This is a genomic window from Prevotella illustrans (assembly GCF_017426725.1).
In the GTDB taxonomy this organism is placed as follows: domain Bacteria; phylum Bacteroidota; class Bacteroidia; order Bacteroidales; family Bacteroidaceae; genus Prevotella; species Prevotella illustrans.
Map to the genome: position 1 here is coordinate 1 of NZ_JAERMS010000016.1, position 56,118 is coordinate 56,118.

Genomic DNA, 56,118 nt, shown 5'->3' on the forward strand with positions numbered 1-56,118 from the left:
TTAGTGAAAACAACTTCCTTCACTTTTTTGAAAAATATTTAGGACACTATTGGGTGAAATCAGAATTTCCTTGTCCCGAATCGAGGTAATCGCCCTATGTCTTGGCGATAGAAATGTAATTCTTTTATCATAAAAACAGGCGATAAAAAATCTTCAATTAGAGAGAAAAACAGGGACGAAAAGGCGTTTTCACCCCCCATGCGATGTCATTTTCGAGGTAAAAGGGCTGCTTTTACACGCTAAAAGCTATGCTTTTACATGCTCAAAGCAGCCCTTTTAGCATGTCAAAGTTATGCTTTGAGCGGATAAAAGGGCTGCTTTGAGGTGATTTTTCCAGTGTTTTGGGCCGTTTTTGACGTGCAAGAAGCGGGCCTTCTCTTGCAAATGATTGGTTATCAGTAGTTTGTCAGAATTTTAACAACTGCTCAAATGCTTGGCTTATTTGCGACCAAAAAAATCCTGACGCAAAATAAACGAGCGGTTTGTACGAAAATTTCATAAAGGGTGGACTTCTATTTCCACGTCCATGGCCTGCTCTATCACCTTTATCAACGTTTGCAGCGAATCGGCCGTGAAGTCACCGGTGAGCAATTGGTCGGGAGCGGTCGTGCGCAATCGCACGTCATAGTACGCTTCGAGGTCGTCAAGGACACGGCGAAGGGGCGTGCGGTCGAAGTGGAAACGATGGGTGGCCCAGACCGCATGGTTCGTATTGGGGGTTGCCAACAGGCGAGGACAAGCCTCGTTGTGCTTCAAAACGGCTTCCATTCCCTGCCGAAGCTCAACGCTCTGACGCGACTGGGCACCGGCAAAGCGCACGGCGCCCTCGGTAACAAGCACGCGCGTCTGCCCCACTCCGTCGACGATCTCAAACCGGGTGCCGAGGTCGGAGACGAGAAAATGCGTGCCAACGACGGTGAACGGGTGGCGGTCGTCGTGGCGTATTTCAAAATAGGCGCGGCCCGTCATGCTGACTTGGCGATCGTAGCTGCCCCGCCACGAGATGGAAGCACCGGGGGCAAGCACCACACGCGTGCTGTCGGCCAACGTATAGGTGCGGGCCACGGTGTCGGCCGACAAGGTGGTGAGTCGCGTTTTGAACCACCCATAGGCACCGAAGGCCACTAAGGCGACGATGGCGGCGGCAACCCAGACGGGCCACAGCCGACGACGAACGGGTAACGACTGGCTACGGGCAAAGCGTTCGTAGCCTTTGCGGGGGTCGAAACGACCGGGCCGGTAATGATGTAGTACGAATTTCATTGTTATTGATTGGGTTTAATCCATGGGGTTCGTTGACGATAATAGCCTCCTACATAGCCGATGCCGCCCTTGACGTTGCTGTAAGTGGGCGCGATAACAGCCAGTCCTACCTTGGCCAGCTCGTTGTTGTCGGCGTCGCTGATCGACTTGAGGAAGTGATAATACTCGGGAGTAAGCCGATAGAGTTCGACGGCCATGGAGTCGGAAAGACTGTAATATGGAGTGTTGAGCCGCAATGTGTAGGTCTGTCCGTTTATGAGGCGGTCGTCGAAGAGGTACATGTGCTGATAGGGCGTGTCGCTGAAGCCATAGTCATAGTCGATACTTGAGAGATTCTTTAGCACGGGTTCGCTGTCGCTATGGATGGAAACATATTTGTATTCGGCCACCTCCCGCGTGGTATAGAAGCCCCAGTCGGCCCCATACCACACTTTCTCCTTCCTCATAGAGAAGCGCATGGCGCGCACGGCATAGTAATCGTGGGTCTCGGCGGGGTCGGTGAAGGTGACGCGCAGCTGCAATTCGTCCTGCACGGCTTGGTCATACGTGTCGTAGATGCGGATTTTCTCGCAGCTAAAGTCGCCCACCACAACGGGTAACGGAATGTGGGTGGCAGCCGATACGCCGACAAATCCGGTGGCACTGACACCGAGTTTCACCTCGTCGCCGCCCTTCTGACGCACGATCACACGGTAGTTGCCCGCCCCCAGATTCTCTACCTGCTGCGATTGGCCATTAAGACGGTAGTCGATCGTGGCGTCGGTGACGGGCGGACTGCTCTTCTTGCTGCCCACGGGCAGGCTGCTTGTCACACGGATGAGCGTGGTGTCGCCGGCAGCCGGCATGCAATAGACCACTAACTTGCCGGCAGAACGCAGTTGGTCGATATCAAAACGGTCGTGACAACCTGTTAAAAGGAGGGCCGATAAGAAGGCCACAAGCCCGTATATTCTTTTCTTTTTCATCATTTTCTTATTCTTTGAACGCGCGACACTTATATAAAAAGGGCGGAAACGCGCTGCGTTTAAAACTTAATCGTATAGCTGAACGAGGGGATAATGGGGATATAGCCTTTGGCTTTGGCCCGGATGCGGCCCGTCGTTTCATCGTATTTCACATTGACAAACAGCGTGTTGAAGTGGCAGTAGGCATTGTAAATACTCCAGTTCCATACGCGCTCGCGGCCCCGCTTGGTCTTGTGATGGATGTCGAAGCCCAAATCGAGGCGATGATAGGCAGGCAGGACGATGTTGTTGGGCCGCTCGTAGACGAAGCCCTGCGAACGACCTTCGCCCAAGTCGGGCATATCGGCATACTGCGTGGGCGCTGTCATGCGGTTGCCCGTGCGATAAATCCAGCCCGCATAGAAGTGGGTGCCCTTTGAAAGACGGCAACGCATCGTGATATTGAACTTATGTCGGTTGTCGAACTTGTCGTAATACCATTCGGGAAAGAAGTCGTCGAAACGGCGGCGGTTCCACGACAGCGTGTAGGCGGCGTCTATCTTGAGTCGCTTGTCTTGGTAACGCGCGTCGGCTTCGACACCATAGAAGCGGCCCCGACCTTCGGAAACCTTCGTGTCCCAGGCATCGGCGGGCGGCTCCAAGCCCAGCCAGTTGGCGTATTGCAACAGACGGTTGGACTCCTTGTAATACCCTTCGAGCGACAACAGCCAGTGACGGGTGGGCTGATAGTAGGCACCCACGGCCAGCTGACCGCTGCGCATGGGATGGAGTCGTTCGGTGGTGGGCACCCAGTAGTCGGTGGGCAGGTCGATATAAGAATTGGAAATCTTGTGCACAAACTGCGTCATCATGGTGTAACTGGCCTTGAACGAGAGACGCTGACCGGCCTGATACTTCATGGCCACGCGCGGATCGACGCGGAAGAACTGCTTGAGGCGGGTGTCGAAGAGCGACAGATTGGCGCCGAAGTCTACGCTCCAGTGGTCGTTTAAGGTCCATTCGTCCTCCACATAGGCATTGAGTTCGAGCGTGCCATGGTGGTTCTTGCCCTGCAGTTTCAGCGTGTCGGCCTTCGTGTCGGAACCGAAATAGGTAAGCGATGAGAAGGTTTGGGGGCGAAACCAGTGGTAGGTGAGGTCGTGACCGAAGCGCAGATGATGGCTCGGCAGGGGTCGGTAGTCGAAGGCCATGCGATAACCCACGTCGTTGATGGTGGAGTGATAGCCGTGCTCGGAGTGCGAAACGGTAGATTCTTTGCCGTTTTTGTAGGTGTAATCGTAGAGCGTATTGAAGCGCGAGAGGTTGTAGGTGTAGACGCCGGTGAAGTTGGCAAAGAGCTTTGGTGAGAAAACGTAGTTCCAATCGAGGGCCATATTGAAGTTGCCCCAGTTGAAACGGTTTTCAATCACGTCGCGATCAATGGCTGTGTTGCTGCCCCACAGCGACTCGCCTTTTGTAAAAAGATGGTCGCGGCCCCAATAGGTGCTGAGCGACAGGCGTGAACGATCGCTGAACAGATGGACTATCTTCGCGTTGAGATCGTGAAAATTGTAGTTGATATTGATTTTATCTTCCTTGTTTGAGCGGTTGATTATGGCGAAAACGGGCGTCGTAATCAGGTCGAGCCACGAGCGACGCAGGCCCAAATTGAAACTGGTCTTGCCCCGTTGAATAGGGCCTTCGAGTTGAAGGCTACCGTCGAGCAGTCCGATGCGGTAGCTGCCGTGGTAGTGTTGCAGGTCGCCGTCGGCCGTGCGCACATCCATCACGCTCGACAGACGGCCGCCGTAACGGGCGGGGAAGCCGCTTTTATAGAAGTCGACGTTCTTAACGACGTCGGCATTGAACGAGGAGAAGAGGCCCATCGAATGATTGATTTGGTAGAGGGGTGTGCCGTCGAGCAGGAAAAGATTCTCGTCGTTGTTGCCACCGTGCACATACAGGCCGCTGGCAAGCTCTACTCCCTCGGCCACACCGCTGGTGCGCTGCACGGTTTTCACCACGTCGGGCGACGAGAGCAGCGAAAACTCGGTCTTAATGTCCTTCTGTGAGAAGGTGCGCTTGCCTGTCTGCGTGTTGAGCAACGGCGAGTTCATATCGCCCGTGACAACGACTTCGGCCAGATTGTTGCGCTCCTGCAGAGAGATGTCCATGCGGCGGTCGGCGGTAAGGTGGATGGCTTCCTCGTGTTCCTCAAAACCTAAATAGGAAAGTCGCAACCGATGGCGGCCTTCGGGCAGAGTGATGGAATAGAAACCGTATTCGTTGGTGGTGGTTCCCTGCCGTGTGGTCAGGTCATAGACGGTGGCATTGATGAGCGACTCACCGCCGGTGTCTTTCACATAGCCGCTTATGGTGAACCGCCGTTGGCGAACGGGCGCGTCAATGGGCTTATTGGACGGCTTCGTGGCTTTGCTCTGCTTCAGAATCACATAACGCCCATCGCGGCTCCAACTGATACCGGTGCCCTGAAAGAGCGTCGCCAGTGCTTTCTCGAGCGTCAGTCCCCGCAACGTTGGGCCTTGATAGGACTGATTAACAACGACTTCGGCATTGTAAACGAAATCAACATGGTGGGTGGTATGAATCCACTCCATTTGTTTCTGCAGGCTGCCCTCCGGCGTATTGGCCCGCAACGGGGCCGTGAAGAGCAAAAGACCGCACAAAAACAGGATCATCTTGGTTTGCATATATTGTATAATTGTTTTCTCATTGCGTATCACTACCCTTATGACGGAAGCATGCGACAAATCCCCCATAGCAGCGGTTGTTTGATATATCAATCATGTAAAAATAAAAAAGAGCAACGATTGTTTAGTATAGCTATCATGTGAAAACAAAAAAAGGTAGCGATTGTTTGGTATAGCTATCATGTGGAAACAAAAAAGGAGGGAAATCCGAGCGGACTTCCCTCCTTTTTACATATATTCAAACCCCTTATATGGAGTCAAAATGTTGTGATTAGTCGTTCAACTTAGCGCAAATGAACTCGCGGTTCAGGCGCGCGATGTTGGCGATAGACTCGTTCTTGGGGCATACAGCTTCACAAGCACGCGTGTTGGTGCAGTTACCGAAGCCCAGTTCGTCCATCTTGGCAATCATAGCCTTGGCACGTTTGGCAGCCTCAGGACGTCCCTGTGGCAACAAAGCCAGCTGACTTACCTTAGAACTAACGAAGAGCATGGCCGAACCATTCTTACAAGCAGCGACGCAAGCGCCACAACCGATGCACGTAGCGCAGTCCATAGCCTCGTCGGCATTATCCTTCGGGATGAGGATAGCGTTGGCATCCTGTGCCTGACCTGTACGAATAGTGGTGTAACCACCGGCCTGAATGATCTTATCAAAGGCCGTGCGGTCTACCATACAGTCCTTAATAACGGGGAAACCGGCCGAACGCCAAGGTTCTACGGTGATCACATCGCCGTCGTTAAAGCGACGCATATAGAGTTGACAGGTGGTAGCACCGCGCTCTGTTTTGCCGTGGGGCGTACCGTTAATGTAAAGTGAGCACATGCCGCAGATACCTTCACGGCAGTCGTGATCAAATACAAAAGGTTCCTGACCGGCCTCGATGAGTTCCTCATTAAGGATGTCGAGCATTTCGAGGAAGGACGTATCGTCAGGAATATTCTTCATTTCGTGTGTATCGAAATGGCCCTGATCCTTCGGACCGTTCTGCTTCCAGTATTTTATTGAGAATGAAATTGATCTTGCCATAGTGTTAATTCTTATAGTTACGTGTTTGTACCTTGATAGCCTCATACTCAAGAGGTTCCTTCACCAGTTCAGGAGCCTTGGCGTCATCGCCTTGATACTCCCAGCAACCTACGTAGAAGAAGCCTGCGTCATCGCGCTTAGCTTCGCCTTCTTCCGTCTGATGCTCCTCGCGGAAGTGACCTCCGCAGCTCTCCTCACGGTGCAGAGCATCGTAAGCAACAAGCTCACCCATGAGGATGAAGTCGCGCAAGTGGATAGCCTTGTCGAGCTCTACGTTCAATCCTTCCTTGCTTCCGGGAATGAAGAGGTTCGTATTGAACTCCTCACGCAGCTCTTTCAAAAGCTTCAAACCCTTTTCCAAACCTTCCTTGGTACGGCCCATACCCACGTGTTCCCACATGATATGGCCCAGTTCCTTGTGGAGAGAGTCTACAGAACGCTTGCCTTGAATACCCATCAAGCGGTCGATTTCCTTCTGCACACCGGCTTCTGCCTCGGCAAATTCGGGACGATCGGTTTCCACCTTCGGCCACAAAGCCTGGTCGGCCAAGTAGTTCTGAATGGTGTAAGGCAACACGAAGTAACCGTCGGCCAAACCCTGCATCAACGCGGAAGCACCAAGACGGTTGGCTCCATGGTCAGAGAAGTTGCACTCACCGATAGCGAAGAGACCGGGAACAGTGGTCTGCAACTCGTAGTCTACCCAAATTCCGCCCATCGTATAGTGAATAGCGGGGAAGATCATCATCGGATTATAGTATTTCACGCCATTGATTTCCTTGGCCAATTCGCCCGGATTAACGTCGGTAATCTCCTCATACATATCAAAGAGGTTGCCGTAACGCTGAAGTATCTGATCGATACCGAGGCGGTTGATTGACTCAGAGAAGTCGAGGAATACGGCCAAACCGGTGTTGTTTACGCCGAAGCCTTTGTCGCAACGCTCCTTGGCAGCACGCGACGCAACGTCACGAGGAACAAGGTTACCGAAGGCCGGATAACGGCGCTCCAAGTAATAATCGCGATCTTCCTCTGGAATATCAGAGCCCTTGATTTCACCACTCTGCAACTTCTTAGCGTCTTCCAGCTTCTTGGGAACCCAGATACGGCCGTCGTTACGGAGTGATTCCGACATCAGCGTCAGCTTACTCTGCTTGTCGCCATGCACAGGAATACAGGTCGGGTGAATCTGAACGTAGCAAGGATTAGCGAACATCGCGCCCTTGCGATATACCTGAATAGCAGCTGTACAGTTGCAACCCATAGCGTTGGTAGAGAGGAAATAGGCATTACCATAGCCACCCGTAGCGATTACAACGGCATTAGCCGTGAAGCGTTCGAGCTCACCTGTAACGAGGTTCTTGGCAATAATACCACGAGCGTGACCATCAACGATCACAACGTCTTCCATTTCGTAACGGGTGTAAAGCTTCACCTTACCGGTCTGTACCTGCGCGCTCAACGAAGAATAAGCACCGAGCAGCAACTGCTGACCGGTCTGTCCCTTGGCATAGAAAGTACGGCTCACCTGTGCGCCACCGAACGAACGGTTGGCCAACATGCCACCATATTCACGTGCGAAAGGCACGCCCTGAGCCACGCACTGGTCGATGATATCGTTACTCACCTCAGCCAGACGATAAACGTTGGCCTCACGAGCACGGTAGTCACCACCTTTCACGGTGTCATAGAAAAGACGATATACGGAGTCGCCGTCGTTCTGATAGTTCTTTGCGGCGTTAATACCACCCTGTGCGGCGATAGAGTGCGCACGGCGTGGAGAGTCTTGGATGCAGAAGTTGAAGACGTTGAAGCCCATCTCACCGAGTGTGGAGGCAGCCGATGCACCGGCCAGACCCGTACCGACAACAATGACGTCCAGTTTCAATTTATTCTTTGGGTTAACCAAGCGTTGGTGAGCCTTGTAGTTGGTCCACTTCTCAGCCACCGGTCCTTCAGGTATTCTGGAATTTAATGTCTTAGTCATAATTTTAAGATTTTTAATAACGGCCGACGGCTTATCACCGACGGCAACAGGAATGTTGTTAAAGGATTACATTGCGCAGCAGAGGCTGGGAGCGCAACCGAAAGCGAAAGCCAACACAACAACGAGGAAGGCCAGCATGAGAAGGGTTGAATAAACCATACCGATCATCTTCCAGCGGTCGAGCCATGTCTTACCGCTCCAACCGAAGGTCTGCATAGCACTCCAGAAACCATGTGTGAGGTGGAACCAGATGGCAACGAGCCAGATAACATAGAGCACCACATAAACAGGATTAGCGAATGTGTCCTGCATGAAGGCAAAACCATCCGACGGACTGTGCGCTACCGTCATGCCGGTGAGCTCCGCAAACATCATGTTATACCAGAAATTGAAGAGATGGAGCAGCATACCCAAGAGGATGATGATACCCAGCACAAGCATGTTCTGGCTGGCCCACTCTACTTCTTTAGGTGTCGCTGTTACAGCATAGCGCTCGCTACCACGGGCGCGACGGTTCTGAGCGGTCAGGATAAACGCGTAAACGATGTGACAAACTGCCAGCGCGCCCAGGCCTACAGTTGCAAGAACTGCATACCAATTAGCGCCAAGCAATTCACAAATCGTGTTGTAAGCCTCTCCGGAGAAAAGCGCTACTACGTTCATACAACCGTGGAACGTCAAGAATAGAATAAGCGCAAGACCTGTTACGGACATCACGACCTTTCTACCGACAGATGAATTGATTAACCACATAAATGATTGATTTTTAATTATTTATAAAATTTAAAAGTTCTAATCTGACAGGAATAAATAAAACAATCACGAGCAAGTACTACATTCAAACCATTTCACAATACCTTAAAGTAGGTATTTCGCCCGCGTAAGTCGTCTGCAAATTTAGTATAATAAACCGATAATTCAAAGCTATTTTATAAAAATTCAATTTAATTTCTTACTTTTGCGAAAAAATAGTAGTATCCCTAACATGACGTATTCCTACGATGTGCTTGTTATCGGTGGTGGCCACGCGGGTTGCGAGGCAGCGGCAGCGGCAGCCCGCATGGGTGTCAAGACGTGCCTGATAACAATGGACATGAACAAAATCGGACAAATGAGTTGTAACCCGGCCATAGGCGGCATTGCCAAAGGCCAGATTGTGCGCGAGATTGACGCCTTAGGCGGTGAGATGGGACACATTACAGACGCCACAGCCATACAGTTTCGCATGCTCAATCGGGGTAAAGGGCCCGCCGTTTGGAGCCCTCGCGCTCAATGCGACCGTGGAAAATTCATTTGGAAATGGCGCGAAACGCTCGATCGCATTGACAAACTCGACATCTGGCAAGACCAAGCCGACGAACTCATCGTCGAAAACGGCGAAGCAGTAGGCGTACGAACCATCTGGGGCGTGGAGTTCCGCGCCAAGAGTATCGTCATCACGGCAGGCACATTCCTCAACGGACTGATGCACGTAGGCCATCGAATGGTAGAAGGCGGACGCTGCGCCGAACCGGCCGTGCACCACTTTTCCGAAAGCATCACACGCCACGGAATCACCGCCGCACGCATGAAGACGGGTACACCCGTACGCATCGACCGACGAAGCGTGCACTTTGAAGATATGGAAGTTCAACCCGGCGAGATCGACTTCCACCAATTCAGTTACATGGGGCCACACCGCGTGTTGGAGCAACTGCCCTGTTGGACATGCTACACCAACGCCGAAGTACACGAAACACTACGCTCGGGACTGACCGACTCGCCGCTTTTTAACGGTCAGATACAGAGCACCGGCCCACGCTACTGCCCTTCCATCGAAACAAAACTGGTCACTTTTCCCGATAAAGACCAACATCCGCTCTTCCTCGAACCCGAGGGAGAGGACACCAACGAAATGTATTTAAACGGCTTTTCATCGAGTATGCCGATGGAAGTACAGCTCAATGCACTCCACAAGATACCGGCTTTGCGCGACGCCAAGGCCTATCGACCGGGCTACGCCATTGAATACGACTACTTCGACCCTACCCAATTGCGCCACTCTTTGGAATCAAAGATCGTGCCCGGAGTATTCTTTGCCGGACAGGTGAACGGCACTACGGGTTACGAAGAGGCCGGAGGACAGGGCTGGGTGGCCGGTGTCAACGCGGCCATCCGTTGCGGTGGCGGCGAACCTTTCGTAATGCACCGTGACGAAAGCTATATCGGCGTACTCATCGACGACCTTACCACGAAAGGTGTGGACGAACCTTACCGCATGTTTACTTCACGTGCGGAATATCGCATCTTACTCCGACAAGACGACGCAGACGCCCGTCTCACCGAGAAAGCATATCAATTAGGAGTCGCCGGACGCGATCGTTACGACTGGTGGCTACAGAAAAAGCAAGCTGTCGATGAACTCATTCATTTTTGCGAACAACTTCCGATTAAACCGGCAGAAATAAACAGCACGCTCGAAGCAATGGGTTCTACCCCACTTCGTGCCGGCTGCAAGCTCAGCGACATCATCGCGCGCCCACACATAGAGCTTAAACAGTTAGCCGAAAGTATTCCGGCACTGCGAGAAAAGCTCGATTCTCCCGTAAACAGAAAGGAAGAAATAGCCGAAGCTGCCGAGATAAAGATGAAGTATCAGGGCTATATTGAACGCGAAAGAATGATTGCCGACAAAATGCATCGCCTCGAAAACATCAAGATTAAGGGGCGTTTCAATTATAGCGAACTGCACGAAATCAGCACAGAAGGGCGACAAAAGCTCGAACGCATCCAGCCGGAGACTTTGGCAGAAGCCAGCCGCATCCCCGGTGTCAGTCCAAGCGACATCAACGTTATACTGGTATTGCTCGGAAGATAACGAAACGACAACACACCAAAGCGACACCATCTTACCCGCAGACATACCAACGCGGCAAACGTTGCACCAGCGACACAGCTATGTTTCACGTGAAACTTAAACGAGATAAAGCATTGATTTCCAAGCTATTAAACGTTAAAGGAAAACGCGAAGGTTACATATCATTCGCCCCCGTGACACATCTGTCACACCGGAATTCAAAGCCCGTATATCAAAAGCATAGAGTTGGCTTTGCAAAAGCATAGCTTTTACACGCTAAAAGCTATGCTTTGACCTCCTAAAAGGGCTGCTTTTACAAGGTAAAAGCTATGCTTTTGCAACGCCCCCGGGAAGCCCTTTGTTTACGGGCACTGCGCGATCAGTTCTTAAGAAATATATAATACATATTTAAAAAGTTATTATCAACATCATAATACAAACAAGATGAACAAACAAGTATTACTCGACAATCTGCGTTGCATACCAGATTGGCCGATTAAGGGTGTAAATTTCCGCGATGTCACCACCCTATTTAAGAATCCGGATGCTCTGAAAGAGATTATCGAAGAGATGTATGAACTCTACAAAGACAAAGGAATCACGAAGATTGTAGGTATCGAGAGTCGCGGCTTCGTCATGTCATCGGCCGTAGCAGCGCGCTTAGGCGCGGGCATTGTGCTATGCCGGAAACCCGGAAAGCTACCGTGCGAAACCGTACAGGAGAGTTACGCGAAGGAATATGGCATCGACACCATCGAAATACATAAAGACGCCATTTCTTCAGACGATGTAGTGCTGCTCCACGACGACCTGTTGGCTACCGGAGGCACCATGAAGGCGGCATGCGACCTCGTACATAAGTTCTCTCCCCAAAAGGTGTACGCCAACTTTATCATAGAACTCAACAGCGAATTTCCGCATAGCCGTGAATCATTTAATAAGGATGTAGAAATCACATCGCTATTGCAATTTTAAAACAACATGGTGTTGGACAACAGGTAGCTAAAGACGGCTATATCAGCCCTTTATACCTACAATCCAACACCTACCACCCGTGCCAACGTTCCACGTGAAACGTTTCTTAATCTCTGTATTTTGACCAAAGAAGAAAACGAAAAAAGACTGGCTTTTCTCAAGAAAATCGTGTTGAATATGCCTGAAAAGCCGGGCAGCTATCAGTTTTATGATAGCGAACACGTGATTATATATGTAGGAAAAGCCAAGAATCTAAAACGAAGAGTCGCGTCATACTTCCGCAAAGAGGTAGACCGATTCAAGACAAAAGTGCTGGTGTCGAAGATTCATGACATCAGTTACACCGTCGTGAATACGGAAGAAGATGCCCTACTCCTCGAAAACAGCCTGATTAAGAAGTATAATCCACGTTACAACGTGCTGCTGAAGGATGGCAAAACCTATCCCAGCATCTGCGTGACGAACGAGTATTTCCCCCGCATTTTCAAGACACGCACCATCAACAAACGCTTCGGAACGTACTTCGGGCCTTATCCCCACGTCGCCAGCATGTACGCGGTATTGGATCTTATCAAGAAGATCTACAAGCCGCGCACGTGCCGGCAGCCTATCACAAAGGAGGGGGTAGCGGCAGGTAAGTACAAACCGTGCCTCGAATATCACATCAAAAACTGTGGCGCGCCCTGCATCAACAAGCAGAGTTATGAGGATTATCAGGAGAATATGCGGCAAGCACGAGAGATTCTGAAAGGCAATACACGGCAGATAAGCAAGTGGCTCTACGACTTAATGATGAAAAACGCGGAGCTACTGCAATTTGAGAAGGCAGAGGAATTAAAGCGGAAGTACGTACTACTCGACGAATTTGTGTCGAAAAGTGAGGTGGTCAGCTACACGATTGATGATGTCGACGTCTTCACGATTGTGGATGATGACAGCTGTAAAAACGCTTATATCAACTATATACACGTTAAGAACGGTACTGTAAACCAGAGTTTCACCTTTGAATACAAGCGTAAACTGGACGAAACAGCCGAGGAACTGCTGATCACGGCGATTCCCGAAATTCGCGAACGCTTTCATAGCAAGGCCAAGGAGATTATCGTTCCGATGGAGATGTCGTGGAAACTGAAGGACGCGGAGTTTTTCATTCCGCAGCGAGGGGATAAAAAACACCTGCTCGACCTCAGTGAAATGAACGGAAAACAGTATAAATTCGACCGCCTGAAGCAAGCCGAAAAGCTGAATCCGGAGCAGAAACAGACGCGACTGATGAAGGAATTGCAGCAGAAATTGCGCTTACCGAAGCTGCCCTACCAGATAGAATGCTTCGACAACAGCAATATTTCGGGCAGCGATGCCGTGGCAGGATGCGTGGTTTTCAAGGGCATGAAACCCTCGAAAAAGGACTATCGGAAGTACAATATCCGCACGGTGACGGGGCCGGACGACTACGCTTCGATGCAGGAGGTGGTGCGTCGCCGTTACAGTCGCATGATAGAGGAACAAACACCCCTGCCCGATCTCATCATCACGGATGGTGGTATTGGGCAGATGAACGTAGTGCGCGAGGTGGTGGAAGGCGAATTGAACCTGCCGATTCCCATTGCGGGACTGGCCAAAGACGACCGCCACCGCACCAACGAACTCCTTTTTGGCTTCCCGCCGCAGGTAGTGGCGCTCGACATCAAGAGCGAACTCTTCCACGTGCTTACGCATATTCAGGACGAAGTGCACCGCTACGCCATCGCCTTTCATCGCAACAAGCGTTCTAAACATCAGATTCACAGTGAGTTAGACGATATCAAAGGCATTGGCCCCAAGGCCCGTGAGGCCCTCATGGCGGCCTTTAAGAGCATCAAGCGCATGAAAGAAGCCGACGAAACACGGCTGGCCGAAGTGGTCGGCGCGGCCAAAGCGCGCTTGCTGAAGGCGCATTGGACAAGCCCGGAAGTAACGGAATAATATCTATATCTATTTGATAATCAATTCATTAAATAAAAATATGAGAATCGTCATTCAACGTGTAAGCCACGCTTCTGTCACTATCGACAGCCAAGTGAAGTCGGCCATCGGCCCCGGACTGCTGCTCCTTGTGGGCATTGAGGAAGCCGACGGACCGGAAGACGTGGAGTGGATGGCCCATAAAGTCATCAATCTACGCATCTTCGATGATGAAAACGGCGTCATGAACCGCTCCATCCTCGATGCAGGAGGCGATATGCTGGTCGTATCGCAGTTCACGCTTTTCGCCAGTTACAAGAAAGGCAACCGCCCCAGTTGGCTGCGTGCGGCCCGCCACGAGACATCTATCCCCCTCTACGAGGCCTTCTGCGCCCGCCTCTCTGAAGGTATCGGCAAGCCTGTGGGCACGGGTGAGTTTGGCGCGGACATGAAAGTAGAGTTGCTCAACGATGGTCCCGTGACGATATTGATGGACAGTAAGCGAAAAGAATAATCCTATGAAATCTCCACACCGCCCATCTCAAGGGGAGGATTAGCTATCATCGCAACAAACCATTCATCCTGACACCACTACACCGCACCACCTATGACCATAAAAGAAGCCCAAACGGCCGTAGACAACTGGATTAAGACCTACGGCGTGCGCTATTTCAGCGAACTCACCAACATGGCCTGCCTCACAGAAGAGGTGGGCGAACTGGCCCGTGTCATGGCCCGCACCTATGGCGACCAGAGCTTTAAAGCCGGCGAAAAGCCCAATCTGGGCGAAGAAATGGCCGATGTGCTCTGGGTACTGCTGTGTCTGGCCAACCAAACTGGCGTAGATCTGACCGCTGAACTGCAGAAAAGTATAGAAAAGAAAACAAAAAGGGACGTCACGCGTCACCGTAATAATCCGAAACTTAATCAATAATAACAATATGGGAACAATAAAAGAAACCGTAATGAACGACATGAACAAAAGCCGGAAAGCCGGCGAAAACAAGTATGAAGAAACGCTCAGCAAGTATGACTGCGCGCTCAATGACGAGCAGGTGGCTGCGGAAGTGAAGCAGTTGCTCGACGAGAAAATGGCCGAAAACAACAATTTGGAAGTCAAAAAATTCCTCTTCGGCAGCATCGAACTCACTACCCTCAAGAATACCGACAACGACGAGAGCGTGATGGCATTCACGGAGAAGGTGAATCGCTTTGACAACGACTATCCGGAACTGCCCCACGTGGCCACCATCTGCGTGTATCCCTGCTTTGCGGCGGCCGTAAAGAACACGCTCGACGTAGAAGGCGTGAACATCGCCTGCGTTTCGGGCTCTTTCCCTTCGTCTCAGGCGCTCATCGAAGTGAAGGTTGCCGAGACCGCACTGGCCGTGAAAGACGGCGCAGACGAGATTGATATCGTCATGCCCGTGGGCAAATTCCTCTGTGGCGACTACGAAGGCGTGTGCGACGACATCAGCGAACTAAAGGAAGCGTGCGGTGAGGACGTGGCCATGAAGGTGATTTTAGAGACAGGTTGCCTGCGCAATACGGCCGATATCAAGAAGGCTTCCATCCTCTCGATGTACGCCGGTGCCGACTATATCAAGACTTCAACCGGTAAAGAGAAAGTAAGCGCGACGCCAGAGGCCGCCTACGTGATGTGCAAAGCCATGAAAGAATATTACGATCAGACGGGGCGTCAGGTCGGTTTCAAGCCTGCCGGTGGCATCAATACGGTCGATGACGCCCTCGCCTACTACACCATCGTGAAGGAAGTGCTCGGCGAAAAATGGCTCACCAATAAGTGGTTCCGCCTCGGTACCAGCCGATTGGCCAATTTGCTGCTGAGCGAAATCGAAGGAAAAGAGATAAAATTCTTCTAATGAAAGCCTCTCCCAACCCCTCTAAAGGCTACTCTTTATACACTTCTTTTTAACATTATAAAGCATTGATAATCAGTGATATATTTGCATATATCGCTGATTTTTTGTATTTTTGTATATGTACAATTGAAATTTTTGAGTCTCTTGGCAGAGACCTTCGAATCGGTCGGCGCGTTGCCGGTTTGTTCAACAAGATGGTAGAAAAACAAAGTGCGGTGATCAACCGGTGCTTTAAACTCCATACGGACAAAATCGGGGCCTATAGGGTCCTGCATAATAAAAGATGGGATATGGAAGAACTGATAGACAGAATCAGGCAATACTCCGGCAAGGCCTGCTCGGGTCATGAGCATGTGCTATGCCTCCAGGACACGACCGAACTCTCATACGATCACATCTGTGGGCGTCTGTCGGATGATGACCCCGACTTCGGGGACGGTACGACGTCCTTGATGAAATACTCCGTCTTCGTCCATCCCACTCTGCTCGTTGACGCCTCGTCCTGCCTGCCCATAGGTTTCTCTTCCCTGAGGATATGGAACCGCGAACGTATAGAGGGCAGGAAAAAGAGCAACAGGCGTTCCGCCTTGCCTTACAAGGACAAGGAGTCCTATCGCTGGGCGCTGGCGGCAAAGGAAAGCGTGGCGTGTATCCCGGACGATGTCCGCAAGACCGTTGTGGGCGACCGTGAGAATGACGTCTATGCTTTCATGGAAGAGGCTTTGGGAGCCGGATGCGATTTTCTTATACGTTTCTGCCATGACCGCATGGCGGATGCGGCAGGGTACTCAGGCAGACTTACGGAACTCTTGGGCAAGTCCAAGCCGATGGGGGAATATCGCTTTTCCCTTCCCGGGCGTAAAGGCCGCGAAAACCGGACGGCAGTCATGGAGGTGCGCTTCCTGCCCGTTTCCCTCCATGCCTCGGGCGAAGGGGCTGACGGCAGGGAAAAGCCGGAGGTTTACTGCGTACATGTCATCGAGCGTGCCGACTCTGTTCCGGCAGGCGAGGAACCGGTGGAATGGCGCTTGCTGACCTCGCATGAAGTCGTCAACCTCGCCCAGGCTGTGCAATGTATAGAATGGTATAAATGCCGATGGCTTATCGAAGAGCTTTTCAGAGTTACAAAATCCAAGGGCTTTGGAATAGAGGAGGTACAGTTGGAGGATGGCGGGAGCACAAAGAAGCTAATCGCCCTGACCTTTCTTGCGGCGCTTAAGTGCCTGACCCTCAAAAGGGCATATGACACGAAAAGGGAAGATGTACCGGCCGGAGTCATCTTTACTGAAGTCCAGATAACAGTGCTGCATGTGCTTATGAAGATGATACACGCCAAGAGTCCGAAAGCAAAAGATGGCAGAAATCCCTTCAAACAGGGATCTCTGCCATGGGCAGCATGGGTCATTGCAAGACTGCAAGGGTGGTGTGATATGGGAAAGGACACCAGACCCGGATATATTACGCTAAAAAGTGGACTGCAGATATTTGAATACCAAGTAGCCTTCTATACAAACCTAAAAGATGTGTATAAAGAGTAGCTCTAAAGGAGGGAGGCCTACGGACAGAAACTAATTGTGAAAATACAAGGGGGAAAGAAACGAAATGCTTCTAACACCCTACGCTTCAAGGAGAGCGAGTGTCTACGGACAAAAACGGATAGTATTTCAAATACAAATCGCCACCAATTCTCAATAGGAGATTGGTGGCGATTACCGTTTGAACCCCTATCGGGGCATGAAAAATCATGAAAACAGTAACGCTTGAGCAATTACCAAATTATTACCACTGCGTGGTAATTCCACCATCGCTTAGTATACACAAAAAGACGGTGTAGTGTACCGGGATTAGTTGACAGCTTTTATTCTTAAACACGCTTGAGGTTGACAAACTTCATCCTTATGTTGGATTGAGGTTGTCAGCGATGACTGTCGCCAACCGTTCGTTGTTCGTTTTATATAAGGCTTAGAAAGAGGGATTGATAAAACCCAATCAATCGTTAGAAGCATGTGGAAATATAGCCACGTTTACAATGAATTGTAAACCATTCTCCAAAAAATCATATCCTGAAAGATTGACTTAAATGAAATGACATTAGCCAAAGAGAGTGGCTAATGTCATTCGTTTTATCTGTATTAATGTCGTTAGTTTCTATCCCCAGACACGCTGTTGTCTTTTAGTAAGGAACAGATGATTCCTATCGGTAATGTCATTCGTTTCTGTCCGTAGGCACTCCCCTCCTTGGGACTACTCTTTATACACATCTCTGTTTAACAAAAAACTCTTTAAAAAATAGCGTATGCTATAAACAGAATTTAAGTAAGATAATCTCGAAAAGTCAATGATTTCAACATCAAACAACAGAGTTCTTATCACAAATTTTAAGTTAATCGAGATGTGTATAAAGAGTAGTCCTTGGGAGGGGCGGGAGGCTCAACTCTTCCGCTCTATCACGAAGTCCAGATAGGCTGTCAGCGCTTCTCTGATGGCCGTATCCCCTACTCTTTCATCGACAAAACGCATGCAGGCCGCGTGGAAATCGCGCATACGCTGTTCGGCATATTCGATGCCGCCGTGCGCCTTGGTGAAAGCCACAAGACGGGCGATTTCATCGGGATTGACCGTGCGAGCCTTCACCTTTCGGGCCAACGCCAGCATGTCGACGTCACCGGTGGTGTTGAGCGCATGTATCACGGGCAGCGTCAGTTTGCCTTCGGTCATATCGTTGCCTGTGGGTTTTCCGATTTCTGAGGCGTCATAATAGTCGAAAATATCGTCGCGAATCTGGAACATAATGCCCAAATTCTGGCCAAACTGCGCTGCCGCGGCCACCGCTTCCTGCTCGGCACCGGCACTCTCTGCGCCTATGGCCGCGCACGACTCAAATAAAGCGGCTGTCTTGCGCTTGATAATTTCGTAGTAAGCTTCTTCTGAAATCTGCTGATTCTGAATGTTCGACAGTTGCAGAATCTCACCGTCGGACAGCGTGCGACCCAGTTCGGCCAGATAACGCACGATAATTTCCGAATGGGTACGCGATACATAGAGCAAAGCGGTCGAGAGAATGTAGTCGCCAACGAGCACGGCAACCTTATTATTATACGTGGCATTGACACTGGCCTGCCCCCGTCGCTCACTGCTCTCGTCCACCACGTCGTCGTGTACGAGGCTGGCGGTGTGCAAAAGCTCGAGACCTACGGCCGCATGCTGCGTGACACTGCTCACCGAACCGAAGTTGCGGGCCATCAACAGAATCAGCATCGGGCGCATCCGCTTGCCACCTTTGCCTCGGATGTGCGCAAGTGCCTGAGCCAGAAGACCGTCGGAATGGTCTAATGAAGCTTGGAACAACGCGATGAAATCGGCCAATTCGGCTTGGATAGGCCGCTGAATAAGAGAAAGGTAGTCCATTCGAATTTGTAATTTGTCACAAAATTAATGAATTAATCGGTAATTGTGATTGTTTTTTACTAATTTTACGGCAAATAATAAAAAACAGAATGGATAAATTATTCCTGTTAGACGCGTATGCGTTAATCTATCGTTCCTACTATGCTTTCATCCGATCACCCCGCATCAATTCAAAAGGATTGAACACTTCGGCCGTGATGGGCTTTGTCAATACGCTCCACGAGGTGATGACCAAGGAGCACCCCACTCATATCGGCGTGGCCTTTGACCACGGCTCGACGTTCCGCCACGAAGCGTTTCCGGCCTACAAGGCACAGCGCGAGGAAACGCCCGAGGACATCAAGTTGAGCGTTCCGATTATCAAAGACATCCTGCGGGCCTTCCGCATCCCCATCCTACAGGCCGATGGGTTTGAAGCCGACGACGTGATTGGCACACTGGCGCTGCGCGCCGGTGAGGCAGGCATCGAGACATACATGCTCACGCCCGACAAGGACTATGGCCAGTTGATTCGCGACAACGTATATATGTATCGTCCGCAACATGGCGGCGGCTACGAAAAGTTAGGACCGAACGAGGTTCAGGAGAAATATGGAATCAGCACTCCGGCACAGGTCATCGACCTGTTGGCCCTCATGGGCGACTCGGCCGATAACTTTCCGGGTTGTCCGGGGGTAGGTGAAAAGACAGCGGCGAAGCTCATCAATGAATTTGGTTCTACCGAAGAGCTCCTCGCCCACACCGACCAACTGAAAGGAAAAATGCGCGAGAAGGTGGAAGGGGCCATCGAAGACATCAAGATGTCAAAATTCTTGGCGACCATCCGAACCGATGTGCCACTCGATGTGACGTTCGACGATTTGAAGGTAGAAGCACCCGACGAGAACAAACTGGCCGAAATCTTCACCGAACTGGAGTTTAAGACGCTCACAAACAAAATCTTAAACAAACCCGAACAAAAGCAAAAAAATGCAAATATAGAGCTTGATATCTTTGCGGAAAATACGAACGATGGGGCGGTTGTCGCAAAAAAAGCCGACTATTTGAGCCTTAAAACAACCCCTCATGACTACCAACTCGTTGATAATGAGGAAGAAATGCGTCGTTTTTGTGACTTTTTTCTTACAAAAGAAATTATCAGTTTAGACACGGAAACGACTTCGACGAACGCAATCGACGCAGAATTGGTCGGTTTGAGCTTCAGTGTGGAGGAAGGAAAGGCGATTTATGTGCCCATTTCCGCTAATCGTGAAGAAGCCTTAAAAACCGTCAATATATTCAAACCGCTCTACGAAAACGCCGAAATCATGAAAGTAGGGCAAAACATCAAGTACGACATCGAGGTGCTACGACGTTACGACGTTGAAGTCAGAGGTCCGCTTTTCGATACGATGATTGCTCATTATCTCATCCAACCCGAGCTCCATCACAACATGGATTACCTGGCAGAGATTTATCTGAACTACCAAACGATCCACATAGAAGAGCTGATCGGCCCCAAAGGACGTGGTCAAAAGTCGATGCGCGACCTTGCTCCGACCGACATTTATGAATACGCGGCTGAGGATGCCGACGTGACTTTGAAGCTAAAGAACATTCTGGAGCCTAAGCTGAAGGAGCTTGGCGTGGAAGAATTGTTCCACAATATCGAGATGCCGCTCATCCAAGTGCTGGCTGATATGGAACTTTCGGGCGTGGTACTCGACACGAAAGCACTGGCCGAAACTGCAGAAACGTTCAACAACCGCTTGCTGGAGCTCGAACAACGCATCTATGAACTGGCCGGCGAATCGTTTAACATCTCCAGTCCGAAGCAGGTGGGCGACATCCTCTTCGGCAAGATGCGGATTGTGGAGAAGCCCAAGAAGACGAAGACTGGGCAGTATGTCACGTCGGAAGAGGTGCTGCAACAGCTGCGCGCGAAGAGTCCCATCATCGCCGCCATCCTCGACTATCGCGGACTGAAGAAGTTGCTCGGTACCTATGTCGACGCGCTTCCCAAGCTCATCAACGCCCGCACGGGCCATATCCACACGTCGTTCAACCAGGCTGTTACAGCCACGGGACGCCTTTCGTCGAGCGATCCCAACCTGCAGAACATCCCCGTGCGCGACGACGACGGCAAGGAAATACGCAAATGTTTCATCCCCGAGCCGGGTTGTCTCTTCTTCTCGGCCGACTACAGTCAGATAGAACTGCGCATCATGGCCCACCTTTCGGGCGACGAAGCGATGATAGAGGCCTTCCGCGAGGGCTTCGACATCCACGCCGCGACAGCCGCCAAGATATGGCACAAGGCCATCGGAGACGTCACTTCCGAGGAAAGGAAGAAGGCCAAGCAGGCCAACTTCGGCATTATCTACGGCATAACGACCTTCGGGCTGGCGCAACGCATGGACATCCCGAACGGCGAGGCCCGAGCGTTGATAGACGGTTACTTCGCCACCTTCCCCAAGGTGCGGGCCTACATGGAGGAGGCCAAGGAGCAGGCGCGCCGCCAGGGATATGCCGAAACGATTTTCCACCGACGCCGCTACCTGCCCGACATCAACAGCCGCAACGCCACGGTGCGTGGTTTTGCCGAGCGCAACGCCATCAACGCGCCCATCCAGGGCAGCGAGGCCGACATCATCAAGCTGGCGATGGTGCGCATCTGGCAGCGGTTCAAGGCCGAAGGCATACGTTCCAAGATGATATTGCAGGTGCATGACGAACTCAACTTCAGCGTCGTGCCCGAGGAAAAGGAGCGCGTCGAGCGCATCGTCATGGAGGAGATGCAGGGAGCTTACAAGCTGCGGGTGCCGCTGACGGCCGACGCGGGTTGGGGAAAGAACTGGCTGGAGGCGCATTGAATGCCTCCCCCGCCCCTCCCAAGGAGGGGAGTGCCTGCCGGATTGATACTGGCGCAAGCCAGATGGTGAGCCTAATGATACCTGCCATGTCCATTGGGCTGGGCCTATTGGCCTTCTAAAATTTACTTCGCATGAAGAAAATCATCCTTATTCTGTCGATCATCCTCCTTTGTCTGGGCGGTCTGCTCGTGGCGGCCAGCCATTACATGCTGGCCTATTCGCTGCAACCTGCCAACAACAAGGGCCGCCGCATGAACTACAGCTATCACGCCATGCGCCAACGCTACCCCGAGATGAAGCCGTGGCTCGACAGTTTGCGACGCAATGGCGGCTGGAAGGACGTGTGGCTCACGCGACCGGGCGGACGATATCATGCCCTTCGCGTCAACGCGCCACACCCGACGAACCGCGTTGCCATCCTTGTTCACGGCTATACCGATAGCCATCTCTCCATGCTTATGATTGGAAAAATCTATGCCGACATGGGTTTCAACCTGCTTCTGCCCGACCTTAACGACTGCGGACGCAGCCCCCGCAACTTCATGCACATGGGAGCGGGCGACGATCAGTTGCTCGTTCGGCGATGGATGGCCTATGCCGACAGCCTGTGGATAGGTTCCTCGCCGGCCACTCGCCAGATACTGCACGGTGTTTCGATGGGTGCGGCCACGGTGATGACGCTCAGCGGCGGCTTCCCCGAGCAGAATTTGGACGGTCGCAACAAGGATTCTATCGACGCGCCGCTGCGCTATGTGGCCGCCTACGTGGAGGACTGCGGTTATAGCAGCACCTTCAACGAGTTTGAAGGACAGCTCAAGGAACAATTCTCACTGCCCGCTTTTCCCCTACTCTACACCACATCTATGCTCTGCGAATGGCGCAACGGCTGGGACTTCCGCGACTTTGCGGCCATCGACGCCGTGCGCCGGTGTCGCAAACCCATGCTCTTCATCCACGGCAGCAACGATACCTTCGTGCCCACCCACATGGTTTACGACCTCTACCGGGCCAAACCGGCACCGAAACAATTGTGGATAGCACCCGGTTCGAAGCACGCCCGCAGCTATCGAGACCACAAAAAGGAATACAGCAGGCGCGTAAAAGAGTTTGTAGAAAAGGCTATCTGATTGATTCTGATGGGTTCGGATGGCACGATCAGGGCAGTCCGGCCGACGAGTCTTTCCCTTAAAAGATAGGCCTATTCATGTTTTTTGTGTACTTTTGCAGCATTATTTAAAGAATATCAATCATTTACTGTCCGGCAAGGACAGTTTCTTATAAACATTTCAACAAGATTATGGCTTTAAAATGTGGTATTGTGGGACTCCCCAACGTGGGCAAGTCTACATTATTCAACTGTTTGTCGAGTGCCAAAGCGCAGTCGGCCAACTTCCCTTTTTGTACGATAGAACCCAATCTGGGCGTCATCAGCGTGCCCGACGAGCGTCTCAATAAGTTGGCCGAAATCGTGCATCCGGGTCGCATCGTGCCTGCCACCTGCGAGATTGTCGACATCGCCGGCCTCGTGAAAGGTGCGAGCAAGGGCGAAGGTTTGGGCAATAAATTCCTAGGAAACATCCGTGAGTGCGACGCCATTATCCATGTCATCCGCTGCTTCGACGATGATAATATCGTGCGCGAGGGCGGCATGGCCGTAGATCCGGTGGCCGATAAGGAAATCATCGACACCGAACTGCAGCTCAAAGACCTCGAAACCATCGACGCGCAACTGGCCAAACAGCAGAAGGCAGCGGCCGCCGGCAACAAGGATGCCAAACTAATGGTGACGGTACTCGAGGCTTATAAAGAGGTATTGGAGCAGGGACGCAATGCCCGCGAGGTAACTTTTGAAAGCAAAGAGGAGCAACAGGCGGCTCACGACCTGTTCCTTCTCACCACCAAACCCGTGCTCTACGTCTGCAATGTCGACGAAACCAGTGCCAAATCGGGTAATGAATACAGCCGTAAAGTAGAAGAAATTGCTGCCCGCGAAGGCGCCGAGGCCATGACGATTGCCGCCAAAACCGAGGAAGATATTGCCTCGCTCGAGACCTACGAGGACAAGCAAATGTTCCTCGAAGAGCTGGGACTAACGGAGAGTGGCGTCAATCGCCTCATCAAAAAGGCCTACGCTCTGCTCAATCTGGAGACCTTTATCACTGCCGGCGAGATGGAAGTGAAGGCCTGGACCTATCATAAAGGCTGGAAAGCTCCGCAGTGTGCCGGCGTCATCCACACCGATTTCGAGAAAGGTTTCATCCGTGCCGAAGTCATCAAGTACGCCGATTACATCCAATATGGTTCGGAAGCAGCCGTGCGCGAAGCCGGCAAGCTCGGTATCGAGGGCAAGGAATATGTCGTGCAGGACGGCGACATCATGCACTTCAGGTTTAATGTGTGATTTGGGTTGTGGTGGTGTTGGGTTGTGAGGATGAATATTTTGTTTTGAGTAAGTAATTATTCATCCTCACAACCCAACACCACCACAACCTAAATCACAACCCCACACCACAACAACCCAAATGGACTATTTTTATTACAAGAAACTTGAGGTTTATCAATATTCCAAGGAATTGGTAACAGCAGTGTACCAACAGCTTTCTTTGTTTCCTAAAGAAGAAAAGTTTGCGCTTTGCGACCAACTACGACGAGCCGTCATCTCCATTCCTTCAAATATAGCGGAGGGCTTTGGGAGAGTTTCTTCTAAAGAGAAAGCACATTTCATAGAGATTGCATACGGATCATTGATGGAAGTTTCATGCCAACTTGATGTTGCCAAAGACCTACAGTATCTTCATGAAAATAGTTTCAACAAATTGACGCAACAAATAGAAATCATCGCACGCATGCTTTCAGCGCTTCGTTTCTCCATCATCAAGAACGGAGACTCTTCCCTCGCAAAATTAAATAACAAATAGAAACCATTCATCACAACAACATGACACCACAACAACTTTTCATCCTTTGGAACCCCGATACCTACATCTTTCATATAGGATCTTGGGGCATACGTTGGTATTCAACATGCTGGCTCATCGGCTTGGTGGGCGCGTATTTCATGGTGAAATGGCTATTCAGCGACCAGCGGATAACCACGCGCACCATCATGAAAAACGGTAAAAAGGTAGAAGAAAACGTCTTCGACCCGCTCTTTATGTATTGTTTTCTGGGCATACTCATCGGCGCCCGCCTTGGTCACTGCCTGTTCTATCAGCCCGACTACTTCCTCACGTCGTGGGATCACGCCATCGAAATGATTCTTCCCATCCACCACATGCCCAACGGTTCGTGGCGATTTGTGGGCTACGAAGGGCTGGCTTCGCACGGAGGAACGCTCGGTCTCATGCTGGCGCTCGTGCTTTATAGCCGCCAGATGGGTGTCAAACTATGGACGGTGCTCGACAACATCGCCATCGCCACCCCCATTACAGCCTGCTTTATCCGTCTGGGAAACCTCATGAACAGCGAGATTATCGGCAAGGTGACCGATGTACCTTGGGCTTTCATCTTCGAACGTGTCGACCAACAGCCACGCCATCCCGGCCAACTCTACGAGGCTCTGGCCTACGCCTGCTTCTTCTTCGTGGGCTGGTACTTCTACCGTCGGGCGAAGCGTCCTGTGGGCCAAGGCTTCTATTTCGGTCTCTGCATCACGCTCATCTTCGCCTTCCGCTTCGTCATCGAGTGGACCAAGGACGTGCAGGTGGACTTCGAGCAGGGCATGTTCCTCAACATGGGTCAGCTGCTCTCCATTCCCTTCGTCCTCTTGGGCATTTACTGCATGAAGCGATGACCTAATCCCCGTCCGTCGCGCTCGACGACACGCAGCAACTGCTCGTCGGCCGTTCCGTCGGTAGCCGGAATCTCCAGCAGCTCGCGCACCTTACGGGCCAAGGCGGCAATGCGGCGGTCGCGGTCGGGTCCGTCGTCGGAGTCGAGGGTGCGCCGGATAACGTCCAACTGGTTGAGCGAGAGGTTCTCGGCCTCCGGATAGACAGGCTGATAATGAGGGTCGAGATGGGCGAACTCGTCGAGCGATACCTTGACCTTACGGTAGTTGCCTAAGCGGATAACCATCGTGCCGTCTTTCTTCACCACCCGCAGGCGCATCACCAGCTTGCCCACGCTCTGCCCATGGTTGAACACTTCCATGAGCAACGGATAGAACAGGGCCGGCAGATAGACGCACAGCACGAGGAAATAACCGCTGCCAAGACCCGGAAAACTCACCCTTTCGATCAGCAACGTGAGACCTGAGACATAGCAAAAAAGTAGAAAGAGATCGATCAGCTGGGCCAACAGACGCTCGCCAAAGCTGGCGGGCGACTGGCTGATGTGGACAAACTGTCCGGTAATAATATTGGATTCGGCCATTTATTGATTGGTTTCTGTTGCAAATGTAAGGAAATTTCTTTACTTTTGTGCTCATCATGAAGAATTATATACCGTAGTGGCACGTATTAAAAAGGCTGTCGGATGAAGGAAGTTCTGTTTATACGCACTCATTTCGAACGATGGAGAGCGACCGAGACGCTGGCCGACGCCTATTCTGAACTGACGGCCGACCTGGCTTTCGCCCAAACCCACTACCCTCACTCCCGTATTACCCTTTATCTGAACAACCTGGCGTCGGCCCTGCACAACGAACTCTACGGCAACCGGCGCGAGAAGTGGAGCCGTCTGCTGACCTTCTGGATGCGGGAGGTGCCCGACGTAATGTGGCGCGAGCGGCGGTTACTGCTCGTCTCGCTGTTCATTTTCATGACGAGCGTGCTCGTAGGCGTGGTCTCTACGCTGGGCGACGCCGACTTTCCACGCCTCGTTCTGGGCGATGCCTATATGGATATGACCCTCGATAATATCGACAAGGGAAAGCCCATGGGCGTCTACGGACAGGGAGAAGAGGGCATGATGTTTCTCGGTATCACGCTCAACAACGTCATGGTGTCGTTCGGCATGTTCGCCTCGGGCCTGCTGACGAGCTTCGCTACGGGTTTCCAGCTGTTTCAAAACGGCTTGATGGTGGGCTGTTTCGACACGTTTTTCTACCGACAGGGCCTGCTGGGCGAGAGCCTGCTGGCCACCATGCTCCACGGTACGCTCGAACTATCGGCCATCATCGTGGCGGGCGCGGCAGGCTTGGCCATGGGCAACGGTTGGCTCTTTCCGGGCACCTATCCTCGTTTAGAGAGCTTTCGGCGAGGCGCACGGCGAGGCATGAAAATCGTAGTGGGCACGGTGCCGCTCTTCGTCGTGGCCGGCTTCATCGAGAGTTTCGTCACCCGCCACACCGAACTCAACGATCTCCTGCGCCTCTCCGTCATCGGCGCGTCGCTTCTTTTCGTCATTTATTATTTTATAGTTTTACCTTATAAACGCAATCATCATGCAACAAGAAAGCCCCAAGATTAATCTTTACGAACAACGTGGCTTCGGTCAGAACCTCAGCGCCACGCTCGACTTCCTGCGCGAGAACTTCAAGCCATGGCTGCGCGCCTGTGTCTATCTGCTGTTGCCCCTCAGCCTCATCCAGTCGCTGTCGCTCAACACGATGATGGACGTCGTACTGGGCAATGCCAAGCGGATGGCAACGCTGAATCCGGCTATGGATTTCACGCCCTATACCAAAATCATCGCTTCCTATCTGGGCCTGATCGCGTGCGTATTGGTCGGCACGGTGCTGCTGACATCGCTTTGCTATGCCCTGATGCAGCGCTATCAGGACAGCGACAGCCGCCTGCGCGGCGTCACCATGACCGACCTGAAGCCTCTCATCCTGTGCAACGTGAAGCGCACGCTCATCGTAGCCCTGACACTTGGCTTCCTCGGTATCATACTGGGTATCGTGTTGTCTATGTTCAGTCTCGCGATGCACAGCTTCTTATTCGCTTTCCTGATTATCTTAGGGTTTGGCTTCCTCATGATTCCGTTGTCACTGACCATGCCCGTCTACGTGTTTGAAAGCGGCCAGACGGTTTTCGAAGCCATCGCCAGAGCCTTCAGGCTGGGGCTGCGCGCTTTCTGGCCGCTTCTGGGACTGCTCATCGTCATCGTTATCCTGGCCAACATCCTTCAGCTCGTCATCACCCTACCCTGGTACTTCGCGGTAGTGATGAGAACCGTGATGACCGTTGAGGACAATGGCAGCAGCGCGGCCGGATTGTCCGTTTTCTCCTTTGTTCAGTATCTGCTGGGCGTCATTCAAGCCTTCGGCAGTTATCTTACCATGTCGCTTACGGTCGTGGCCTTGGCCTATCAGTACGGCAGCGTAGCCGAGAAACAAGACACTCTGTCGGTAGAAAACGACATCGAACGCTTCGAACGGCTGGCCGACGACCACCGCGACGCCGACTTCGACGACTTCGACAAGCTCTGACGCCCGCCCATGCTCCAGCCATTGACCGACACCCTCACGTGCGACACCCTGCTGCTGCACCGCTTTCGGACCGATGAAGCCTACAACTACGCCCGTGAGCTGCAGGCGCCCGACCAGAACGTGTTGCAGTGGTTCACGCGGCTGCTCGACCGATGGCTGCACGACGTGTTCTCTATTTCGAGCGATACAGACCTCCGCGTCTTCATCTATATCGCGCTGGCATTGGCCTTCGTGGGACTTATCGGCCGGCTGCTTTGGCGCCACAAGCTCCGACTCTTCAGCCGGTCGGGCGCCATCGTGACGCCGGATGAGGACGAGGACAATATCTACGGCGTAGACTTCGACGGCGAACTGGCTCGTGCCATGGCACGAAAAGATTACTACCGGGCCGTGCGCATGGTCTATCTTCGCACGCTGCGCCATCTGGCCGACTTGAAAAAAATCGACTGGCAACTCTATAAGACGCCCACCCGGTATGCCCACGAATATCCCGTGGCCGACTTCCGGCGGATGACCCACTGCTTCACGCGCGTCAGATACGGCAACTATCCGGCCGACGCGACGCTCGTGGAAACGCTCCTTCGATACGAAAACGCCATCCGGCAGGAAGGAGAACGCGCATGAACCGCAAGTTTCTCATGGCCGTCGGCGTCTTTCTCGTGTTCGTCTTCCTGCTGCAATGGAACGTTCCCGCCCGCTTCGTCTGGCAACCCACGTTCGCCCACGACGACCCGCAACCCTTGGGATGCCAAGTCTTCGACTCGCTGATGGGCCGTTCGCTGAAGGCCGGCTACCGCGTGACCGACAAGACATTGCCCCGGCTGGCACGCGAACGCTGGCGGCGACCACACGCCATCCTCATACAGACCACCTGCATGAAAACCACGCCCACCGACCTGAAAGCCCTCTGTCGGCTGCTCGAGGCGGGCCATCACGTGCTGATTGCCACGGGCGAAATGTCCGACGACACGCTCAGCAGCTTCTTCGGCGTCACCATCCGGGGCGCCACGGCCGTCATCCCATGGCAAGTGAGGCAGTCCTTCCAAAATATCGAGCTGCTCTACGACACGCTCCGGTGGCGTCGGCAGCCACCCTATCCCGAACGTTCCTACCGTGTTTTCAGCGCCTTCGTCGACGGCGGCGTATGGCTCGACAACCACCAAGACTGCGACACGCTCCTGCAAGCGTGGCAAGCCACCTACACCGACACCGTGAGCACGGGCTACTGGAAGGCCGCTCTCGTGGCCAAACGGTGGCGGCGAGGCACGATTTACTTCTGCTCTACCCCACTGCTGCTCACCAACTACGGCGCGCTCGACCCGCAGATCCATCCCCTCCTCTTCCGCATACTGACGCAGACGCGGGGCCTTCCCGTCGTCCGCACCGAGGCCTACACGCCCCACACCGAGCGCGACAGCCGCCCCTCCGTCGGGCCATCTACCTGTCGCTTGCGGGCCTGTTGCTCTTCTGCGTGTTCTTCGCCCGCCGCCGACAACGGGTCATTCCGATGGTGAAAGCGCCCGAAAACAAGTCGCTGGAGTTCGTGCGCCTCATCGGAACGCTCTATTACCAACGCCACGACAACCGCGACCTGCTCCGCAAGAAGTACGCCTTCTTCGCCGACACGTTGCGCGCCCGGCTGTTGATCGACTTGGAAGACCACGCCCGAAGATCGGAAAACATCACGACCATTGCCCGTCAGACCGGGTTGGAAAAGGCCGCCGTGCAGGCCGTCGTAGACCAAATCGAGCGGATGATGGAGAACCAAACCAAAATCGCCGACGCCGACTTGCGCCGCGCCATCGACCGATTAGACGAAATATCAAGTAAATTATAACCGCTATGGAAGAACAGACAACAGACAACAGACAACAAAGAAGCCCTTTCGGCTGAAAGAACCGACCTGACGGCCTTCAGCGAGAAGGTCGCGATACTGAAACAGGAAATCGGAAAGGTCATCGTAGGGCAACAGGAGGCCGTCGATCTACTGCTGACAGCCATCCTGGCCGACGGTCACGTGCTCATCGAAGGCGTGCCGGGCGTAGCCAAAACGTTGTTGGCCCGACTGCTGTCGCGCCTCGTCGACGCCCGCTTTAGCCGCGTGCAGTTCACCCCCGACCTCATGCCGAGCGACGTACTCGGTACGACGGTGTTCAACATGAAGACGTCGGAGTTTGATTTCCACGAAGGACCGGTCTTCGCCGACCTGGTACTGGTAGACGAAATCAACCGTGCGCCGGCCAAGACGCAGGCCGCCCTCTTCGAGGTGATGGAAGAACGGCAGGTCACCATCGACGGAACGACTCATCGAATGGGCGATCTCTACACCATCATCGCCACGCAGAATCCCGTGGAACAGGAAGGAACCTACCGGTTGCCCGAGGCTCAGCTCGACCGTTTCCTCTTCAAGATAACGATGGACTACCCATCGCTCGACGAGGAAGTGGACATCCTGCGTCGCCATCAGGCCCGGGCACGGCTCGTCAAACTGGAAGCCGTCAGGCCCGTACTGACCGTCGACGAACTGCTCCTGATGCGCCGCCGGCTGCAGCCGGTGTTTGTCGACGACAGCCTCTTGCGCTACATCGCCGCCATCGTGCGGCAGACCCGCACGTCGAAAATCGTATATCTCGGGGCCAGTCCGCGGGCATCGGTGGCCATCCTCAACGCCGCCAGGGCCTACGCGCTGCTGAGCGGCCGCGATTTCGTGACGCCCGAGGACATCAAGTTCGTCACGCCGAGCGTTCTCCAGCACCGCCTGCAACTCACCGCCGAGGCCGAAATGCAGGGCTACACGGCCTTGAAAGTGGCCTTCAGGCTCATCGACAAGGTGGAAGTACCCAAGTAAACCGACCGCCATGTATCTCACCAAGCGATTCTTTCTGCTCCTCGCCGCCGCCACGCTCCTTACCGGACTGGGCTACGCCTTCGCCCCGCTGTTCGCGTGGGGCAAAGTGTTGTCGGCCCTCCTGCTTGCGGCCACGGTCGTCGACGTGGGACTGCTCTACACTTGGCGGGGGCTCTCGGCCGAGCGACGATGCGACGAGCGCTTCTCCAACGGCGACCCCAACCGCGTGGAAATCAGCTTGGAGAGCCGCTACCCGTTCGGCGTCGGCGTGACGGTCGTCGATGAGGCGCCGGCCGTTTTCCAGCGACGCGACATCGCCTATAAGGTCCGTATCCCCGCCGGAGCAAGCCGGAGCGTAGCCTATACGCTCACGCCGACGCGGCGGGGGGTCTACGATTTCGGTCGCCTGCGCTGCTTTGCCCGCACCGCCGTGGGCCTCGCCGAGCGTCGCTACACGCTGGGCCGCCCGCAAGAGGTGAAGGTATATCCCTCCTACCTCATGCTCAACCGCTACGAACTGCTGGCCATGAGCCATCAGCTCACCGAAATGGGAATCAAACGCATACGCCGCGTGGGACACCATACGGAGTTTGAACAGATTAAAGACTATGTGCAGGGCGACGAGTTCCGCGCCATCAACTGGAAAGCCAGCGCCCGCCGCCACCAGCTGATGGTGAACGCGTATCGCGACGAGCGGTCGCAGCAGGTGATATCGGTCATCGATAAGGGGCGTGTCATGCAACAATCGTTCCACGGAATGACACTGCTCGACCACAGTATCAACGCCGCGCTGGTGATCTCCTACGTGGCCATGCGCCGCGAGGATAAGGCCGGTCTCATCACCTTCGCCGACCGCCCCGACTCGTTCGTGGCCCCGTCGAGCCGGTCGGGCCAGATGCAGCGACTCTTAGAAGCGCTCTACGCGCAGCGGACGACCTTCGGCGAGACCGACTTCAGCAGTCTCTGCGTCAGCGTGCGCAAGCAGCTCGACAGGCGCAGCCTGCTCATTCTCTACACCAACTTCCCGGGCATGGGCGCCCTCCGCCGCCAGTTGCCCTACCTGCGGCTGCTCAGTCGCCGTCACCGACTGCTCGTAGTGTACTTCGAAGACAGCGAGACGGACGACTACATCCGCTCGCCCAAGACGTCGACGGAGGACTATTACCAGCACGTCATCGCCGAAAAGTTCGTCCGCGAGCAGCGACTCATCGCCTCGACGCTCCGACAGAACGGCATTCTCAGCCTGCTGACGACGCCCGAACGGCTCAGCGTGGACGTAATCAACAAGTATTTAAGTTGTGTGGCGGACAGGGGGATTGGCTGATTATCCGCCCATTCAACAAGAAAAAAAGCGGCTATCCGACTCACCGGAGAACCATGGGGACGGTTTTTACTTCTTCTTAATTTCCCTGTAAAAATTTATACAAATCAGTGTCAAAATATGCTTCGGGAATGAAGTTCGTGAGCAAAAGCCCGAAATTTCGAGCGTTTTCGCGAAATCAGCAAGTCGCTGATTATCAGCGATTTGTTAAAATTTATAAGTTCGTACTTCTCAAAAAACAACCTGAAACATCGAAAATAACCGCCTAAAAGCAGGCTTTTTGGCCGCTAAAAGCATAGCGATAAGCAGGTCAAAGCATAACTTTTAGCGTGTAAAAGCTATGCTTTGACCTTGAAATAAGCTAAAAACGGCATGGCGCATGGGCTGAAAAGGCCCCTTCAACCTTATTTTTCCATCTAAATGAAACTTTTTCAGAGGCCGTTTTTCTTACCACTTTCTTTACAAAAAGTCAAAATCGGGCGCTGTCAGTGACAAACCCACAAGACTTTCGTCAATGACCGACTTTAAATAAACTACATCCGCAAAAAGAAAAACTGATTTGACAGAACGAGAGCCTCCCTAACCACGCATTCGTCTAAAAAAAGAATGAAAATTTTGCAATCATTGCATTTTTTTATTAATTTTGATTATCAATCTATCATCCACGTTATCAAATCATTGAATTGATTCAACATGAAATTAAACAACATTTTTCTTTCTTTCCTACTCACCCTCCGGGCTTCTATGGCCTCGGCGCAGCAACCTGTCGATTATGTGGATCCGTTCATCGGCACCACCAATTTCAGCGTGTGCAACCCCGGGGCGGTGCTGCCCCACGGCCTGATGTCGGTGGTGCCGTTCAACGTGATGGGCTCCGACCTCAACCAATACGACAAAGACGGACGCTGGTGGTCGGCGCCCTACGAGTATAACAACAAGTTTTTCACCGGCTTCGCCCATGTCACGATGAGCGGCGTGGGCTGTCCCGAGCTGGGCACATTGCTCACTATGCCCACCACAGGTCGGCTCGATGTGGACTACCGCAACTACGGATCGGAATATCGGGATGAGCAGGCCACGCCCGGCTACTATGCCCTGACGCTGAAGAAATATGGCGTGCGGGCCGAAACATCGGCCACCTTGCGTTCGGCCATAGAGCGATACACCTTCCCGAAGGGCCGCGCGAATATCTTGCTCAACGTGGGCGACGGCTTGAGCAACGAGTCGGGAGGTATGGTAAGGCGTGTCAGCGACACCGAGATAGAGGGCTTCCGACTGCTCGGCACGTTCTGCTACAACGCCCAGGCGGTATTCCCCATCTACTTCGTCATGCGCGTGAACAAGCGGCCGCAGACCGCGGGCTACTGGAAAAAGCAACCTAAGTTCACGGGTGTGAAGGCGCAATGGGACAAGGACAACGGACGCTATAAGCTCTACGAGAGCTACAACCGTGAGATGGCGGGCAACGAGGTGGGCTACTACTTCAGCTACGACTGTCAAGAGGGCGAACAGATTGAGGTGCGCATGGGCGTATCGTTCGTGTCGACGGCCAACGCCCGCGAGAATCTCGACGCCGAACAGCAGGGGCTTTCTTTTGCCGACATCCGCCAAAAGGCTCGCCAAACATGGGAGGAGACGCTGAACCGTGTCACCGTGGAGGGTGGTACCGAAGCCCAGAAGCGTGTGTTCTACACGGCATTGTACCACAGCCAGCTGCATCCGAATATCCTGCAGGACGTGAACGGACAATATCCCGAAATGGAAAACGGCCGCACGGGCCACACCACGGGCAACCGTTACACGGTGTTCTCGCTGTGGGACACGTATCGCAACGTCGCCCAACTCGAAACGCTGCTCTATCCCGACCGCCAGCTCGACATGGTGCGCTCGATGATCGCGATGTACAAGGAGTGGGGATGGATGCCTAAATGGGAACTCTTCGGCCGTGAGACTTGGACGATGGAGGGCGATCCGGCCATCCCGTTCATCGCCGACACGTATCTGAGAGGACTGCGCGACTTCGACATCACCGCCGCCTACGAGGCTTTCAGCCGTTCGGCCAACCTGCCGGGCAAGGACAACAAGATGCGACCCGACATCGACCCGTATCTCTCCAAGGGCTATGTGCCGATGGGTGTGTACGCGGCCGACGAGTCGGGCGACAACAGCGTGTCGCACGCGCTGGAATACTACATCGCCGACTATGCCCTGTCGCGTCTGGCCAAGGCTCTTGGTAAAGAGGCCGACGCCCGCAAATACTACGCCCGCTCGTTAGGTTACAAGCATTATTACAGCAAGGAATCGGGCACGCTGCGCCCGTTGATGAAGGACGGTAGCTTCCTTTCGCCGTTCAATCCGGAAGCGGGGGCCGACTTTTCCAACGCGCCGGGCTTTCATGAGGGGTCGGCGTGGAACTATACTTTCTGCGTACCATACGACGTGAAGAGATTGGCGCGTCTGATGGGAGGCGACCGCAAATTCGTGAACAAGTTGCAGATGGTGTTCGACAAAGGACTCTACGATCCGGCCAACGAACCCGATATCGCCTATCCCTACCTCTTCAGCTACTTCAAGGGGGAGGAATGGCGCACGCAGAAGGAGGTGAGTCGCCTCTTGGCCAAATACTTCACCGACAAGCCCGACGGCATACCGGGCAACGACGACTGCGGCACGATGTCGGCCTGGGCCATCTTCTCGATGATGGGTCTTTATCCCGACTGCCCCGGTTCGCCCCATTACACGCTGACCACGCCCACCTTCGACCGGATAACGCTACATCTCGACAAGCGCTATTATCCGCAGGGCGACCTCGTGATCGAGACTCGTCGCTCGGCTCCCGACCAAGTAACCATTAAAAAGATGACACTGGGAGGCAAACCGCTCAACAGCTATCGCGTCAATCACAACGAACTGATGAAAGGCAAAAAATTGATCATCGAAATGTAAACCTATAATTTTCATAACTCTATTTTTCAGAAGTTAAGAAAGTAAATAGAGAAAGGCCGGCATATTCCAATAGCCGGCCTTTCTCTATTTATGAATCAATACCACTTTAATTCTATTCTTCTGCTGAAGTTATTTGTTTGATATCTGTTTGTACATTGTCTATCTCTGGATATCCATTGGTATGGAGCATTTTGTCGAGGATATCTGCCTTGAATGCTACTCCTGTCCTCCTGCATAATAGAGTACCGATATAGAGAATCAACTTGTAGAGCTGATGACCTTGGATGTGAAGATAAGCATTCTCTTCATGAAGATGCTCGTTCGTCATATTGGCAGGTTGCCGCAAATTCTTGAGTGCGCCGGCAAACAATGTTTCGACCTTTTCGATATAAGCCCTTCCATTATCCGCAAGTTCTTCTCGGTTTGGTTGCAGAGGCAGACACGCATTGAACTTGGTGATGTTCCATTGTTGATTCAAAGCAGAACTTTGGCTATAATGCACAAGGTATAGAAGTGGTTTATACACAACGGCAGAAAGAATCTTTAGAAATTTACAAAAATCAAATTCCGTGTCAGGAACCAATTCTGCAAATCTATTCTGAAGACGCTCTGCTTCACAGAAATGATTCTCCCAAGAGTATGTATACGTTTGAGCAATGCGGTTATCCGCTGTAAGTTCTTCTTCTCCTCTTAACTGACGCAAGTCGCTATCTATGCAAATAAAGAAGCGCTTAGTCAGATAAGACTTATAGCGAAGACATTGCTCACATCCTCGCGTATCCATTCCATTGTTACTTTTGGAATATGTAATAAAGTGATATGTTGCCGGATAGGCGTTCTGTAACTGATAGTTCCAGAAAAGAATGTCCTCTGAATTTTCTAAATGCACGACTGCCTTGATATTCCTGTCACGCAATGGAAGATTACTATAATATCGTGCTTGATTTTCGATTCTATTCATTTTTTGTTACTTGACCGGAGTTGTTACATCTTCCATATAGATGATCTTGTCACCCCATCCATCACCAAAGATACTTGGAGAATGAGTAGTGATGAAGTACTGAGCATTAGGATTGAGTTTAACAAGGATATTGATCAACTCAAACTGCCAGCTTATGTCAAGAGAATTCTCCGGCTCATCAAGTAACACAAATGCTTCTTTCCCCTTCAAAAGGAACACACGAAGTAAAATCAGAAGGATTTGCTTTTCTCCGGAAGACAAAGCATCAAGTGGTATTACCTGTCCATCGGAGATAACATTGAACTTATTCCCTTCAATTTCAATATACTTCCCTGTGGTCTTAAAAAGACCGTTGATAGCAGAGCAGAAATTTTCAATACGAACTTTCATCTCTGTCTGTTTTTCTGCGGAAGCATCGATCATCGCCATTCGTTGGTACATCATTGAAGGTCCCGTCTTCATGTCAAACATATAGAATTCCAGATCCTGGGTCAAGGCATTAGAGACCTTGCGCTTGTCTCGCATGGCAATATTATCGATGGAAGGTACATATACAACTTGGTCTTTGTCATCGATATTTTCAAGGGCAATCTTATTGATTTCACCCAGTAGAGTGGTCTTTCCACTGCCATTGATACCTACGATGATATTAACGTCTTCGTTAGCCGTAATGTGTACATCGTACTTATCCCAGAGACGAGTCGTGATTTTTTCAATCTTTGAGTATGACATAATATCTGACCTTTGGTATGCTCATCGTATAACAAGAGCACACATTATTAATAATTCGATACACGACGAAGACGCGCGGTTGAATTTTATTCTCCAAACGCTTCGGCTTCAGCCTGCGCGATGATATCTTCACGGCTCATGCGCTGAGCGCTGATGTGGCTCAAGTCAAACTCTTCGCCATTGAGATCCAAGTCATTGGCAGTGGCATTGTCTACCGTAGCGGACGCGGCGGCAGCGTGTTGAGCCGTGCCGGGTGTCTCCTCGCCCACCTCATTGTCCGACCGATACATCGGGGAACGGCGTTGCCGACGCGAATTATCTTTGTAAACTTTCTCACGGAAAGCCGTAGGATGCTTCTCTTCGGCCGTCTCGTCGGGTTGCCGCGTGATAATGAAGTCGTCTTTCGTATCCGTGTTGGGCACGTTCTCTACAGGTTCTTCCTCCATCTTCGTACGATTACCCTTGGCGGCGAACACGCTGTCGATGAACTGTGGTTCCCTGCGCAGCCGTTCCAGCGTGAGCTTCGCGGCCTTCTGCTGGCTCTCCTTCTTGCTGTAACCCGTACCGTTGCATCCTTCCACGCCTTCGAGCATGACTCGATAGTTGAACATGGGACTGCCGTTCTCATCGCTTTTCTCATCCACGATTTCGAAGTCCATCTTCACACGGTTCTTCTGGCTCCACTCGATGAGCTTGCTCTTGAAGTTCACCTCTTTGTAAGCTACCTTGTCAATATTGATCATCTGGGCCAGCACGCGATCTTCCATGAAGCGCATGCAGGCGTTGTAGCCGCGATCTAAGTAGAGGGCGCCCACAAGAGCCTCGAAGGCATTGCCACCCATGTAGTTGTTGTGCGACGAACTGCGGCCGCTGCTGAGTATCAACCTGCTGATTCCCATTTCCTTAGCCAACCGGTTGAGCGTGTCGCGCTGCACTAATTTAGAGCGGGTATTGGTGAGAAAGCCTTCGCGTTTGCCCGGGAAATGACGGTAAACGATATCGCCCACGATGGCGTCGAGGATGGCGTCGCCGAGAAACTCCAATCGTTCGTTGTTGACAGGTTTGCCCTTGGCGTTGCGCCGCATGACGCTTTTGTGCATCAAGGCCAGTTTATAGTAACTGATATCGTGTGGAAAAACGCCGATGATACGGTAGAGAGACAAATAAAGCTCCTTCTCCTGACGGAAAGGGAGCCTTATTCTATCGATGATATTATTCAGCATACTTCTTGAATACTACGCAGCAGTTGTGTCCGCCAAATCCGAAAGTATTGCTCAAAGCAGCGTTCACCGGGCGCTTCTGTGCCTCATTGAAAGTGAAATTCATACGATAATCGAGCTGTTCGTCGTTGTCGCCTTCCTCGTGGTTGATGGTCGGCGGCACGATATCGTTCTGAACAGACAGCACGCATACCATGGCCTCAACAGCACCGGCAGCACCCAGCAGGTGGCCCGTCATGCTCTTCGTAGAACTGATGTTGAGTTTATAGGCATGGTCGCCAAAAACATCCTTGATGGCCTTGGCCTCCGATACGTCGCCGACGGGTGTCGACGTGCCGTGAACATTGATATAGTCGATATCCTCTGGCTTCATGCCCGCGTCTTCGAGAGCATTAAGCATGACGAGTTTGGCACCCAGACCTTCGGGATGAGAAGCCGTGATGTGGTGAGCGTCGGCACTTGCTCCCTCGCCTACCATCTCGGCGTAGATCTTCACGCCACGAGCCTTGGCATGTTCAAGTTCTTCCAGAATCAGACAACCCGCGCCCTCGCCCATGATGAACCCGTCGCGGCTGGCACTGAATGGACGGCTGGCGTGCTCGGGGTCGTCGTTGCGGGTAGACAGGGCGTGCATAGCGTTGAATCCGCCTACTCCACATTCACAGATGGCGGCCTCGGCACCACCGCTCACGATGATGTTGGCCTTGCCCAGACGAATCAGGTTGAACGCGTCGGCCAACGCGTTGCTCGATGAGGCGCACGCGCTGGTGGTGGTATAGTTAGGTCCATGGAACCCAAAATGAATACTGATCTGGCCCGAAGCGATGTCGGCAATCATCTTGGGAATGAAGAAGGGGTTGAACTTAGGACCGTCAGCCATGTGCTGTCCGTAGTAGGTTACTTCGTCCTGGAATGTCTTAATACCGCCGATTCCTACACCGTAAACCACGCCGATACGGTTCTTGTCCTCTTTCTCAAGGTCGAGCCCGGCATCTTTCACGCCCTGCATGGCACTGATCATGGCCAGCTGACAATAGCGGTCCATCTTGCGAACTTCCTTGCGGTCGATATAATCGGTCACATTGAGGTTCTTTACTTCACAGGCAAACTGTGTTTTGAAATTGGTTGCGTCGAATTGCGTAATAGGTGCTGCGCCGCTTTTGCCAGCCAAAAGGTTGGCCCAAGTCTCTTCAGGAGTATTGCCTACAGGAGTAACAGATCCAAGACCTGTTACTACTACTCTCTTTAATTCCATCTAAATAAAAAAGTTAATTAGGAATTAGGGATTAGTGATCAGAGCCACGCATCGAAAAACAACGGATGCACCGGTCCAATCCTTAATCACTAATCCCTAATCGTATAAAAATAAAGCTGTAGCTAAATTACTTAGCGTTCTCTTCGATATACTTGATAGCGTCGCCTACGGTCTGGATAGTCTCTGCCTTGTCATCCGGAATAGAGATACCGAATTCCTTCTCGAATTCCATGATCAATTCTACAGTATCAAGCGAGTCAGCACCAAGATCGTTTGTGAAACTTGCTTCTGGCTTAACTTCTGCTTCGTCAACACCGAGTTTGTCCACGATAATAGCCTTTACTTTGCTTTCAATTTCTGACATAATTGTAACTTTTAAATTGGTTTATAAATAATATTCAGATTAAAAATCGGGTGCAAAGAAACAAATTTTTCTTCAATGTTCCAAATAAATCAATTAAAATTAGTACCATTTTTGCACAGGTACCCCCCTATTGTGCATAAAATTACGCCTTTATTTGGCAATATTAAAATGATCAGCCTATCACTTTCATTACTTTCTCCAATATCATTTCAGGTGAAATATTTTTCAGACAGGCATAGTCGCCACGCAGACAGGGCTTATTGCCGTAGACCGAACAGGGACGACAAGGCAGGTTGAGACCGATGGCGTTGTCGGGATTCTGGCGCCAACCCATGAAACCGGCAAAGGGATGGGTGGCGCCCCAGACGCTGACGACGGGCGTAGCGGTGAGCGAAGCCAGGTGCATATTGCCGCTGTCCATGCTGATCATCACGTTGAGGTGGCTCATCAGAATGAGTTCTTTCTTCAGACTGCCCAGCACGGCCGACGCATTGAGGCAGTTAGAATATTTCCGGACCCAGCCATCGAGCACTGTTTTCTCCTTACCGCCCCCGCCGAAGAGGAAAATACGACACGAGGGATGGCGCTGAATGAGTTGCGCGATCACCTTTTCCATGTTCTCCACAGGATAAATCTTACCCTTATGAGCCGCAAAGGGCGCTATGCCTATCCACTGTTGAAACTTCTTTTTTTCACCTATTATATTAGGTAGCAGTCGGAGATTGCCTCCTTCGGGTGGAAAAACGCTGATGAAAGTAGGCTCCACGGTGTAACCCAAACGGGCCAACACATCGAGATAATTCTTGAAAGCGGTGGGTTGCTGCACCATCACCTTGTCGTTGCAGCGTGTCAGAAGCTGTTTGCCACGGCGATGTTTGTCGATATGCGCCACACGGAAACGGCCTAAGTTGAAACGCAGACGCAGATAATTGGACCGCAGGATGTTATGAAAATCGGCTACGGCCGTGATATTCTTGGCTACCAACCGGCGGTAAAGCGCGTTCATCCCTCGCAGTCCGGCATACTCTTTCTTGACGTCGGCCGCCATAAAACCCACATTGGGCGCCAATCCTTCGAACAACACACGGGCAAAGGGCTTGCTCAACACCGTGACGCGCAAATCGGGATATTGCCGTGCCAATGAAGCCACAACGGGTACTGCCATGGCGACATCGCCAAGTGCTGAGAAACGAATAATCAGTAAATGATCTTTCATTGTTGGATGTTTGGTTGTTTGGTTGTTATGGTGTTGGGATGAATAGTTACTCTGTCTATATTTAAACAAACTATTCATCCCGACACCTCCACACCCCGACAACTTAACAACAACTTATTTCTTATACAACACCGGATTGGTGGCAGGATCGTTATACATTTTCATCTGTCGATACACCTTCATATACTTGCGGCCGGCCTCGATGTCGTCGAGCAGCTGGTCGATGGCCGTGCTCAGGTCAACCTGCTGTTCGAGCAGCACGTTGAGTTTAGCCCGACACTTCTCCCGATGTTCGGGCGTGGCGTCCTCACGCTCGGCCTGCTCACGCATGTGATAGATTTTAAGAGCCAGAATGCTCAGTCGGTCTACGGCCCAAGCCGGACTCTCCGTATTGATGCGGGCATCGGGCAACACCTCCACGTCACTGTATTTCTGACGGAAATAGCTGTCTATCTGCTCCACCAAATCGGTGCGGTCCTGATTGCTGCGGTCGATACGACGCTTCAAACCTAATGCCTCCACGGGATCGATATGCGGATCGCGGATGATATCTTCGAAATGCCACTGTACGGTGTCGATCCAACACTTCAGATAAAGCCTGTTTTCAATCGAATCGCGTTCGTAAGGATTATTAATAGGTGTTTCGATGTTGTCCTTCACATGATAATCAACAATCGCCTTGTTGAAAATCTCGTTGCACGTTTCTGTAAATGTCATGTCTTTGGTTTTTTAATAATGCTGCAAATGTAAAGATTATATTTTATATTTCCAAATAATTTGGTTGTTGGGTTGTTATGGTGTTGGGATGAATATTTAGTTGTTATGGTGTTGGGTTGTTGGGATGAATAGTTACTCTGTCTATATTTAAACAAACTATTCATCCTTCACACCTTAACAAAGCGAACTTTGGCTCAACGAACGTCCCCACAGAACAAACTATTCATCCCAACAACCCAACACCATGACAACCAAATTAACAACCCCACAACCAAACCTGTGGATAACTCTGTTCATAACTTTGTGAATATCCACAACCTTGGTTCCGGTGACTTGTCCACTGTGGATATCCACATACTTATCCAAGCATTTTCAAAAAGTTTTCAACGATTTTTCCATCAGAAAAGATATAAACTTATCAACACCGCACGTAGTGATACCCTTTTGTGGAAAACACGCACAAACCATTGAGTATCATCCTGAAGATATTTCAAGCAGCCGTGGGTAACAATCCCTGAAATGTTAATATTGAAACTACCAAACAAATCGTCCTGAAGTTATAAACATATCCACACGATATCATCTTACTCTTTTCCTTTTCTTTTAAAAAAGAGAAGAAATAAAAAATAATAATGAAGTGTGGAAAAAAGGAATAATTTCCGGATTTTGTAAATGGCGTGAGCCGTAGGGGCCTGATTTATCACGTTCCGCCTCTGCATGGCTTCTATATTAAGAAAAGAAAAAATAAAAACGAGGAAATGAGAAGTAATCCATTGTTTTTGTCAAAGTATAACTATTGGAATTAAAAGCATAACTATTAGTAGTTAAAAGCATAACTTTTAGCGTGTAAAAGGGCTGCTATCAGGAGCCAAAAGCATAGCTTTTACACCCTGAAAGCATAACTATTGGGAAATATACCTTAATATATACGCCAGTTCGGTTTAAGAAAAGAGGTGTAAAAGTTGGTAATCTGTTATGCTATCATTTTGGAACTTTCCGCAATTTCAAGCTGGCCGCTTGCGGCCCTTATGTCTTTGTAAGAAAACCTACCCCGGCCATTGCTTTGCTTTTCCCTTCGGCCAGCGATTTGCAATTACCTCGCTCCGCGAACAGCGACCTTCGGTTCCCAAAGGGAGGGAGAACTAACTGAAGAGTGTGAAGTGTGAAATGTAGATAGCTTACCTTTTCGCACTTCACACTTTATATTTTACATTTCCCGCTTCCCATTTCCCACTTAGCTTTCTGTCTTTCTTGGCCGCTTGCGGCCCTTATGTCTTTGTTCTCCGCCGACAGAAAAATATGTTCTTATGTCTTTATGTCTTTAAAACAACATAAGAAAAACATGTCCTTTTGTCTTTATGTCAAAAAACTCAACATGTGTCTTTATGTCAGAAAAACGGCATATAGGAATTATGTCCTTGTGTCTTGAAATACAATGCTTTAATTCTTGATAACAATAAATTCCAAGTTATTTTGGAACAACGTCTTTAAAAACGTACCTTTGTGTCTGTATATTCTGCGATAGCGATTGAAGGTTATCTGAAAGAATTTTGGATAGTAGAATTATATATGACTATATATGGTGAAACAATTTGAAATAAGAAATAGTACAGCTGAATTCCTTACCTTTATGATTGAAGGAAAAGAAGATGGCATACAAGTCGTGTATAAAAAAGAAACTATATGGGCGACACAAAAAGCAATGGCAACATTGTTTAACGTAGGAGTTTCTGCAATCAGTAAACATCTAAAGAATATTTTTGAAAGCGGAGAACTTGATAAAACAACGACTATTTCCAAAATAGAAACAGTCGTAAAAAGAGGTTTTCGTGGAGAATCGAAAGAAGAGGTTGAGTTTTACAATCTTGATGCCATTATTTCCGTCGGCTATCGTGTCAATTCTGTTCGTGCAACTCAATTCCGCCAATGGTGTACTTATGTACTTCGTCAGTTTGCTATTCGTGGGTATGTCATAGACAGAAAACGAATGGAAAACGGCTCATTTATTGGGGAAGACTATTTCGAACATCTGCTTGCCGAAATAAGGGAGATTAGACTGAGTGAACGTCGATTTTATCAGAAACTTACTGACATATATACAACGAGTATTGATTACAATCTTAATGCACCTACCACTCGTATCTTTTTCAAAAAAGTGCAGAATAAGATGCACTACGCTGTGCATGGGCATACTGCCGCAGAGTTAATTGTAGATAGGGCTAATGCAGAGCATGAACACATGGGGTTAACTTCATGGGAAAAAGTACCTAACGGAAAGATTGTGAAAACGGATGTTTCCGTCGCAAAGAATTATTTAAAAGAAAATGAATTGGAAGCAATGGGGAGAATTGTCAATTCTTTCCTTGATGTTGCTGAAGATATGGCGAAACGTCATATTCCCATGACCATGGAGGATTGGGCAAAACGTATAGACAAGTTTCTGGACGTTACAGATCGTCCCGTGTTGCCCGACAGTGGGAAAGTATCGGCTGAATATGCGAAAGAGTATGCTGAAACAGAATTTGAGAAATACAGAGTTATTCAAGATAAACTTTTTAAATCAGATTTTGACCGCTTTGATAAAGGAAATATATTACCACTTGATTTTAATTCCGACGAAAAATGAATAATACAGTTAAAGATATGGAAATCAAGCAAGATTGGAAGGAGAAAGGCTATGTCGACGAGGCGGTCGACGCGTCATTGGACTTGAAGGCGGAGATTCGCCGGCTCTGCCGTGAGAAGGACGCTGTGGTCCTGGCACATTATTATACGGTGGGCGACATACAGGACGTGGCCGACTTCGTGGGCGACTCGTTGGCGCTGGCCCGCGAGGCCGCCGATACCGACGCCCGTGTAATGGTGATGTGCGGCGTGCACTTCATGGCCGAAACGTGCAAGCTGCTCTCGCCCACGAAGACGGTGCTCTGTCCCGACCTCACGGCGGGCTGTTCACTGGCCGACAGCTGTCGGGCCGACGACCTTCGCCGATTCAAGGAACAGCATCCGGGCTATCAGGTGGTGAGCTATGTCAACACCACGGCGGCCGTAAAGGCCCTGACCGACTGCGTAGTGACGAGCGGCAATGCCAAACGGGTGATCGACAGTTTTCCGCCCGACGCCAAGATAATCTTCGGACCCGACCGTAACTTAGGCGACTATCTCAACAGCGTCACGGGCCGCGACATGCTCCTTTGGAACGGCGGTTGCCACGTACATGAGAAGTTTGGCGTCGACGTCATCATGAAACTCCGTCGGCTGCATCCCCAAGCCGTCGTCATGGCTCATTTGGAATGTAAGGCGCCCGTCCTGGCTCTGGCCGATGTAAAAGGCTCCACGGCCGCCATGCTCGCCTACGTCCGGGCTCATCCCGAGACCACGGAGTATATCGTAGCTACGGAGGCCGGCATTCTGCACGAGCTGGAGCGCGCCCATCCTGCCGCCACGTTCTATCCTGTGCCGCCCGAGGTGAGTGAAGGCGGACCGGGATGCGCCTGCAACGAGTGCGAATATATGAAGAAGAACACGCTCCGCAAGGTCTATCTGACCCTGAAATACGGATGGCCCACGGTGGAGGTGGACCCCGCCATCGCTGCCGACGCCGTGAAACCCATCGAACGGATGCTGAGGATATAATGGGAAATGTGGAATGGGAAATGTGAAATGAGGAGTGGGGAATGGGGAGTGGGAAATAACGGATTCACGCGATGAATGAAATTATAATCAGGCGAATCAGACAGGGCGACGAAAAGGCGTTTGAGGCTGTCTATCGCGAATACTATCCATTGTTGTGCCGGTTTGGCATGCAGCTTCTCCATAACGCCGAACTGGTAGAGGAGGTGGTCGACGACGTGTTTTTCGCGCTATGGGAACGGCGTTCCGAGATAGACATACAGTCGCTGAAGGCCTACCTGCTGAAAGCCGTGCGCAACAAGAGTCTGAACGAACTGAACTCACTTGGTCATCGGCAGCGGCAGATGACCGGTCGAATCGACATGGGCGACCGGCTGGATTTCATCTCATCGCTGTTCGACGATGCCCATCCCTTGGAACAGTTGCTGGTCAGAGAGGCCGAGGAACGGCTCAGCCAAATCGTCGACAGCCTGCCCGAAGAGGACCGAAGGGTCTTCATGATGCAGCGGACGGAGGGAAAGACCTACGCCGAGATAGCCATGGAGCTGGGTATCTCGGTCAACACGGTGAAATATCACATGAAGAAGACCATACGCCTGTTGTCCGACGCGATGGGGCGGTGCCTTCTGCTGTTGCTTCTTATCAAATAAAAAAAATCTTTTTTTCTTTTTCTCGCTACCCTTTCTTCATCTTTTTTGGTCATACTTTATTGAAAGATGAAGAAAAATGAAAGAATCAAACCCCGATATCGACCTGCTGATAGGTTCCTTTATTGATGGAACCATCAGTCGTGAGGACTTCCTGACGCTGAAAGCGTGGACCTGGGAGTCGGACGACCATGCGGCATACGTGCGCCGTTGTCTCCAGACACTGGTGGCAGCCCGCACGGCGAGTGGCGAATCCTCTTTCGACACCGAGGCCGCCATCGCCCGTTTCCACGCCCGTGTCGGTCGCGAGCGTACAGGCAGTGGCATAAAGCGGGTTTGGTTGCGCCGGGTGGCCGCCGCAGCGGTGGTCCTTCTCGTCGTGTTGCCGTGGATAGGCTACCGCTTGGGAACCAATGCCGTCAAGAGCGACTTCTCGAGTGTGGTGACGGAAGTTCCCGAAGGGTCGCAGCTGAACCTGAAACTGCCCGACGGTACCACGGTGAAGCTCAACTCGGGGTCGACATTGACCTATTCGCAGGGCTTCGGTATTACCGACCGTGAGGTGATTATTGACGGGGAAGGCTACTTCACCGTCAAACACGACGACCGGCTGCCTTTCAAAGTAAGCACCCGTGAGCTCGTTCTCCACGACCTCGGCACCGAATTCAGCTTCAGGAGTTATCGTCAGGACGATTACGCCCGGGTGAATCTCTTCGAGGGAAAGGTCAGTCTCGACAACGAGGTAGCGCATACCGCGGGCCATGAAATGCTGCCCGGCGAGCGCGTCGTGATGAACAAGCGCACCGGCCGAATCGTCAAGACCTCTTTGGAAAAAGACGCGCGTACGGCCCGCGAGATGACCGAACTGACCTTCGACAACGCCACGGTGGCCGAGATAGCCCGCGAACTGTCGCGAAGTTACGGCGCACGCGTAGAAGTGGCTGCCGGAGTGGCCGGCCGACGATTCTACGGTTCGTTCAATCGCAAGGAGAACACCTTGGAACAGGTGTTGGCCGTGATGTCGGACACCTGGCAGATACGCTATAAGAGAGAAAAAGAAAAATACATTTTATATTAGTACATATCAAGCAACCATCAAAACACAGCAGCCCATGAAAAGAAAAAACATGTGCCGTCTCGGCAAGAGATTTCTCCTGATGGCCTGTATCGCCTGTCTTGCGGTCATCGCGGCGTCGGCTCAGAAACTGACGTTCAACGTGAGCAACGTCACGGTGAAGCAGGCTATGTCGCAATTAAAGAAACAGACCGGTTATTCCTTCGTGTTCTACGCCGAAGACATCGACGTAGACAAGATTGTCAGTGTGAAGGCCGACAACGCCGACCTGACACGGATTGTCGGTCAGATTCTGGCTCATCAGAACGTGAATTACGAAATCAAGGGAAAGAACATCGTCGTCAACAAGGCGCGCGGCGTCCGCACCCCCGTAGCCAACGCTTCCACGGAAGCCAAGCGGAAGGTAAGCGGCAAAATCGTAGACCCGGCCGGTGAACCCGTTATCGGGGCCACCGTGAAAGAAGAGGGTACCGGAAACGCCACCGTGACGGACATAGACGGCAATTACACCTTCTACGTAACGGACGCCAACGCCAAGCTGTACGTCAGTTACGTGGGTTATCGTCCCCGGACGGTGAAGCTCTCCGAAAGTTCGCTTATCAGGTTGAGTGAGGACACGGAATCACTCAACGAGGTGGTCGTCATCGGCTACGGCACCGTGAAGAAGAGCGACCTGACCGGCTCGGTGGTGTCCGTGGGCGAAGGAAAGTTTACGGAGGGTATCACCACCAACGCCTTCCAGATGATCAACGGCAAGGCGGCGGGCGTGAACGTCAGCCAGACGAGTTCAGCGCCCGGTGCCTCTACCAAGATACAGATTCGCGGTGCCGGTTCGATCAACAGCAGCAACGACGCCCTTGTCGTGGTGGACGGCATGCCCGGCGTCGACCCGTCGTCTGTCAATGCCGATGACGTGAAGTCCATCGAAGTGCTGAAAGACGCCTCGGCGGCGGCCATCTACGGAACGCGGGCGGCCAACGGCGTGATTCTGATCACCACGAAGTCGGGGGCGAAAGCCTCGTTGCGGGTGAAGTTTGGCGCGGAACTGGGATTCCAGTCGGTTGCCAAGCGGATGAAAGTGTTGAACGGCCGCGACTATATGGAGACGTTGAACGCGCTGCGATCGGAGTCGAATCATCCCGACGGCGCCATCTATACGCAGGATCAAATCAATTCCGTAGGTCGCGGAACCGACTGGCAGGACGAGATTTTCCGTAACGGTGCGCCCGTTCAGAACTACAGACTCGGGTTCTCGGGCGGCGGCGAGAAGCACACGTTCTATCTGGGATTAGGCGTCATGGATCAGCAGGGACTGGTCGATCGGTCTAAGCTGACTAAATACAACGTGAGGGCCAACGTCAACCTGACGCCGACCGACTTTCTGCGTTTCAAGTTCAACATGAACTATACGCGTGACGACGGAACCTCCATCTTCGAGGGAACGGGCGTCAACGAAGGTGCCGGCGTTATCAATTCCGCCATCCAGTTCGACCCTACCCTTCCAGCCGGAAAGAATCCGGAAACGGGCCGCTATTACACGAACGACTATATCTCGCTCGACAATCCGCTGGCTCTTCTGAAAGGCATCGATACCGACCGCCATTCCAACAACGCCTACGGCACGTTGGCCGTGGAGCTGGAACCGTTGAAGAACCTGATTCTGACGGCGAGGGTGGGCGCGACGGTCAATTCGTATATGAATAATTTCTACCGCACACGCGAGACCATAACCGGCCTGGCTTCGGGCGGCTCGGCCAACAAAAGGAGCGGCGAAAGCACGCAGTGGCTTGCTGAGTTCCTGCTGAACTACAGTAAGACGTTTCATGAAATCCACGACCTTTCCGTCATGTTCGGTACCACCTACGAGCAGTTCCTGTCGGAATACGTCACGGGCAACGCCACAGGATTCCTGTCGGACGTGTTGAGCTACAACAACATGCACGGTGGCGATACGCTCAACGGCGACGACGTGTACTCGTTCAAGAGCCGCAACAGGCTGCACGGACTTCTCGGCCGGTTCAACTACAACCTGCGCGACAAGTATCTGCTTACGGCGTCTTTTCGTTACGACGGCACGTCGCGCTTCTCCGAGAACCACAAATACGCCTTCTTCCCGTCCATGGCCCTCGCGTGGAGAATGTCGGAAGAATCGTTCATGAAACGGCTGAAGCAGCTGAGTTACCTGAAGCTGCGCGTAGGATACGGTAGGCTCGGCAACCAGGGAATCAACAATTACGCGACCCTCCGCACGCTGGTAGCGGGCGGTTCGGTTGTCTTCGGCAATTCGCTTTCGCAGGGATTGGTGTTGGCGCGACTGCCCAATCCCAACCTGCGGTGGGAGACGACGGAGGAATATAACGTAGGCGTGGACTTCGGTTTCTTCGATAATCGGATCTCGGGCAGCGTCGACCTCTTCGTCAGAAACACCAAAGACCAGCTGTTCGACAAGCTCTTGCCGTCGGCCATCGGCTTCTCTTCGGTAAAAGTCAACGCAGGCAACGTGCGAAACTCGGGTCTGGATCTCGTCCTCAATACCGTGAACGTCCGGTCCAAGAGACTGAGTTGGGAAACGTCGGTCAACCTGTCGTTGCTCAAGAATGAGGTGAAGAGCCTGCCCGACTACATGCCGCGGCTGATTACCGGCGACATCGCGTCGTTCGTATCGGGATTCAACATCACGCGGGTGGGCGACCCCATCTACGCTTTCTACGGCTTCAAGGTGGACGGTATCTTCCAGCAGGGCGACGACATCGCCCATTCCGCCCAGCCCAATGCCCGTCCCGGCGACCTGAAATTCCACAACTATGATAACGACGACCGCATCACGTCGGAGGACCGCACCATCCTGGGCAAGCCGTTTCCCGACGTCACCTTCGGCATCACCAACACCTTCAAGTACAAGAACTTCACCTTGGGCGTGTTCCTGCAGGGCGTTTACGGTATCAGCACCTTGGATGTCAATGTGCTGGAGTCGCTCTACCCTACCAACGAATACCGTAACCGTCTGGCCAAATACTACAAGAACCGCTGGACTCCATCCAATCCCACCAACCGTTATCCCAGTGGCGTGAATCCCACGAATTACGGCGGACAGTATGTTGTCAATTCTCTGACAGTCGTAGACGCGTCGTTCCTCCGTGTGAAGAATGTCAGCCTCACCTACGACATCCCTCTGAAGAGCCACAGAATACTCCAGACGGCGCAGGTTTACGCCTCGGTGGACAACCTGTGTACCTTTACAAGCTACGACGGATTCGACCCCGACGCCAGCGTTACCGGCTCGTCCAGCGTCTCCAAAGTCAATTATAACAGTTATCCTCTCTCCAGAACGATTCGCTTTGGAGTAAACCTGACCTTTTAACGTGTACCGACAATGAAACATTCGAAATTATCATTAGCCCTTTCCGCCGCGCTTTTCTGCGTGACGCTGTCCGGATGCAAGGACTTCTTAGATGAGAAAGTATATACGGAATACGACCCTTCCGCGCTTCTGAAAGAGCGAAACGGCGTCGACGCCTTGCTGGCCGGCGCCTATTCGAGGTCGAGAATCGTGCAGTATGAAAGCCGCAACTATATGTACCTCTTCAACGAGTTTCCCACCGATATCGCCTTCGAGACGGGCGGAGGACTGGAGCGTAACGCGGCGCCGTTCATCAATTACGCGTGGTCCGTGGACGATCAGCTGCTCAACAGTTTCTGGACGAAGATGTACACGGCCGTATCGAGCGCCAACGCCGTGCTCGACGTCACGTCGGGACTGTCGGGAATATCGGAGGAAAAAGTCAATTCCATACGCGGTGAGGCTTGCTTTATCCGCTCTTCTTCCTACTATTTCCTGTATAATCTCTTCGGAACCGTGCCCATCATCGAGATTCCCGACGGCGCCTCGCCCGAAAAGATAGAGGAAATAGGCCGGTCTACGCCCCGTGCGACGCACGAGCAGATGGTCAGATACATGGAAGAAGACCTGACTTTCGCGGCGGAACATCTGCCGGTGAAAGAGGAACCGATCGGCCATGCCACGAAAGGGGCCGCGCTGGCCGTTCTCACGAAGCTGTACATGCACGAGAAGGACTGGTCGAAGGTGGTGGCCACGGCCCAAAAGATCATCGACCTGGGCTATTACTCGCTCTACGACGATTACACCAAACTCTTTACGGTAGAGGACGAAAGCAATCGGGAATTCATTTACAGGGCACCTTGCATCGCGCAAAGCGGCTATGCCAACAACTACATGGCCCACGCCTTTCCACCCAACTATCCCGTTCAGAGCACTGGGCCAACTTCGGAGCGCAGTTTCGCACCTATACCGCTTTCTATGACACGTTCGGCGACGATGACACAAGGAGGAAACTCCTCATTACGCGTTACACCAACCAGTCGGGACACGAGGTGGAATTGCTCAGAGACGCCAAGGGCAACCCGCTGAACAACGTGCGCAGCTTCAAGTATTGGCCCGATCCCAATGCCGTAGGCGAGCACATGGGAAACGATATCGTGTACGTGAGGTACGCCGACATCCTGCTCTGCAAGGCGGAGGCCTTGAACGAACTCAACGGACCGAATGAGGAGAGTGTCAGTCTGGTCAATATGGTTCGTAAACGAGCCAAGACGACACTCATATCGCTATCCGATTATCCCACCAAAGAGCGGTTCAGAGACTTCATCCTGGCCGAACGCGGCAGGGAATTCTATACGGAAGGCTTGCGCAGGGAAGACCTCATCCGCCACGGAAAACTTATTTCCGACGCACGGGCAAGGGGCAAAGACGCCAAGGATTACCAGACACTCTACCCCATCCCTCTGCGACAGATGGAGGCAAACGACCGTCTTGAGCAGAATCCGGGTTATGAGAGTCACAAAAAATAGATTCAACGTTTGACTTTTTAAGCATAATGAAAGATCTCAGATTTTATTCTTTCCTTTTAGCTTCCGCGTCGTCGGCCACGCCCATGGCCGCCACGGGGGAGCCGACGCGGCCCAACATCATCCTCTTCATGGTGGATGACATGGGGTGGCAGGATACATCGGTACCGTTCTGGACGCAGCCGACGCGGCTGAACCGAACCTACGAGACGCCCAACATGGAACGGCTGGCGGCCGAGGGAATGCTGTTTACGCAGGCCTACGCCTGTCCCATCAGTTCGCCGAGCCGGTGCAGCCTGATGACGGGGTCGAACGCCGTGCGCCATCGCGTGACGAACTGGACGCTTGAGAAGAATATCGTGACCGATGACGATGACGATCGTGTGGCCGTGCCCGACTGGAACTACAATGGTATCTGCCAGACCGAGGACGTCGACCATACCTATCCGGCCGTGTCGTTCGTCGAACTGCTTCGCCGTGGCGGCTATCACACCATCCACTGCGGCAAAGCTCACTGGGGCGCCATCGATACGCCGGGCGAGAATCCGACGCATTTCGGATTCGAGGTGAACATATCGGGACATGCCGCCGGCGCGCCAGCCACCTATCTCAGTGAAGATAATTACGGACACAGGAAGGACGGCACGCCCACTTCCCGCTTCTCCGTGCCGGGACTCGATAAATACTGGGGCACAGGAACGTTTCTCACCGAAGCGTTGACGCGCGAGGCGCTGCGGGCTCTGGGACAGGCGAAGGCCTACGGACAGCCGTTCTACCTGTATATGTCGCATTACGCGGTGCATGTGCCGATAGATCGCGACGAGCGTTATTTCTCTAAATACATAAGGAAGGGACTCTCCGACAAGGAAGCCGCCTACGCCTCATTAGTGGAAGGAATGGATCATAGCTTAGGCGAGATTCTCGACTGGCTCGAGAAGAACGGTGAGGCCGAGCGCACCATCGTCATTTTCATGAGCGACAACGGCGGTTATGCCACGGGCAGCCAATGGCGCGACGAACCGCTGTTTACGCAAAACGCGCCGTTGAACTGCGGAAAGGGGTCGCTCCACGAAGGAGGCATTCGCGAACCGATGATCGTGAGGTGGCCCAAACGGGTGGTGGCGGGCAGTCGGTGCGACCGTTACATCATGATAGAGGACTTCTACCCTACCATTCTGGAGATGGCGGGAATCGGGAAATACCGGGTGCCGCAGACGATAGACGGCAGGAGCTTCGTGCCGCTGCTGACCGGTACGGGCGATCCGTCGCGCGGCCGCAGCTTGGTGTGGAACTATCCGAACGTATGGGGCAACACGGGACCGGCCATCAGCCTGAACTGTGCCATCAGAAAGGGCGACTGGAAACTCATTTACAGTTACAAGACGGGGAAGAAGGAGCTGTATAACATCCCGCGGGATATCGGTGAGAAGAACGACCTGGCGGCCCGTTATCCGCAATCGTCAAGTCGCTCTCCCGTGAGTTGGGCGATTATCTTAGAAAGAATGGCGGTCAGCGCCCGTCGTTTAAAGCGACCGGACAGCCCTGTCCATGGCCCGACGAGCCATGGACCTACCTCGGCCCTCCCAAAGGGAGGGAGAACTAACTGAAGAGTGTGGAGTGTGAAATGTAGACAGCTTATCTTTTCACACTCCACATTTTATATTTCCCACTTCTCATTTATCATTTCCCACTTAGCTTTATGTCTTTCTTGGCCGCTTGCGGCCCTTATGTCCTGTTCCGACAATCTGAAAAATATGTTTTTATGTCTTTATGTCAAAAAAACAACATGAACAAAAAATATGTCCTTATGTCTTTATGTCAAAAAACATCATGTGAAAAACATGTCCTTATGTCCTTAAAAACAACATGAGGAAAACATGTCCTTCTGTCTTTACTCTGAATAATCTTTACATCCACCCTCCAAAAAGTGGCATTATTCCGGAAAAGAAAAGACTTGGACGAAAATAAACGATTGTAGAGCCAGTTTATAAATCGCTGGTTATCAATACGTTGTGCTTTTTAAGGCGTTTTCCTTTCACTTTTTTACCCTTATTAGCTATGTTTTTAGCCTGTCATTGCGGCCCTTTCATCGGCTGAAAGTTATGCTTTAGCGGCGTCATCGCTATGCTTTGAGTCGATAAAAGCATAGCTTTGGGCATAAAAGGATATCAAAATCGGCAAACCGAAGGGATTTTTCAGCGTGCCGGCACTTAGATGAAGCGTTACGTAAGTGTTAAAATAATGCGATTTTTTCTGACAAAATCACTTGTAGGCTTGTCCCCACAAATTATCGGATAAGCCCTTTGTGAGAGCGGAACGTGATGAATCACGCCCCTACGCCTGCCGGATGAAATCATCGGGAGGATGCGAAATATATGGCGTGCCGCCCCCTCCGATGAAAATAGAGTTTTATTTGATGATTACCTTGCGGCCGCCGACGATGTAGGCGCCTGCGGACAGTTGGCGGCGTGCGGCGTCGGCGAGGCGATCGGCCACGCGCCGACCTTGCAAGTCGTACACCGGACCGCTAAATCCCGTCGCGTCGTCCGTCACGCCATCGATGCCGGTGGTCTCGTCGTCGAGGATGATGGAGAACTCCTTGGCGCCTTGACTGCCGTTGCGGACAATATAGGCACGGTAGGGAGGAACCGTGGCGGCGAGGTTGTCGGTCGTTACCTTGTGGAATTTGCCGTTGCTCTGCAGGATGTAGGCGTTGGCGGCGGCAGCGTTGTCCACGCCGTCTATCGTGCCCACGAAGCTGTACTTGCCGGCGGTGGTCGTCAAAGCGGCGGCATTGAAGGCTTTCACCTCTATGTCATTGCCGCCGAGCTGTGGCGTGCCGTCAGCCGTGAGCAGGTAAGGCTTGTAGGCCTCGAGCTTGTCGGTTACAGGCGTGAAGCGTACCGCTCCGGCATAGCCTTGCGTGCCCGAGAGGGTGTAGGCCTTGAAGCCGCTGATGGGCAACTCGTAAGGCAGGCAAAGGGTGGCCTTGTCTACGGCGAGCGTGCGCGTGTTCGTTACGGTGGCGGCGGTGAAGTCAATGCCGATGGGCAGCGGCGTGCCGTCGGTGAGCACGAAGTCTTCGCACACCCACTTGGCGTTCGGCGTGTCGTAGTAGACGTAGTTGGTCTTGCTCTTGTCGCCCTCGCTGTAGAGATCAGGCATTTCGCCCAGCTGCTGTGCCCAATAGCAAGCGTTGGTGCGGTCGCCTTGCAGGCGTTTCGTTATCTCGCCGCTCTTCAGCTGCGCCTCGGTCACCTGTGTGCCCTCGCCTCGCCGCAGGTGTTGAGGTAGTAGCAGTTGTTGATGGTGGCGTCAGCGGGGGCGAAGGTGTAGCTCTCGTCGCCGGCGTTGTTCGTGCCGAGGTAGAGACAGTTGTTCAGGGTCATGGTGGCGTTGAGTGCCCAATCATTATTTATAAATCCTCCCATACCTTTCTTGCCTTTGTCGGTCATGGCGGTAATATTGCCCTTGACGACGCAGTCGGTAAAGGTAACGACGGAACCGTAGTATCTAGAGCTAAGCATGCCCCCTAATTGGTTTGTGACATATGGATTGTTGCACATGAGATCCACGTCGCTGACGCAGCCCGAGACTGTGGTTGTGCCGGCCACGCAATAAATCAATCCGGACAACGCAAAATTGTTCGATGCGATTTTTCCTTGGGTGCGCAGGTTCTTGATGGTGGCGCCATTCACATACTTGAAAGGGGCTGTTCTTTCGCCTGTGTTAGTCCAATTGAAAGAGAGCGTATATCCCTGCCCGTCGAACGTACCGGAATAAGATTTGTCTGTTCCCAACATCACGATGTCCGTGCCGAGGTCGACGTCGGCGGTCATGATGGCGTTGAGCCCGGTTTCTCCGTTGTTCACGCGGTTGCAGAATGCCTGCCAGTCGGCCTTCGAGCCGATGCTGATGTCGTTGCTGCCCTGTGCCCATGCCGGTATGGCCGGCACGAGGATAAACAGGAAGAGGCTGAGCCTCTGGATGATGTCTTTTGTCTTCATATTAAATTGAAATTGAAAAATTAAATGATTGCGTTTTGAAATTTGAAGTTTGAAAATAATGATTTGTTATGATTTGTCCGATTTGTAAGATTTATTCCTAA

The 56,118-nt window shown here is 52.1% G+C and carries 44 protein-coding genes and 1 pseudogene; 28 read left to right on the plus strand and 17 right to left on the minus strand.

The features are described 5' to 3' along the window. Positions 1–495: 495 nt before the first annotated feature. From JHU38_RS06470 to JHU38_RS06495, 6 genes are all read right to left on the minus strand, one after another. Positions 496–1,263 (minus strand): FecR family protein, encoded by a 768-nt coding sequence (locus JHU38_RS06470; protein ID WP_107581446.1) that lies wholly within the window; start codon positions 1,261–1,263, stop codon positions 496–498. A 2-nt stretch (positions 1,264–1,265) separates the two neighbouring features. After that, positions 1,266–2,231 (minus strand): DUF4249 domain-containing protein, encoded by a 966-nt coding sequence (locus JHU38_RS06475; protein WP_107581445.1) that lies wholly within the window; start codon positions 2,229–2,231, stop codon positions 1,266–1,268. 56 nt (positions 2,232–2,287) lie between these two features. After that, positions 2,288–4,918, minus strand: coding sequence for a TonB-dependent receptor (locus tag JHU38_RS06480; protein ID WP_232369863.1), 2,631 nt, complete (start codon positions 4,916–4,918; stop codon positions 2,288–2,290). 271 nt (positions 4,919–5,189) lie between these two features. Beyond that, a complete protein-coding gene (locus tag JHU38_RS06485; RefSeq protein WP_107581444.1) occupies positions 5,190–5,948 on the minus strand; it encodes a succinate dehydrogenase/fumarate reductase iron-sulfur subunit in 759 nt (252 codons plus the stop codon). 4 nt (positions 5,949–5,952) lie between these two features. Continuing rightward, on the minus strand, positions 5,953–7,935 hold the full coding sequence (locus tag JHU38_RS06490; protein ID WP_107581443.1) for a fumarate reductase/succinate dehydrogenase flavoprotein subunit: 1,983 nt from the start codon (positions 7,933–7,935) through the stop codon (positions 5,953–5,955). A 66-nt stretch (positions 7,936–8,001) separates the two neighbouring features. Then, complete coding sequence (locus JHU38_RS06495) at positions 8,002–8,688, minus strand: succinate dehydrogenase/fumarate reductase cytochrome b subunit (RefSeq protein ID WP_107581442.1); 687 nt, start codon at positions 8,686–8,688, stop codon at positions 8,002–8,004. 232 nt (positions 8,689–8,920) lie between these two features. Between JHU38_RS06495 and mnmG the strand changes: the two genes are divergently transcribed. The 7 genes from mnmG to JHU38_RS06530 all read left to right on the plus strand — a co-directional run bounded on the left by mnmG (position 8,921) and on the right by JHU38_RS06530 (position 17,111). After that, a complete protein-coding gene (mnmG, locus tag JHU38_RS06500; RefSeq protein WP_107581441.1) occupies positions 8,921–10,792 on the plus strand; it encodes a tRNA uridine-5-carboxymethylaminomethyl(34) synthesis enzyme MnmG in 1,872 nt (623 codons plus the stop codon). Between the two features lie 423 nt (positions 10,793–11,215). After that, positions 11,216–11,746, plus strand: a complete 531-nt coding sequence (locus JHU38_RS06505; protein ID WP_107581440.1) for an adenine phosphoribosyltransferase — start codon at positions 11,216–11,218, stop codon at positions 11,744–11,746. A gap of 120 nt (positions 11,747–11,866) precedes the next feature. Beyond that, positions 11,867–13,711 (plus strand): excinuclease ABC subunit UvrC, encoded by a 1,845-nt coding sequence (gene uvrC / locus JHU38_RS06510; protein WP_107581439.1) that lies wholly within the window; start codon positions 11,867–11,869, stop codon positions 13,709–13,711. Between the two features lie 40 nt (positions 13,712–13,751). Then, positions 13,752–14,204 (plus strand): D-aminoacyl-tRNA deacylase, encoded by a 453-nt coding sequence (gene dtd, locus JHU38_RS06515; RefSeq protein ID WP_107581438.1) that lies wholly within the window; start codon positions 13,752–13,754, stop codon positions 14,202–14,204. Between the two features lie 93 nt (positions 14,205–14,297). Next, entirely contained in the window at positions 14,298–14,624 is a 327-nt protein-coding gene (locus JHU38_RS06520) for a nucleotide pyrophosphohydrolase (protein ID WP_107581437.1), read from the plus strand. A gap of 7 nt (positions 14,625–14,631) precedes the next feature. Then, positions 14,632–15,573 carry a deoxyribose-phosphate aldolase gene (deoC, locus tag JHU38_RS06525; protein ID WP_107581436.1) on the plus strand — a complete coding sequence of 314 codons (942 nt, stop codon included), beginning with the start codon at positions 14,632–14,634 and terminating at the stop codon, positions 15,571–15,573. 194 nt (positions 15,574–15,767) lie between these two features. After that, the gene (locus tag JHU38_RS06530) at positions 15,768–17,111 is read left to right on the plus strand and encodes an IS4 family transposase (RefSeq protein ID WP_255414281.1); all 1,344 of its coding nucleotides are present in this window, start codon (positions 15,768–15,770) and stop codon (positions 17,109–17,111) included. An 892-nt stretch (positions 17,112–18,003) separates the two neighbouring features. Here the strand turns inward: JHU38_RS06530 and JHU38_RS06535 are convergent. Further along, positions 18,004–18,981: a polyprenyl synthetase family protein gene (locus tag JHU38_RS06535; RefSeq protein WP_107581435.1), complete on the minus strand. Its 978-nt coding sequence runs from the start codon at positions 18,979–18,981 to the stop codon at positions 18,004–18,006. 89 nt (positions 18,982–19,070) lie between these two features. Between JHU38_RS06535 and polA the strand changes: the two genes are divergently transcribed. The 5 genes from polA to lgt all read left to right on the plus strand — a co-directional run bounded on the left by polA (position 19,071) and on the right by lgt (position 25,626). Beyond that, a complete protein-coding gene (gene polA / locus JHU38_RS06540) occupies positions 19,071–21,833 on the plus strand; it encodes a DNA polymerase I (RefSeq protein WP_107581434.1) in 2,763 nt (920 codons plus the stop codon). A 131-nt stretch (positions 21,834–21,964) separates the two neighbouring features. Then, a complete protein-coding gene (locus JHU38_RS06545; protein ID WP_107581433.1) occupies positions 21,965–22,960 on the plus strand; it encodes an alpha/beta hydrolase in 996 nt (331 codons plus the stop codon). Positions 22,961–23,130: 170 nt separating this feature from the next. Then, on the plus strand, positions 23,131–24,234 hold the full coding sequence (ychF, locus tag JHU38_RS06550) for a redox-regulated ATPase YchF (RefSeq protein ID WP_021590791.1): 1,104 nt from the start codon (positions 23,131–23,133) through the stop codon (positions 24,232–24,234). 121 nt (positions 24,235–24,355) lie between these two features. Next, positions 24,356–24,751, plus strand: coding sequence for a four helix bundle protein (locus JHU38_RS06555; protein ID WP_107581432.1), 396 nt, complete (start codon positions 24,356–24,358; stop codon positions 24,749–24,751). Positions 24,752–24,771: 20 nt separating this feature from the next. Continuing rightward, positions 24,772–25,626: a prolipoprotein diacylglyceryl transferase gene (lgt, locus tag JHU38_RS06560; protein WP_107581431.1), complete on the plus strand. Its 855-nt coding sequence runs from the start codon at positions 24,772–24,774 to the stop codon at positions 25,624–25,626. On the opposite strand, the gene JHU38_RS06565 is transcribed toward lgt, so the two are convergent. Next, entirely contained in the window at positions 25,608–26,207 is a 600-nt protein-coding gene (locus JHU38_RS06565) for an RDD family protein (RefSeq protein ID WP_107581430.1), read from the minus strand. The two genes, lgt and JHU38_RS06565, sit on opposite strands and share 19 nt — an antisense overlap. Before the next feature lie 102 nt (positions 26,208–26,309). Here JHU38_RS06565 and JHU38_RS06570 point away from each other — a divergent pair, with 102 nt between their 5' ends. From JHU38_RS06570 to JHU38_RS06600, 8 genes are all read left to right on the plus strand, one after another. Beyond that, entirely contained in the window at positions 26,310–27,245 is a 936-nt protein-coding gene (locus tag JHU38_RS06570) for a stage II sporulation protein M (RefSeq protein WP_107581429.1), read from the plus strand. Beyond that, positions 27,220–28,209 carry a hypothetical protein gene (locus JHU38_RS06575; RefSeq protein WP_107581428.1) on the plus strand — a complete coding sequence of 330 codons (990 nt, stop codon included), beginning with the start codon at positions 27,220–27,222 and terminating at the stop codon, positions 28,207–28,209. The genes JHU38_RS06570 and JHU38_RS06575 overlap by 26 nt, the downstream gene beginning before the upstream one ends. Before the next feature lie 9 nt (positions 28,210–28,218). Further along, a complete protein-coding gene (locus JHU38_RS06580) occupies positions 28,219–28,833 on the plus strand; it encodes a DUF4129 domain-containing protein (RefSeq protein WP_107581427.1) in 615 nt (204 codons plus the stop codon). A gap of 143 nt (positions 28,834–28,976) precedes the next feature. After that, positions 28,977–29,723: a hypothetical protein gene (locus JHU38_RS12390; RefSeq protein WP_394370905.1), complete on the plus strand. Its 747-nt coding sequence runs from the start codon at positions 28,977–28,979 to the stop codon at positions 29,721–29,723. Beyond that, positions 29,717–30,046 carry a hypothetical protein gene (locus JHU38_RS12395; protein WP_232369865.1) on the plus strand — a complete coding sequence of 110 codons (330 nt, stop codon included), beginning with the start codon at positions 29,717–29,719 and terminating at the stop codon, positions 30,044–30,046. The genes JHU38_RS12390 and JHU38_RS12395 overlap by 7 nt, the downstream gene beginning before the upstream one ends. Positions 30,047–30,112: 66 nt before the next feature. Further along, entirely contained in the window at positions 30,113–31,057 is a 945-nt protein-coding gene (locus tag JHU38_RS06590; protein ID WP_107581426.1) for an AAA family ATPase, read from the plus strand. Between the two features lie 10 nt (positions 31,058–31,067). Then, a complete protein-coding gene (locus JHU38_RS06595; RefSeq protein WP_107581425.1) occupies positions 31,068–32,381 on the plus strand; it encodes a DUF58 domain-containing protein in 1,314 nt (437 codons plus the stop codon). Between the two features lie 690 nt (positions 32,382–33,071). Then, on the plus strand, positions 33,072–35,324 hold the full coding sequence (locus tag JHU38_RS06600; protein ID WP_107581424.1) for a GH92 family glycosyl hydrolase: 2,253 nt from the start codon (positions 33,072–33,074) through the stop codon (positions 35,322–35,324). 112 nt (positions 35,325–35,436) lie between these two features. On the opposite strand, the gene JHU38_RS06605 is transcribed toward JHU38_RS06600, so the two are convergent. The 7 genes from JHU38_RS06605 to JHU38_RS06635 all read right to left on the minus strand — a co-directional run bounded on the left by JHU38_RS06605 (position 35,437) and on the right by JHU38_RS06635 (position 41,789). Further along, complete coding sequence (locus tag JHU38_RS06605) at positions 35,437–36,285, minus strand: DUF4435 domain-containing protein (RefSeq protein ID WP_107581423.1); 849 nt, start codon at positions 36,283–36,285, stop codon at positions 35,437–35,439. 6 nt (positions 36,286–36,291) lie between these two features. Then, positions 36,292–37,017: an AAA family ATPase gene (locus JHU38_RS06610; protein WP_107581422.1), complete on the minus strand. Its 726-nt coding sequence runs from the start codon at positions 37,015–37,017 to the stop codon at positions 36,292–36,294. An 86-nt stretch (positions 37,018–37,103) separates the two neighbouring features. Next, positions 37,104–38,240 carry a ribonuclease III gene (gene rnc / locus JHU38_RS06615; protein ID WP_107581421.1) on the minus strand — a complete coding sequence of 379 codons (1,137 nt, stop codon included), beginning with the start codon at positions 38,238–38,240 and terminating at the stop codon, positions 37,104–37,106. Beyond that, on the minus strand, positions 38,230–39,492 hold the full coding sequence (fabF, locus tag JHU38_RS06620) for a beta-ketoacyl-ACP synthase II (protein WP_107581420.1): 1,263 nt from the start codon (positions 39,490–39,492) through the stop codon (positions 38,230–38,232). Before fabF ends, rnc begins: the two co-directional genes overlap by 11 nt. A gap of 127 nt (positions 39,493–39,619) precedes the next feature. Next, positions 39,620–39,856, minus strand: coding sequence for an acyl carrier protein (locus JHU38_RS06625; RefSeq protein ID WP_004373076.1), 237 nt, complete (start codon positions 39,854–39,856; stop codon positions 39,620–39,622). A gap of 172 nt (positions 39,857–40,028) precedes the next feature. Then, positions 40,029–41,072 carry a glycosyltransferase family 9 protein gene (locus JHU38_RS06630; RefSeq protein WP_107581419.1) on the minus strand — a complete coding sequence of 348 codons (1,044 nt, stop codon included), beginning with the start codon at positions 41,070–41,072 and terminating at the stop codon, positions 40,029–40,031. 114 nt (positions 41,073–41,186) lie between these two features. Further along, the gene (locus JHU38_RS06635) at positions 41,187–41,789 is read right to left on the minus strand and encodes a DUF4254 domain-containing protein (RefSeq protein WP_107581418.1); all 603 of its coding nucleotides are present in this window, start codon (positions 41,787–41,789) and stop codon (positions 41,187–41,189) included. Positions 41,790–43,368: 1,579 nt separating this feature from the next. Between JHU38_RS06635 and JHU38_RS06640 the strand changes: the two genes are divergently transcribed. From JHU38_RS06640 to JHU38_RS06670, 8 genes and pseudogenes are all read left to right on the plus strand, one after another. Continuing rightward, on the plus strand, positions 43,369–44,415 hold the full coding sequence (locus JHU38_RS06640) for a virulence RhuM family protein (protein WP_107581417.1): 1,047 nt from the start codon (positions 43,369–43,371) through the stop codon (positions 44,413–44,415). A gap of 17 nt (positions 44,416–44,432) precedes the next feature. Next, the gene (nadA, locus tag JHU38_RS06645) at positions 44,433–45,425 is read left to right on the plus strand and encodes a quinolinate synthase NadA (protein WP_107582333.1); all 993 of its coding nucleotides are present in this window, start codon (positions 44,433–44,435) and stop codon (positions 45,423–45,425) included. Positions 45,426–45,496: 71 nt separating this feature from the next. Continuing rightward, entirely contained in the window at positions 45,497–46,072 is a 576-nt protein-coding gene (locus JHU38_RS06650) for an RNA polymerase sigma-70 factor (RefSeq protein ID WP_107581416.1), read from the plus strand. A 76-nt stretch (positions 46,073–46,148) separates the two neighbouring features. Further along, a complete protein-coding gene (locus JHU38_RS06655) occupies positions 46,149–47,147 on the plus strand; it encodes a FecR family protein (protein WP_107581415.1) in 999 nt (332 codons plus the stop codon). Positions 47,148–47,181: 34 nt separating this feature from the next. After that, complete coding sequence (locus JHU38_RS06660) at positions 47,182–50,505, plus strand: TonB-dependent receptor (protein ID WP_232369866.1); 3,324 nt, start codon at positions 47,182–47,184, stop codon at positions 50,503–50,505. A gap of 12 nt (positions 50,506–50,517) precedes the next feature. Beyond that, positions 50,518–51,573: a RagB/SusD family nutrient uptake outer membrane protein gene (locus tag JHU38_RS06665; RefSeq protein ID WP_232369867.1), complete on the plus strand. Its 1,056-nt coding sequence runs from the start codon at positions 50,518–50,520 to the stop codon at positions 51,571–51,573. After that, positions 51,537–52,013 (plus strand): RagB/SusD family nutrient uptake outer membrane protein, encoded by a 477-nt coding sequence (locus JHU38_RS12400; protein ID WP_233246600.1) that lies wholly within the window; start codon positions 51,537–51,539, stop codon positions 52,011–52,013. Before JHU38_RS06665 ends, JHU38_RS12400 begins: the two co-directional genes overlap by 37 nt. A gap of 83 nt (positions 52,014–52,096) precedes the next feature. Beyond that, positions 52,097–53,613 (plus strand): annotated as a pseudogene (locus JHU38_RS06670) (sulfatase). An 806-nt stretch (positions 53,614–54,419) separates the two neighbouring features. Here JHU38_RS06670 and JHU38_RS12405 read toward each other — a convergent pair. Both JHU38_RS12405 and JHU38_RS12410 read right to left on the minus strand, forming a co-directional pair. Beyond that, positions 54,420–55,268 carry a hypothetical protein gene (locus tag JHU38_RS12405; protein WP_232369868.1) on the minus strand — a complete coding sequence of 283 codons (849 nt, stop codon included), beginning with the start codon at positions 55,266–55,268 and terminating at the stop codon, positions 54,420–54,422. Beyond that, positions 55,265–56,017: a hypothetical protein gene (locus JHU38_RS12410; protein WP_232369869.1), complete on the minus strand. Its 753-nt coding sequence runs from the start codon at positions 56,015–56,017 to the stop codon at positions 55,265–55,267. The genes JHU38_RS12405 and JHU38_RS12410 overlap by 4 nt, the downstream gene beginning before the upstream one ends. Between the last annotated feature and the right edge of the window lie 101 nt (positions 56,018–56,118).

What these genes read in the sequence shown, in the direction of transcription:
- JHU38_RS06665 (WP_232369867.1), top strand. Translation starts at nt 50,518, where the DNA reads ATGAAACATTCGAAATTATCATTAGCCCTTTCCGCCGCGCTTTTCTGC.
- deoC (WP_107581436.1), top strand. Translation starts at nt 14,632, where the DNA reads ATGGGAACAATAAAAGAAACCGTAATGAACGACATGAACAAAAGCCGG.
- JHU38_RS06650 (WP_107581416.1), top strand. Translation starts at nt 45,497, where the DNA reads ATGAATGAAATTATAATCAGGCGAATCAGACAGGGCGACGAAAAGGCG.
- JHU38_RS06520 (WP_107581437.1), top strand. Translation starts at nt 14,298, where the DNA reads ATGACCATAAAAGAAGCCCAAACGGCCGTAGACAACTGGATTAAGACC.
- JHU38_RS06505 (WP_107581440.1), top strand. Translation starts at nt 11,216, where the DNA reads ATGAACAAACAAGTATTACTCGACAATCTGCGTTGCATACCAGATTGG.
- JHU38_RS06600 (WP_107581424.1), top strand. Translation starts at nt 33,072, where the DNA reads ATGAAATTAAACAACATTTTTCTTTCTTTCCTACTCACCCTCCGGGCT.
- rnc (WP_107581421.1), bottom strand. Translation starts at nt 38,240, where the DNA reads ATGCTGAATAATATCATCGATAGAATAAGGCTCCCTTTCCGTCAGGAG.
- JHU38_RS06535 (WP_107581435.1), bottom strand. Translation starts at nt 18,981, where the DNA reads ATGGACTACCTTTCTCTTATTCAGCGGCCTATCCAAGCCGAATTGGCC.
- JHU38_RS06490 (WP_107581443.1), bottom strand. Translation starts at nt 7,935, where the DNA reads ATGACTAAGACATTAAATTCCAGAATACCTGAAGGACCGGTGGCTGAG.
- ychF (WP_021590791.1), top strand. Translation starts at nt 23,131, where the DNA reads ATGGCTTTAAAATGTGGTATTGTGGGACTCCCCAACGTGGGCAAGTCT.
- JHU38_RS06610 (WP_107581422.1), bottom strand. Translation starts at nt 37,017, where the DNA reads ATGTCATACTCAAAGATTGAAAAAATCACGACTCGTCTCTGGGATAAG.
- JHU38_RS06480 (WP_232369863.1), bottom strand. Translation starts at nt 4,918, where the DNA reads ATGCAAACCAAGATGATCCTGTTTTTGTGCGGTCTTTTGCTCTTCACG.
- polA (WP_107581434.1), top strand. Translation starts at nt 19,071, where the DNA reads ATGGATAAATTATTCCTGTTAGACGCGTATGCGTTAATCTATCGTTCC.
- dtd (WP_107581438.1), top strand. Translation starts at nt 13,752, where the DNA reads ATGAGAATCGTCATTCAACGTGTAAGCCACGCTTCTGTCACTATCGAC.
- lgt (WP_107581431.1), top strand. Translation starts at nt 24,772, where the DNA reads ATGACACCACAACAACTTTTCATCCTTTGGAACCCCGATACCTACATC.
- JHU38_RS06475 (WP_107581445.1), bottom strand. Translation starts at nt 2,231, where the DNA reads ATGATGAAAAAGAAAAGAATATACGGGCTTGTGGCCTTCTTATCGGCC.
- JHU38_RS12395 (WP_232369865.1), top strand. Translation starts at nt 29,717, where the DNA reads ATGGTGAAAGCGCCCGAAAACAAGTCGCTGGAGTTCGTGCGCCTCATC.
- JHU38_RS06580 (WP_107581427.1), top strand. Translation starts at nt 28,219, where the DNA reads ATGCTCCAGCCATTGACCGACACCCTCACGTGCGACACCCTGCTGCTG.
- mnmG (WP_107581441.1), top strand. Translation starts at nt 8,921, where the DNA reads ATGACGTATTCCTACGATGTGCTTGTTATCGGTGGTGGCCACGCGGGT.
- JHU38_RS06625 (WP_004373076.1), bottom strand. Translation starts at nt 39,856, where the DNA reads ATGTCAGAAATTGAAAGCAAAGTAAAGGCTATTATCGTGGACAAACTC.
- JHU38_RS06605 (WP_107581423.1), bottom strand. Translation starts at nt 36,285, where the DNA reads ATGAATAGAATCGAAAATCAAGCACGATATTATAGTAATCTTCCATTG.
- JHU38_RS06595 (WP_107581425.1), top strand. Translation starts at nt 31,068, where the DNA reads ATGTATCTCACCAAGCGATTCTTTCTGCTCCTCGCCGCCGCCACGCTC.
- JHU38_RS06495 (WP_107581442.1), bottom strand. Translation starts at nt 8,688, where the DNA reads ATGTGGTTAATCAATTCATCTGTCGGTAGAAAGGTCGTGATGTCCGTA.
- JHU38_RS06565 (WP_107581430.1), bottom strand. Translation starts at nt 26,207, where the DNA reads ATGGCCGAATCCAATATTATTACCGGACAGTTTGTCCACATCAGCCAG.
- JHU38_RS06555 (WP_107581432.1), top strand. Translation starts at nt 24,356, where the DNA reads ATGGACTATTTTTATTACAAGAAACTTGAGGTTTATCAATATTCCAAG.
- JHU38_RS06660 (WP_232369866.1), top strand. Translation starts at nt 47,182, where the DNA reads ATGAAAAGAAAAAACATGTGCCGTCTCGGCAAGAGATTTCTCCTGATG.
- JHU38_RS06635 (WP_107581418.1), bottom strand. Translation starts at nt 41,789, where the DNA reads ATGACATTTACAGAAACGTGCAACGAGATTTTCAACAAGGCGATTGTT.
- JHU38_RS12410 (WP_232369869.1), bottom strand. Translation starts at nt 56,017, where the DNA reads ATGAAGACAAAAGACATCATCCAGAGGCTCAGCCTCTTCCTGTTTATC.
- JHU38_RS06485 (WP_107581444.1), bottom strand. Translation starts at nt 5,948, where the DNA reads ATGGCAAGATCAATTTCATTCTCAATAAAATACTGGAAGCAGAACGGT.
- JHU38_RS06530 (WP_255414281.1), top strand. Translation starts at nt 15,768, where the DNA reads ATGGTAGAAAAACAAAGTGCGGTGATCAACCGGTGCTTTAAACTCCAT.
- JHU38_RS06640 (WP_107581417.1), top strand. Translation starts at nt 43,369, where the DNA reads ATGGTGAAACAATTTGAAATAAGAAATAGTACAGCTGAATTCCTTACC.
- fabF (WP_107581420.1), bottom strand. Translation starts at nt 39,492, where the DNA reads ATGGAATTAAAGAGAGTAGTAGTAACAGGTCTTGGATCTGTTACTCCT.
- JHU38_RS12390 (WP_394370905.1), top strand. Translation starts at nt 28,977, where the DNA reads ATGGGCCGTTCGCTGAAGGCCGGCTACCGCGTGACCGACAAGACATTG.
- JHU38_RS06470 (WP_107581446.1), bottom strand. Translation starts at nt 1,263, where the DNA reads ATGAAATTCGTACTACATCATTACCGGCCCGGTCGTTTCGACCCCCGC.
- JHU38_RS06545 (WP_107581433.1), top strand. Translation starts at nt 21,965, where the DNA reads ATGAAGAAAATCATCCTTATTCTGTCGATCATCCTCCTTTGTCTGGGC.
- JHU38_RS06630 (WP_107581419.1), bottom strand. Translation starts at nt 41,072, where the DNA reads ATGAAAGATCATTTACTGATTATTCGTTTCTCAGCACTTGGCGATGTC.
- nadA (WP_107582333.1), top strand. Translation starts at nt 44,433, where the DNA reads ATGGAAATCAAGCAAGATTGGAAGGAGAAAGGCTATGTCGACGAGGCG.
- JHU38_RS06570 (WP_107581429.1), top strand. Translation starts at nt 26,310, where the DNA reads ATGAAGGAAGTTCTGTTTATACGCACTCATTTCGAACGATGGAGAGCG.
- JHU38_RS06575 (WP_107581428.1), top strand. Translation starts at nt 27,220, where the DNA reads ATGCAACAAGAAAGCCCCAAGATTAATCTTTACGAACAACGTGGCTTC.
- JHU38_RS06655 (WP_107581415.1), top strand. Translation starts at nt 46,149, where the DNA reads ATGAAAGAATCAAACCCCGATATCGACCTGCTGATAGGTTCCTTTATT.